At 55.4% G+C, this 57,671-nt stretch carries 52 protein-coding genes (2 of these 52 only partly in view); 31 read left to right on the top strand and 21 right to left on the bottom strand.

The genetic code is table 11. From position 1 onward, the window contains the following. The 7 genes in view from FCL49_RS10215 to nqrM are tightly spaced (at most 15 nt apart) and all read left to right on the top strand, a layout consistent with a single transcriptional unit that may run on beyond the window. Window positions 1-816: the 3' portion of an NADH:ubiquinone reductase (Na(+)-transporting) subunit B gene (locus FCL49_RS10215; RefSeq protein WP_174353416.1), read on the top strand. Its footprint begins 426 nt before the window's first position; only the last 816 of its 1,242 coding nucleotides appear in the window; its start codon lies off the left edge, out of view; the stop codon is at window positions 814-816. Further along, complete coding sequence (locus FCL49_RS10210; protein ID WP_174353415.1) at window positions 806-1,600, top strand: Na(+)-translocating NADH-quinone reductase subunit C; 795 nt, start codon at window positions 806-808, stop codon at window positions 1,598-1,600. Before FCL49_RS10215 ends, FCL49_RS10210 begins: the two co-directional genes overlap by 11 nt. Beyond that, on the top strand, window positions 1,593-2,222 hold the full coding sequence (locus tag FCL49_RS10205; RefSeq protein WP_020825369.1) for an NADH:ubiquinone reductase (Na(+)-transporting) subunit D: 630 nt from the start codon (window positions 1,593-1,595) through the stop codon (window positions 2,220-2,222). The genes FCL49_RS10210 and FCL49_RS10205 overlap by 8 nt, the downstream gene beginning before the upstream one ends. Window positions 2,223-2,228: 6 nt before the next feature. After that, window positions 2,229-2,825 (top strand): NADH:ubiquinone reductase (Na(+)-transporting) subunit E, encoded by a 597-nt coding sequence (gene nqrE / locus FCL49_RS10200; RefSeq protein WP_012005400.1) that lies wholly within the window; start codon window positions 2,229-2,231, stop codon window positions 2,823-2,825. A 15-nt stretch (window positions 2,826-2,840) separates the two neighbouring features. After that, on the top strand, window positions 2,841-4,064 hold the full coding sequence (gene nqrF, locus FCL49_RS10195) for an NADH:ubiquinone reductase (Na(+)-transporting) subunit F (RefSeq protein ID WP_174353414.1): 1,224 nt from the start codon (window positions 2,841-2,843) through the stop codon (window positions 4,062-4,064). Next, window positions 4,065-5,093, top strand: coding sequence for an FAD:protein FMN transferase (locus tag FCL49_RS10190; protein WP_174353413.1), 1,029 nt, complete (start codon window positions 4,065-4,067; stop codon window positions 5,091-5,093). A 10-nt stretch (window positions 5,094-5,103) separates the two neighbouring features. Then, complete coding sequence (gene nqrM / locus FCL49_RS10185; RefSeq protein ID WP_174353412.1) at window positions 5,104-5,331, top strand: (Na+)-NQR maturation NqrM; 228 nt, start codon at window positions 5,104-5,106, stop codon at window positions 5,329-5,331. A gap of 37 nt (window positions 5,332-5,368) precedes the next feature. On the opposite strand, the gene FCL49_RS10180 is transcribed toward nqrM, so the two are convergent. Beyond that, complete coding sequence (locus tag FCL49_RS10180; protein ID WP_174353411.1) at window positions 5,369-6,253, bottom strand: glycerophosphodiester phosphodiesterase family protein; 885 nt, start codon at window positions 6,251-6,253, stop codon at window positions 5,369-5,371. A 196-nt stretch (window positions 6,254-6,449) separates the two neighbouring features. Between FCL49_RS10180 and dinB the strand changes: the two genes are divergently transcribed. Then, window positions 6,450-7,511 (top strand): DNA polymerase IV, encoded by a 1,062-nt coding sequence (gene dinB, locus FCL49_RS10175; protein WP_174353410.1) that lies wholly within the window; start codon window positions 6,450-6,452, stop codon window positions 7,509-7,511. Between the two features lie 209 nt (window positions 7,512-7,720). Here dinB and pepD read toward each other — a convergent pair whose 3' ends face one another. Further along, window positions 7,721-9,181, bottom strand: a complete 1,461-nt coding sequence (gene pepD, locus FCL49_RS10170; RefSeq protein ID WP_174353409.1) for a beta-Ala-His dipeptidase — start codon at window positions 9,179-9,181, stop codon at window positions 7,721-7,723. A gap of 324 nt (window positions 9,182-9,505) precedes the next feature. On the opposite strand from pepD, the gene gpt reads away from it, so the two are divergent. From gpt to FCL49_RS10130, 8 genes are all read left to right on the top strand, one after another. Continuing rightward, window positions 9,506-9,964, top strand: a complete 459-nt coding sequence (gene gpt, locus FCL49_RS10165; protein WP_020825376.1) for a xanthine phosphoribosyltransferase — start codon at window positions 9,506-9,508, stop codon at window positions 9,962-9,964. Window positions 9,965-10,141: 177 nt separating this feature from the next. After that, window positions 10,142-11,389, top strand: coding sequence for an esterase FrsA (frsA, locus tag FCL49_RS10160; RefSeq protein ID WP_174353408.1), 1,248 nt, complete (start codon window positions 10,142-10,144; stop codon window positions 11,387-11,389). Window positions 11,390-11,448: 59 nt separating this feature from the next. Next, complete coding sequence (crl, locus tag FCL49_RS10155) at window positions 11,449-11,850, top strand: sigma factor-binding protein Crl (protein ID WP_174353407.1); 402 nt, start codon at window positions 11,449-11,451, stop codon at window positions 11,848-11,850. A gap of 115 nt (window positions 11,851-11,965) precedes the next feature. Next, a complete protein-coding gene (gene proB, locus FCL49_RS10150) occupies window positions 11,966-13,069 on the top strand; it encodes a glutamate 5-kinase (RefSeq protein WP_012005410.1) in 1,104 nt (367 codons plus the stop codon). 9 nt (window positions 13,070-13,078) lie between these two features. Further along, a complete protein-coding gene (proA, locus tag FCL49_RS10145; RefSeq protein ID WP_174353406.1) occupies window positions 13,079-14,332 on the top strand; it encodes a glutamate-5-semialdehyde dehydrogenase in 1,254 nt (417 codons plus the stop codon). 817 nt (window positions 14,333-15,149) lie between these two features. Further along, window positions 15,150-16,274: a hypothetical protein gene (locus FCL49_RS10140; RefSeq protein ID WP_174353405.1), complete on the top strand. Its 1,125-nt coding sequence runs from the start codon at window positions 15,150-15,152 to the stop codon at window positions 16,272-16,274. Window positions 16,275-16,284: 10 nt separating this feature from the next. After that, window positions 16,285-17,460 (top strand): caspase family protein, encoded by a 1,176-nt coding sequence (locus tag FCL49_RS10135; RefSeq protein WP_174353404.1) that lies wholly within the window; start codon window positions 16,285-16,287, stop codon window positions 17,458-17,460. Beyond that, complete coding sequence (locus FCL49_RS10130; protein WP_174353403.1) at window positions 17,457-19,310, top strand: pYEATS domain-containing protein; 1,854 nt, start codon at window positions 17,457-17,459, stop codon at window positions 19,308-19,310. Before FCL49_RS10135 ends, FCL49_RS10130 begins: the two co-directional genes overlap by 4 nt. Before the next feature lie 229 nt (window positions 19,311-19,539). On the opposite strand, the gene FCL49_RS10125 is transcribed toward FCL49_RS10130, so the two are convergent. After that, a complete protein-coding gene (locus tag FCL49_RS10125; RefSeq protein ID WP_174353402.1) occupies window positions 19,540-19,851 on the bottom strand; it encodes a hypothetical protein in 312 nt (103 codons plus the stop codon). A 464-nt stretch (window positions 19,852-20,315) separates the two neighbouring features. Between FCL49_RS10125 and FCL49_RS10120 the strand changes: the two genes are divergently transcribed. Beyond that, window positions 20,316-21,119: a DUF4225 domain-containing protein gene (locus FCL49_RS10120; protein ID WP_174353401.1), complete on the top strand. Its 804-nt coding sequence runs from the start codon at window positions 20,316-20,318 to the stop codon at window positions 21,117-21,119. Here FCL49_RS10120 and FCL49_RS10115 read toward each other — a convergent pair. From FCL49_RS10115 to FCL49_RS10095, 5 genes are all read right to left on the bottom strand, one after another. Continuing rightward, complete coding sequence (locus FCL49_RS10115) at window positions 21,097-21,426, bottom strand: hypothetical protein (RefSeq protein WP_174353400.1); 330 nt, start codon at window positions 21,424-21,426, stop codon at window positions 21,097-21,099. The genes FCL49_RS10120 and FCL49_RS10115 overlap by 23 nt on opposite strands. 298 nt (window positions 21,427-21,724) lie before the next feature. Then, window positions 21,725-21,985, bottom strand: a complete 261-nt coding sequence (locus FCL49_RS10110; RefSeq protein ID WP_174353399.1) for a helix-turn-helix domain-containing protein — start codon at window positions 21,983-21,985, stop codon at window positions 21,725-21,727. A gap of 164 nt (window positions 21,986-22,149) precedes the next feature. Continuing rightward, the gene (locus FCL49_RS10105) at window positions 22,150-22,689 is read right to left on the bottom strand and encodes a hypothetical protein (protein ID WP_174353398.1); all 540 of its coding nucleotides are present in this window, start codon (window positions 22,687-22,689) and stop codon (window positions 22,150-22,152) included. A 382-nt stretch (window positions 22,690-23,071) separates the two neighbouring features. After that, a complete protein-coding gene (gene cybB, locus FCL49_RS10100; protein ID WP_174353511.1) occupies window positions 23,072-23,596 on the bottom strand; it encodes a cytochrome b561 in 525 nt (174 codons plus the stop codon). Window positions 23,597-23,713: 117 nt separating this feature from the next. Beyond that, window positions 23,714-25,312 (bottom strand): ABC transporter substrate-binding protein, encoded by a 1,599-nt coding sequence (locus tag FCL49_RS10095; protein WP_174353397.1) that lies wholly within the window; start codon window positions 25,310-25,312, stop codon window positions 23,714-23,716. A 486-nt stretch (window positions 25,313-25,798) separates the two neighbouring features. Between FCL49_RS10095 and FCL49_RS10090 the strand changes: the two genes are divergently transcribed. After that, on the top strand, window positions 25,799-27,145 hold the full coding sequence (locus FCL49_RS10090; protein WP_174353396.1) for a condensation domain-containing protein: 1,347 nt from the start codon (window positions 25,799-25,801) through the stop codon (window positions 27,143-27,145). Window positions 27,146-27,191: 46 nt separating this feature from the next. On the opposite strand, the gene FCL49_RS10085 is transcribed toward FCL49_RS10090, so the two are convergent. Both FCL49_RS10085 and FCL49_RS10080 read right to left on the bottom strand, forming a co-directional pair. Then, a complete protein-coding gene (locus FCL49_RS10085; protein WP_174353395.1) occupies window positions 27,192-30,287 on the bottom strand; it encodes an amino acid adenylation domain-containing protein in 3,096 nt (1,031 codons plus the stop codon). 72 nt (window positions 30,288-30,359) lie between these two features. After that, window positions 30,360-31,961, bottom strand: coding sequence for a condensation domain-containing protein (locus FCL49_RS10080; protein ID WP_174353394.1), 1,602 nt, complete (start codon window positions 31,959-31,961; stop codon window positions 30,360-30,362). A 504-nt stretch (window positions 31,962-32,465) separates the two neighbouring features. On the opposite strand from FCL49_RS10080, the gene FCL49_RS10075 reads away from it, so the two are divergent. The 4 genes from FCL49_RS10075 to FCL49_RS10060 all read left to right on the top strand — a co-directional run bounded on the left by FCL49_RS10075 (window position 32,466) and on the right by FCL49_RS10060 (window position 39,671). Continuing rightward, window positions 32,466-34,589: a TonB-dependent receptor gene (locus FCL49_RS10075; protein ID WP_174353393.1), complete on the top strand. Its 2,124-nt coding sequence runs from the start codon at window positions 32,466-32,468 to the stop codon at window positions 34,587-34,589. Window positions 34,590-34,679: 90 nt separating this feature from the next. Next, complete coding sequence (locus FCL49_RS10070; protein WP_174353392.1) at window positions 34,680-37,604, top strand: condensation domain-containing protein; 2,925 nt, start codon at window positions 34,680-34,682, stop codon at window positions 37,602-37,604. A gap of 46 nt (window positions 37,605-37,650) precedes the next feature. Beyond that, window positions 37,651-38,883, top strand: a complete 1,233-nt coding sequence (locus tag FCL49_RS10065) for a YncE family protein (RefSeq protein ID WP_174353391.1) — start codon at window positions 37,651-37,653, stop codon at window positions 38,881-38,883. Window positions 38,884-39,086: 203 nt separating this feature from the next. Then, entirely contained in the window at window positions 39,087-39,671 is a 585-nt protein-coding gene (locus FCL49_RS10060) for a flavin reductase family protein (protein WP_174353390.1), read from the top strand. Window positions 39,672-39,766: 95 nt separating this feature from the next. Here FCL49_RS10060 and FCL49_RS10055 read toward each other — a convergent pair whose 3' ends face one another. The 3 genes from FCL49_RS10055 to FCL49_RS10050 form a co-directional block, all read right to left on the bottom strand. Beyond that, window positions 39,767-39,994, bottom strand: a complete 228-nt coding sequence (locus tag FCL49_RS10055; protein ID WP_174353389.1) for a hypothetical protein — start codon at window positions 39,992-39,994, stop codon at window positions 39,767-39,769. A 59-nt stretch (window positions 39,995-40,053) separates the two neighbouring features. Next, complete coding sequence (locus FCL49_RS24765; protein WP_302479842.1) at window positions 40,054-40,188, bottom strand: hypothetical protein; 135 nt, start codon at window positions 40,186-40,188, stop codon at window positions 40,054-40,056. Between the two features lie 142 nt (window positions 40,189-40,330). Continuing rightward, window positions 40,331-40,579, bottom strand: coding sequence for a hypothetical protein (locus FCL49_RS10050; protein ID WP_174353388.1), 249 nt, complete (start codon window positions 40,577-40,579; stop codon window positions 40,331-40,333). Window positions 40,580-40,800: 221 nt separating this feature from the next. Between FCL49_RS10050 and FCL49_RS10045 the strand changes: the two genes are divergently transcribed. From FCL49_RS10045 to feaR, 3 genes are all read left to right on the top strand, one after another. Next, on the top strand, window positions 40,801-41,442 hold the full coding sequence (locus FCL49_RS10045) for a DsbA family protein (RefSeq protein WP_174353387.1): 642 nt from the start codon (window positions 40,801-40,803) through the stop codon (window positions 41,440-41,442). Between the two features lie 171 nt (window positions 41,443-41,613). Further along, entirely contained in the window at window positions 41,614-43,461 is a 1,848-nt protein-coding gene (locus FCL49_RS10040) for a hypothetical protein (RefSeq protein WP_174353386.1), read from the top strand. Between the two features lie 164 nt (window positions 43,462-43,625). Beyond that, complete coding sequence (gene feaR / locus FCL49_RS10035; RefSeq protein WP_174353385.1) at window positions 43,626-44,534, top strand: transcriptional regulator FeaR; 909 nt, start codon at window positions 43,626-43,628, stop codon at window positions 44,532-44,534. Window positions 44,535-44,570: 36 nt separating this feature from the next. Here feaR and FCL49_RS10030 read toward each other — a convergent pair whose 3' ends face one another. From FCL49_RS10030 to tehB, 3 genes are all read right to left on the bottom strand, one after another. After that, on the bottom strand, window positions 44,571-46,070 hold the full coding sequence (locus FCL49_RS10030) for an aldehyde dehydrogenase family protein (RefSeq protein ID WP_174353384.1): 1,500 nt from the start codon (window positions 46,068-46,070) through the stop codon (window positions 44,571-44,573). A gap of 144 nt (window positions 46,071-46,214) precedes the next feature. Further along, window positions 46,215-46,853 carry a leucine efflux protein LeuE gene (leuE, locus tag FCL49_RS10025; protein ID WP_174353383.1) on the bottom strand — a complete coding sequence of 213 codons (639 nt, stop codon included), beginning with the start codon at window positions 46,851-46,853 and terminating at the stop codon, window positions 46,215-46,217. 153 nt (window positions 46,854-47,006) lie between these two features. Then, window positions 47,007-47,867, bottom strand: a complete 861-nt coding sequence (gene tehB / locus FCL49_RS10020) for an SAM-dependent methyltransferase TehB (RefSeq protein WP_174353382.1) — start codon at window positions 47,865-47,867, stop codon at window positions 47,007-47,009. A gap of 206 nt (window positions 47,868-48,073) precedes the next feature. On the opposite strand from tehB, the gene FCL49_RS10015 reads away from it, so the two are divergent. After that, window positions 48,074-49,177, top strand: coding sequence for a DUF1615 domain-containing protein (locus tag FCL49_RS10015; RefSeq protein ID WP_174353381.1), 1,104 nt, complete (start codon window positions 48,074-48,076; stop codon window positions 49,175-49,177). On the opposite strand, the gene FCL49_RS10010 is transcribed toward FCL49_RS10015, so the two are convergent. Further along, window positions 49,174-49,782, bottom strand: a complete 609-nt coding sequence (locus tag FCL49_RS10010; protein ID WP_174353510.1) for a glutathione S-transferase — start codon at window positions 49,780-49,782, stop codon at window positions 49,174-49,176. The genes FCL49_RS10015 and FCL49_RS10010 overlap by 4 nt on opposite strands. A 15-nt stretch (window positions 49,783-49,797) precedes the next feature. Then, the gene (locus FCL49_RS10005) at window positions 49,798-50,652 is read right to left on the bottom strand and encodes an alpha/beta fold hydrolase (protein ID WP_174353380.1); all 855 of its coding nucleotides are present in this window, start codon (window positions 50,650-50,652) and stop codon (window positions 49,798-49,800) included. A gap of 70 nt (window positions 50,653-50,722) precedes the next feature. On the opposite strand from FCL49_RS10005, the gene FCL49_RS10000 reads away from it, so the two are divergent. Beyond that, the gene (locus FCL49_RS10000; RefSeq protein ID WP_174353379.1) at window positions 50,723-51,631 is read left to right on the top strand and encodes a LysR family transcriptional regulator; all 909 of its coding nucleotides are present in this window, start codon (window positions 50,723-50,725) and stop codon (window positions 51,629-51,631) included. Window positions 51,632-51,652: 21 nt separating this feature from the next. Here FCL49_RS10000 and FCL49_RS09995 read toward each other — a convergent pair whose 3' ends face one another. Then, a complete protein-coding gene (locus tag FCL49_RS09995; protein ID WP_174353378.1) occupies window positions 51,653-53,329 on the bottom strand; it encodes an alpha-keto acid decarboxylase family protein in 1,677 nt (558 codons plus the stop codon). Window positions 53,330-54,131: 802 nt separating this feature from the next. On the opposite strand from FCL49_RS09995, the gene pagP reads away from it, so the two are divergent. From pagP to FCL49_RS09980, 3 genes are all read left to right on the top strand, one after another. Then, window positions 54,132-54,725 (top strand): lipid IV(A) palmitoyltransferase PagP, encoded by a 594-nt coding sequence (gene pagP, locus FCL49_RS09990; protein WP_174353377.1) that lies wholly within the window; start codon window positions 54,132-54,134, stop codon window positions 54,723-54,725. A 246-nt stretch (window positions 54,726-54,971) separates the two neighbouring features. Next, window positions 54,972-55,457 carry a DUF2501 domain-containing protein gene (locus FCL49_RS09985; RefSeq protein ID WP_174353376.1) on the top strand — a complete coding sequence of 162 codons (486 nt, stop codon included), beginning with the start codon at window positions 54,972-54,974 and terminating at the stop codon, window positions 55,455-55,457. A 57-nt stretch (window positions 55,458-55,514) separates the two neighbouring features. Continuing rightward, window positions 55,515-55,778 (top strand): putative hemolysin, encoded by a 264-nt coding sequence (locus FCL49_RS09980; RefSeq protein WP_174353375.1) that lies wholly within the window; start codon window positions 55,515-55,517, stop codon window positions 55,776-55,778. Window positions 55,779-55,787: 9 nt separating this feature from the next. Here the strand turns inward: FCL49_RS09980 and FCL49_RS09975 are convergent, their stop codons facing one another. Together FCL49_RS09975 and FCL49_RS09970 are read right to left on the bottom strand one after the other, a co-directional pair. Further along, window positions 55,788-56,405: a hypothetical protein gene (locus tag FCL49_RS09975; RefSeq protein WP_174353374.1), complete on the bottom strand. Its 618-nt coding sequence runs from the start codon at window positions 56,403-56,405 to the stop codon at window positions 55,788-55,790. 105 nt (window positions 56,406-56,510) lie between these two features. Next, window positions 56,511-57,200, bottom strand: a complete 690-nt coding sequence (locus FCL49_RS09970; protein ID WP_174353373.1) for a transporter — start codon at window positions 57,198-57,200, stop codon at window positions 56,511-56,513. A gap of 139 nt (window positions 57,201-57,339) precedes the next feature. Here FCL49_RS09970 and FCL49_RS09965 point away from each other — a divergent pair, with 139 nt between their 5' ends. After that, window positions 57,340-57,671, top strand: partial view of a DeoR/GlpR family DNA-binding transcription regulator gene (locus tag FCL49_RS09965; protein WP_174353372.1) — the start only. It continues 451 nt past the right edge of the window; 332 of the gene's 783 nt are visible here — the first part of the coding sequence; it begins with the start codon at window positions 57,340-57,342; its stop codon lies beyond the right edge, outside the window.

Genomic DNA, 57,671 nt, shown 5'->3' with positions numbered 1-57,671 from the left:
TGGGAGGTGCTGTTCGCCGTCATTCGCAAGCATGAGATTAACGAAGGCTTCTTCGTCACCTCAATTCTGTTTGCACTGATTGTGCCGCCAACCTTGCCGCTGTGGCAGGCCGCGTTGGGTATCACCTTCGGCGTAGTGGTGGCCAAAGAGATATTCGGCGGTACCGGGCGTAACTTCCTCAACCCGGCTTTGGCTGGGCGCGCGTTCCTGTTCTTTGCTTATCCGGCACAGATTTCCGGTGACCTGGTGTGGACCTCCGCCGACGGTTTCTCTGGCGCGACGCCGCTGGCACAGTGGAGCGCGGGCGGGGCACACAGCCTGAGCAACGTGGCTACCGGCCATTCCATCAGTTGGATGGATGCGTTTCTCGGCAACATTCCCGGCTCGGTGGGTGAAGTTTCCACGCTGATGATCCTGCTCGGCGGGGCGATAATCCTGTTTGGTCGCGTAGCTTCCTGGCGCATTGTCGCCGGGGTGATGCTCGGCATGATGGCGACCGCCTTCCTGTTCAACGCTATCGGTTCTACCACCAACCCGCTGTTTGCCATGCCGTGGTATTGGCACCTGGTGTTGGGTGGCTTCGCCTTCGGCATGATCTTTATGGCTACCGACCCGGTTTCTGCCTCGTTCACCAACAAGGGGAAATGGTGGTACGGCATTTTGATTGGCGTGATGTGCGTGCTGATCCGGGTGGTCAACCCGGCCTATCCGGAAGGCATGATGCTGGCGATCCTGTTCGCCAACCTGTTCGCACCGCTGTTCGATTACCTGGTGGTGCAGGCCAACATCAAGCGGAGAAAAGCCCGTGGCGAATGAATCTAAAAACGACAGCATCGGTAAAACGCTGCTGGTGGTGCTGCTATTGTGCCTGGTGTGTTCTGTGGTGGTGGCGGGTTCCGCCGTCGGCCTGAAGTCCAAACAGCAGGAACAGAAGCTGCTCGACAAACAGCGCAATATCCTCGACGTGGCCGGTTTGCTGCAGCCGAAAATGGAAGGCGAGCAGGTCAAGGCGCTGTTCACCCAACGTATCGAACCGCACCTGCTGGATTTGAACAGCGGTGAGTTTGTAACGGGTAAGGCGGCGACATTCGATCTTGCCGCTGCACTGCGTGATGACGCCAAAAGCGTTGCGCTACCGGCCGCTGACGATCCGGCCGGCATCAAGCGCCGCAGCAACCTGGCGGAAATCTACCTGGTGCGCGACGACAGCGGTGCGGTCAACAAAATCGTACTGCCGGTCTACGGCACGGGCCTGTGGTCGATGATGTACGCCTTCGTGGCGCTGGATAACGACGGCAACACGGTGAAAGGCATCACTTACTACCAGCAAGGGGAAACTCCGGGACTGGGCGGTGAGGTCGAAAATGCCGGCTGGCGCCAGCAGTGGATCGGTAAAAAGCTGTTTGATGACAGCGGTAAACCGGCGATCCGCGTGGTGAAAGGCGGGGCGCGTCAGGGGGATGAACACGGGGTGGACGGCTTGTCCGGTGCCACGCTGACCTCCAACGGTGTGCAGCATACTTTTGACTTCTGGTTGGGCGAGCACGGCTTTGGCCCGTTCCTGCAAAAAGTTCGTGAAGGAGCGCTGAAAAATGGCTGATTCCAAAGAGATTAAACGGGTCCTTTTGGGGCCGTTGTTCGACAACAACCCGATTGCCCTGCAGGTGCTGGGCGTCTGTTCCGCGCTGGCGGTGACCACCAAGCTGGAAACGGCGGTGGTGATGACTATCGCGGTGACGCTGGTTACCGCGTTCTCCAGCTTCTTTATTTCGCTGATCCGTCACCATATTCCGAACAGCGTGCGCATCATTGTGCAGATGGCGATTATTGCCTCGTTGGTGATTGTGGTCGATCAGTTACTGCGCGCCTACGCGTTTGAAATCTCCAAGCAGCTGTCGGTGTTTGTCGGCCTGATCATCACCAACTGTATCGTGATGGGGCGCGCTGAAGCCTATGCCATGAAATCGCCACCGATCGAGAGCTTTATGGACGGTATCGGTAACGGCTTGGGCTACGGGGTGATCCTGGTGTTGGTCGGCTTCCTGCGTGAGCTGTTCGGTTCCGGCAAGCTGTTTGGCATCCCGGTGCTCGAAACGGTGCAGAACGGCGGCTGGTATCAACCGAACGGCCTGTTCCTGCTGGCACCGAGCGCGTTCTTTATCATCGGCTTGCTGATTTGGGCGCTACGCACCCTGAAACCAGCGCAGATCGAAAAGGAGTAATGGCCGATGGAACATTATATCAGCCTGTTTGTACGCGCGGTGTTCGTTGAGAACATGGCGTTGGCGTTCTTCCTGGGGATGTGTACCTTCCTGGCGGTATCCAAAAAGGTGTCGACGGCCTTTGGTTTGGGCATCGCGGTGACTTTGGTGCTCGGTATCTCCGTGCCGGTGAACAACCTGGTCTACAACCTGATCCTGCGCGACGGCGCGCTGGTGGAAGGTGTCGATCTGAGCTTCCTCAACTTCATTACCTTTATCGGCGTGATTGCGGCGCTGGTGCAGATCCTGGAGATGATCCTCGATCGCTTCTTCCCGTCGCTGTACAACGCACTCGGCATTTTCCTGCCGCTTATTACTGTGAACTGCGCCATCTTCGGCGGCGTATCCTTCATGGTGCAACGTGACTACAACTTCGCCGAGTCGGTGGTGTACGGCTTTGGCTCCGGCACCGGCTGGATGTTGGCGATTGTCGCGATGGCGGGGATCCGCGAAAAACTCAAGTATGCCAATGTCCCCGCAGGGTTGCGCGGCCTGGGCATTACCTTTATCACCACCGGGCTGATGGCGTTGGGCTTTATGTCCTTCTCCGGTGTTCAGTTGTAAAGGCGGGAAGAATTTATGGAAATTATTTTAGGCGTCGCGATGTTTACCGGCATCGTTATGGTGCTGGTGTTGCTCATTTTGTTCGCCAAATCCAAGCTGGTGAACACCGGTGACATTGCGGTGGAAGTGAACGGCGATTTGGATAAAAGCTTTACCGCTCCGGCGGGTGACAAGCTGCTGAATATGCTCTCCAGCCAGGGGATCTTCGTTTCGTCCGCCTGTGGCGGCGGCGGCTCTTGCGGCCAATGTCGGGTGGTGATCAAAGAGGGCGGCGGCGATATCCTGCCGACCGAACTGTCACACATCAACAAGCGTGAAGCGAAAGAGGGCTGCCGCCTGGCTTGCCAGGTGAACGTGAAGCAGAACCTGAAAATCGAGCTGCCGGAAGAAATCTTTGGTGTGAAGAAGTGGGAGTGCGAGGTTATCTCCAATGATAACAAAGCCACCTTTATCAAAGAGCTCAAGCTGAAAATCCCTGACGGGGAAGACGTGCCATTCCGCGCCGGGGGTTTTATCCAGATCGAAGCGCCGGCACACGACATCAGCTATGCCGATTTTGACGTGCCTGACGAGTACCGCGGCGACTGGGACAAGTTCAACCTGTTCCGCTACCGCTCTGTAGTGAATGAAACCACGGTGCGTGCCTACTCGATGGCCAACTACCCGGACGAAAAGGGCATTATTATGCTCAACGTGCGTATCGCCACGCCGCCACCGCGCGATCCTGACGTGCCGCCGGGCATCATGTCCTCTTATATCTGGTCGTTAAAAGCCGGTGACAAGGTGACCATCTCCGGGCCGTTCGGCGAGTTCTTCGCCAAAGACACCGACGCGGAAATGATCTTTATCGGCGGTGGTGCCGGTATGGCTCCGATGCGTTCGCACATCTTTGACCAGCTCAATCGCCTGAAGTCGAAGCGTAAAATCACCTTCTGGTACGGCGCGCGTTCACTGCGTGAGATGTTCTACGAGGAAGATTTCAACCAACTGCAGGCAGAGAACGAGAACTTTACCTGGCATGTGGCGCTTTCCGATCCGCAGCCTGAGGATAACTGGACGGGTTACACCGGCTTTATCCATAATGTTCTGTTGGAGAACTATCTGCGGAACCACCCGGCACCGGAAGACTGCGAGTTTTACATGTGTGGTCCGCCAATGATGAACGCCGCGGTGATCAAGATGTTGAAAGACCTGGGCGTCGAAGACGAAAATATCATGCTTGATGACTTTGGTGGCTAAATGCGCGCATGGGCAATGAAGGGGTTAATGACGACGGTGGCGCTCAGCGCCGCCCTGTTATTGACCGGCTGCGGACCGGAGCAGATCAATCTCGATGGCAAAACCATGGGGACTTCTTATTCTGTCCGTTACGTCACCGGTGATGACACGCCGTCTGCCGCCAAAATTCAGGCGGAGATCGACAAGCGCCTGGAATTGGTGAATGACCAGATGTCCACCTACCGGCCGGATTCTGAACTGAGCCGCTTCAACGCCAGCCGCGCAGTGGATAAACCCTTCCCGGTATCGGCAGCGACCACCGAGGTGGTGCTGGAAGCGCTGCGCATTAACCGCGTCACCGACGGCGCGCTGGACGTGACCGTCGGGCCGCTGGTTAATCTGTGGGGCTTCGGCCCGGAAGGGCGCCCGGACAAGGTGCCGAGCGCTGCCGAACTGGAGCGCCGCCGCGCCTGGACCGGTATCAACAAGCTGTCGGTGCAGGGCAACGCACTGGTAAAGAGCATTCCTGAGCTGTATGTCGATCTCTCTTCGATCGCCAAGGGCTACGGGGTGGATGTGATTGCCCAGTATCTGCAATCGCAGCAGATTAAGAACTACATGGTGGATATTGGCGGCGAAGTCCGTACTCGCGGCCACAACGGTGAGAAAAAACCGTGGCGTATCGCCATTGAACGGCCGACGGCGGGTATGGAGCAGAAGGCGCAACTGGTGATCCAGCCGGGCGAGATGTCGATCGCCACCTCGGGGGATTATCGCAACTACTTCGAACAGGGCGGCGTGCGTTATTCGCATACCATAGATCCGGTTACCGGCAAGCCGATCCATCATCATCTGGTGTCGGTGACGGTGCTGAGCCCGACCTGTATGGCTGCTGACGGTCTGTCGACCGGGTTGAACGTATTGGGGCCGGAGCGCGGCATGGCGTTGGCGAACCTGATGGGGATCCCGGTGTTCATGATTGTGAAAACTGCCAAAGGTTTTGAAGAGCGCTACTCCGAGGCGTTCAAACCCTATTTGAACAAGAGCTAGTGAGGTCGCTATGTTGACAGTATTTGTCGCCAGCTTCGTGTTGTTTCTGCTGATTGTCGGCGGGATGTCGTTGGGTTACGTGTTCAAGCGTAAGAGCCTGCAGGGCAGCTGCGGCGGCATTACGGCGTTGGGGATGGATAAAGTCTGTGACTGTCCTGAACCCTGCGATGCGCGGAAAAAGCGTCTGGAAAAAGAGGCGTTGCGCCAGAAACAGTTGGAAAAACACCGGATCATCTGAATAACAGGGGCGCATGCAGCGCCCCTTTTTTTATCGGTTATTTTGTCTTAACAAAGCTCTTTGCTTCGGCCGGTGAGTTGACCATCACCCCGTCCACGCCTAACGCCACCGCCTGCTGGTATTCCGCCGGTGAGTTGATGCCGAACAGAATGATGTGCGCCGGCCCTTGTGAGCGGAAACAGTCGATCGATTCTTTATCCCAGGTCAGAAACGCCTTGGAGCGTCCTTCACCCAGGGTAAATTTCTCCACCACTTCCACTTCACGCTTCAGTTCCAGCCCGTACCAGCGTGGTTGCTGATGGTCTGGCTTCAGCTCACACAGGTGCGACAGGCTGATATTCGCCAGCAGGTCGCGGGTTTTATCGCGGGTTTCAAAACGTTTGATCGTGGGCGGCAGCGCCTGCAGATATTTGGCATCGGTGGAGTACACGCGGGTGCGGTTCAGGCTGTTGGTTTTTTCCAGCGTTGCCAGCAGGGCTTTGCCGAACTGGGCCGGGTCTGCGTCTGGGGATTTGATATCCAGATAGAAGTTAACCTTGGGGAAGGCATTGAGGATCTCATCCAAACGAGGAATGCCAATGCCTTTCCCCCGGAACGGGTGGGTTTCACCTTTGGCGAATGACCAACCGGCGTCAACTTTCGCCAGTTGTGCAGCGGTAAAGGCGGAGACCAGCCCCTGCTGATTGGTTAGCGCTTTCAGATCCGAAGGGCGGTAAAGCACGATCACACCGTCTTTGGATTCCTGCAGGGTGATCCAGATGGCGTCGGCGCCGTTTTTCAGTGCGGTTTTAATGGCGACGCGGGTATTTTCAGGAGCGTCGGCAGTACCACCACGGTGAGCGATAATGGCGGGGGCGGCGGTAGCGGCAAGGGATATCAGGGATAAGGCTGAAGCTAACAAATAGACCGATAATGTTTTCATGTAGGGCACCATCCTGTGCGTAGAGTTATTGTTATCAGTAACTGCGGCGGTTAATTTGCCACAGCGTACTATTGAAAAATTACGCTTTTTTAACAAGTCGAAGATAATTGGGTGAAAGCCTGTTTTCTCCGAGTAGAGCCGAGGCTTGAGCTTTCCATTGTTGCCTGTATACTTATACAGTGTTATTGGAGGCGCGATGCGTAAAATCATTCATGTCGATATGGACTGCTTCTTCGCAGCGGTAGAAATGCGCGACGATCCCAGCCTGCGCGATATTCCGTTGGCGATCGGCGGCAGTGCCGACCGGCGTGGGGTGATCAGCACCGCCAACTATCCTGCGCGTCGCTATGGCGTACACAGTGCGATGTCGACGGCGATGGCACTCAAGCTTTGCCCGCACCTTAAGCTGCTGCCCGGCCGTATGGCGGCCTATAAGGAAGCTTCGCAGCATATCCGCGAAATCTTCGCCCGTTACACCCCGTTAATTGAACCACTGTCGCTGGATGAAGCCTATCTGGACGTGACGGACTGCAGCCAGTGCAACGGCTCGGCGACGTTGATCGCCGAGCAAATCCGCCAGACTATCTCCGACGAACTCAACCTCACCGCTTCTGCCGGTATCGCGCCGATCAAGTTCCTCGCCAAGATTGCCTCAGAGCTGAATAAACCGAACGGACAATACGTCATCACCCCGGCACAGGTTCCTGCGTTTTTACAGCAGTTACCGCTGAGTAAAATCCCTGGCGTGGGCAAAGTGACCGCCAAACGGCTGGAGGAAGTGGGGCTGATCACCTGCGCCGACGTACAGCAGTACGACCTGGCGGCGCTGTTAAAGCGCTTCGGCAAATTTGGCCGGGTGCTGTGGGAGCGTTGTCAGGGGATCGATCTGCGTGAGGTTTCGCCAGAGCGGTTGCGTAAATCGGTGGGGGTGGAGCGCACGCTGGCGGAAGATATCCATGACTGGGAAGACTGCGAAGCGCTGATCGTCGACAAACTCTATCCCGAGCTGGAACTGCGGTTGCGTAAGGTGAAACCGGATCTGCACATCGCCCGGCAGGGGGTAAAACTGAAGTTTCAGGATTTCCAGCAAACGACGCAGGAACACGTCTGGCCGGTACTGAATAAAGACGATTTGATCAACGTGGCACGGCAGGTATGGAGTGAGCGACGTGAAGGGCGCGGGGTGCGACTGGTCGGATTACACGTGACGTTACTGGATCCGCAGCTGGAGCGGCAACTGCTGCTGCCCTGGGAATAACAAAGGCGCAAATAATTGCGCCTTTGGTTGCTGACAAAGCAGGAAAAAGCGTGGTTTTTCCTGCTTTGTGGTGATCAGCCGAAAATCAATAAATTGATTTTCCAGATTTTTATTTATCGACCTCGACTCGCTCTGGGCAGGAATGAGGTTTGTCATCAGTCTGAGGCGCAAATATTTGCGCCTTTGGTTTATCTGTAATATTACGAATATTACGCGCGTTCCGGGATTGCTTTCAGCAGTGCCGTCAGCAGCTTCCAGTACAGGCCCACGCTTTCGATATGCACCTGCTCATCCGGCGAGTGTGGCCCGGTGATGGTTGGCCCAATCGACACCATATCCATGTTCGGGTACGGCTTTTTGAACAGACCGCATTCCAGACCGGCGTGGATCACCATGATGTTCGGCGTCTTGTTGAACAAGTCCTGATAAATCTCGCGCACCAGATGCATCACCGGTGAGTCCGCGTCTGGCTGCCAGCCTGGGTAGCCGCCTTTTGGTGCCACTTTGGCGTTGGCCAACTGGCCCAGCGCGGTCAGCATGCCGACCACGTAATCTTTACCGCTGTCGATCAGCGAACGGATCAGGCAGATGATTTCTGCTTCGCTGTCGCTGGTGGTGACCACGCCCACGTTCAGTGAGGTTTCCACCACGCCTTTCACCGCGTCGCTCATGCGGATCACACCGTTCGGTGTACCATTCAGCAGTGCCACAAAACGCTGTTGGCTGTCGGCGGTCATCGCCTGCGAAGCACTGGTGACAGGCTCCAGCAACACGGTGATGTTCTTCTCTTTGGCCGCCAGCTCGTTTTGCAGAGTAGCCAGGAACGCCTGGCTCAGCGCTTTCAGCGCATCGGCTTTCTCGGCCGGTACGGCAACCACCGCAGAGGCCTCACGCGGAATAGCATTGCGCAGCGTACCGCCGTTCAGATCCAGCAGGCGCAGGTTCAGCTCGGCGCTATGGTCGAACAGGAAGCGTGCCAGCAGTTTGTTGGCGTTGCCCAGCCCGACGTGGATATCCGCGCCAGAGTGGCCGCCTTTCAGGCCTTTGATCGTCAGCTTCAGAGTCTGATAACCGGCAGGCACGGCTTCGCGCAGCAGTGGCAGGGTGGTGATGAAATCAATCCCCCCGGCGCAACCCATGTAGATCTCGCCTTCTTCTTCGGAGTCGGTGTTGATCAGGATATCCGCTTGCAGCCAGTTAGCCTGCAGACCAAACGCACCGTCCATGCCGGCTTCTTCGGTCATGGTCAGTAGCACTTCCAGCGGGCCGTGCTCGACGCTGTCGTCGGCCAGCACGGCCAGTGCGGAGGCCATACCGATACCGTTGTCGGCACCCAGCGTGGTGCCACGCGCCTTGATCCACTCACCGTCAATGTACGGCTGAATCGGATCCTTGGTGAAGTCGTGCACGGTGTCGTTATTTTTCTGTGGCACCATGTCCAGGTGCGCTTGCAGGGCAACCGGCTTGCGGTTTTCCATCCCTTTGGTGGCGGGCTTGCGCAGCAGGATGTTGCCTACGTGGTCACGCTCGGCGTGCAGGTGTTTCTCTTTGGCCCACTCGAGGATGTGCTGTGCCAGCGCTTCTTCATGATAAGAAGGATGCGGAATAGAGCAGATTTTGGCAAAAATATCCCACAGCGGCTGTGGCGAAAGTTGAGACAATTCAGACACTATAAGTCTCCTGTAACAGCATTCTCGGCAGTGCGGGAATGCCGCTCGGTTAGGGTTAGGGGCATCTGTGCGGCTTTGGCACGATCTCCAGAGAATATCACTTTATTCCGGGCGGTGCCCGTACCGTATTGCGCTGTTCAAGCGCTTGATCACACTAGTTTGGTTGGTCATTGCTCATTTATTCAGCATCAATCACCAGACGAAATACTTATGAATTCCAAGGTACAACTGGTATTTGGTGCGGTCAGTCTTTATAATCTCGCGCAACCTTTTTTCCCCTGATTACTGAGTAAGCCGCACCACTGCTGGCTGGGACACCATTCTATGAGCGAAAAATACGTTGTTACCTGGGACATGCTGCAAATGCAAGCGCGCAAACTGGCTCACCGCCTGCTGCCTGCTGACCAATGGAAGGGCATTATTGCCGTAAGCCGCGGCGGTCTGGTACCGGCTTCTCTGTTGGCACGTGAGTTAAGCATTCGTTATGTGGATACCGTCTGCATTTCCAGCTATGACCATGACAACCAACGCGAAATGAAAGTGCTCAAGCGCGCCGAAGGCGACGGTGAAGGCTTTATCGTTATCGACGATCTGGTGGATACCGGCGGCACCGCGAAAGCGATCCGTGAAATGTACCCGAAAGCGCATTTCGTCACTATCTTCGCCAAGCCGGCAGGTCGCCCGCTGGTAGACGATTATGTGGTTGATATCCCACAGGATACCTGGATTGAGCAGCCATGGGACATGGCGGTGACCTTCGTGCCACCGATCGGCGGCCGTTAAGTTTGCCACGCTGATTTATTGAAACGCCCGGCTCTGCCGGGCGTTTGCATTTTTGATTTCCACCCACCGATACAGCTTCAAGTATGACGGGTTTATCGCGCCAGAGTTAGGTACACTACCTCCAGTTGATTAGGCTGTTTGCGGCCTATTACCAGATTTACGGAGGCTGTTGTTACCATGGCACAAGCCAACCTTTCTGAAATCCTGTTCAAACCCTCATTTAAACACCCTGAGACCTCAACGCTGGTGATGCGCGCGCGCAGTAAAGTCAGTGCCGATCTGCATTCCACGCTGGAAGGCGACACCGTCAGCAATTGGTACCGCATGCTCAACCCGCTGTTGTGGGCCTGGCGTGGCGTCGATCCCATTGAAATCAACGAAGTGCTGGCACGCATTGCCGTCGCGGATGTGGAACACACCAACGACAAATGGCTCGATACCGTGGTCGGTTACCGTAACGGCAACTGGATCTACGAATGGGTGCATCAGGGCATGCTCTGGCAGCAGCGCGCGCTGGAACAGCAGGATCCGCTGCTCGGCGGCCAGTACTGGCTTAAAGCTGCCAACTTTTACAGCATTGCCGGCTACCCGCATCTGAAAGGCGACGAACTGGCCGAGCAGGCGGAGGCGCTATCCAACCGGGCTTACGAAGAGGCCGCGTTGCTACTGCCATACCAGTTGAAAGAGCTGGAGTTCCGCATTGAAGGTGGCAGCAGCATTACCGGCTTCCTGCATATGCCGGAGAAGGGCGAGGCACCGTTCCCTACGGTGCTGATGTGCGGCAGCCTGGACACCCTGCAGACCGACTATCACCGCCTGTTCCACGATTATCTGGCTCCGCAGGGCATCGCCATGCTGACCATTGATATGCCTTCCATCGGTTCTTCCTACAAGTGGAAGCTGACGCAAGACTCCAGCTTCCTGCATCAGCAGGTGCTGACTCAACTGGCCGACGTGCCCTGGATTGATCATCAGCGCGTCACCGCGTTTGGCTTCCGCTTTGGCGCCAATGTGGCGGTACGTCTGGCCTATCTGGAGCCACAGCGGCTGCGTGGCGTGGCCTGCCTGGGGCCGGTGGTGCATCGCCTGCTGTGCGACAGCAGCACCCAGAAGTACGTACCGGATATGTATATGGATGTGCTGGCCAGCCGGATGGGCATGGCTAACGCTTCGGATCATGTGCTGAAGGTTGAGTTGAACAGCTATTCGCTGAAAACCCAGGGGCTGTTGGGCCGCCGTTGCCCGACGCCGATGCTGGCCGGTTACTGGGAGCAGGATCCGCTCAGTCCGAAAGAAGAGTCACAGCTGATCGTTTCGTCTTCGATGGATGGCAAGCTGATCGCCATACCGCGCAAACCGGTGTACAGCAGTTTCCACAAGGCGCTGCTGCAAATGTCCCATTGGATGAAAGATAAAATGCGTTAATTAGTTGCTAAATTTTAACAGTTTGTTAAAAAGAATGGTCTACATTGAGGAGCTTAAGAATGACGTTACCGAGTGGTCACCCTAAAAGCCGACTAATGAAACGTTTCGCCAGCTTGGGGCCGTATCTGCGTGAAGGGCAATGTGAGAACGACCGTTTTTTCTTTGATTGTTTAGCCGTCTGCGTCAATGTTAAGCCTGCTCCAGAACTGCGTGAGTTTTGGGGCTGGTGGATTGAACTGCATGCCGAAGATACGCGTTTCACCTACGCCTATCAGTTTGGCCTGTTTGATAAGAAAGGGCAGTGGACGCCGGAAAAGATTAAAGATACTGAAGTCAAAACCAAGCTGGAAACCACTTTGCGTGACTTCCACCGTCGTCTGGGCGAACTGCTGGCCACCATGGAGCTGACGCTGGAACCCGCCGCTGATTTCAAAGAAAAACTGATTAAACTTTCCGCCTGACCCCGTTTGACCGCAAGTATTCTGCTGATTTCGCGTTGTGCCTGTTGGCATAACGCGTCTCTCCTGTTACAAAGTCCCTAGTATTATTCTTCTCATCTTACACGGCAGAAACACTATGAACGGCAGCCAGACACTGGTTGTGAAATTGGGCACCAGCGTGTTGACCGGCGGATCGCTGCGTCTTAACCGTGCCCATATTGTCGAACTGGTTCGCCAGTGCGCACAACAGCATGCAGCGGGTCACCGCATCGTTATCGTCACCTCCGGCGCGATTGCCGCCGGGCGCGAACATTTGGGCTACCCCGAACTCCCCGCCACCATCGCCTCCAAGCAGTTGCTGGCGGCGGTCGGGCAGAGCCGGTTGATCCAACTGTGGGAGCAACTGTTCTCCATTTATGGCATCCACGTCGGGCAGATGTTGCTGACGCGTGCCGATCTGGAAGACCGCGAACGCTTCCTCAATGCGCGTGACACCATGACGGCGTTGCTGGACAACCGTATCGTGCCGGTGATCAATGAGAACGACGCGGTAGCGACCGCAGAAATCAAGGTGGGCGACAACGACAACCTGTCGGCATTGGCGGCGATCCTGGCCGGGGCCGATAAACTGTTGTTGCTGACCGATCAGCAGGGGCTGTACACCGCCGACCCGCGTAACAACCCGCAGGCAGAGCTGATCCGTGAAGTGCACGGCATCGACGATGCACTGCGCGCCATCGCCGGCGACAGCGTTTCCGGCCTGGGCACCGGCGGCATGGGCACCAAGCTGCAAGCCGCCGACGTGGCCTGCCGTGCCGGTATCGACGTGATCATCGCCGCCGGCAGCAAGCCGGGCGTGGTGGCTGACGTAATTGAAGGCAAACCGGTGGGTACCCGTTTCCACGCGCTGGAAACCCCGCTGGAAAACCGCAAACGCTGGATCTTCGGCGCACCCCCGGCCGGCGAGATCACCGTCGACGACGGTGCGGTCGACGCCATTATGGCGCGCGGCAGTTCACTGCTGCCGAAGGGCATCCGCGAAGTTAAAGGCGATTTCTCCCGTGGAGAAGTGATCCGCATCCGCAACCTGACGGGGCGCGATCTGGCGCACGGCGTCAGCCGTTATAACAGCGACGCGATGCGCATGATTGCCGGTCACCACTCGCAGGAGATCAGTGAAATTCTCGGTTATGAATACGGCCCGGTGGCAGTTCACCGCGACGATATGATTGTCAGCTAAGGAGTGAGCATGCTGGAGCAGATGGGGAAGGCCGCCAAGCAGGCCTCCTGGCAACTGGCGGTGCTGAGCACGGCGAAGAAAAACCAGGTGCTGTCGGTGATTGCCGACAGACTGGAAGCCGAAAGCGAAGTGATTTTACAGGCTAATGAACAGGACATGGAACAGGCACGCGCCAGCGGGATGACCGAAGCGCTGCTCGATCGCCTGTTGCTGACCCCGGCACGTCTGGCGGCGATCGCCAACGATGTGCGCCAGGTGTGTCGCCTGAACGACCCGGTCGGCCACGTATTGGACGGCAGCCTGCTGGACAGCGGGTTGAAGCTGGAACGCCGCCGGGTACCGCTCGGGGTGATTGGCGTGATTTATGAAGCGCGGCCGAACGTCACCATCGACGTCGCCAGCCTGTGCCTGAAAACCGGCAACGCGGTGATCCTGCGCGGCGGTAAAGAAACCCACCACACCAACCAGGCGACGGTTAAAGTGATCCAGCAGGCGCTGGAACAGTGCGGCCTGCCAGCCGCGGCGGTACAGGCGATTGAAAGCCCGGACCGTGCACTGGTGAATGAACTGCTGCGCCTGGATCGCTACGTCGACATGCTGATCCCACGCGGTGGTGCTGGCCTGCACAAACTGTGCCGCGAACAGTCGACCATCCCGGTGATCACTGGCGGTATCGGCGTTTGCCATACCTACGTGGATGACAGCGTTGATTTCGACAAAGCACTGACGGTAATCGAGAACGCCAAAATTCAACGCCCAAGCGCCTGTAACTCGCTGGAGACGCTGCTGGTGAACCGCAACATTGCCGCAGAATTTCTGCCTGCCTTGAGCACCCGAATGGCGGCGGTCGGCGTCACCCTGCACGCAGCAGAGAACGCCATGCTGCTATTGCAAGACGGCCCGGCAACGGTGGTAGCGGTAGCGGCGGAAGATTACGACGACGAATGGCTGTCGTTGGACCTGAACGTGGCGCTGGTGGATGACATCGATCAGGCCATCGACCATATTCGCACCCACGGCACCAGCCACTCCGACGCGATCCTCACCCGCTCACTGAGCAGCGCCGAGCACTTTGTGCGTGCGGTGGACTCCAGTGCGGTGTACGTCAACGCCAGCACCCGCTTCACCGACGGCGGCCAGTTCGGCCTGGGCGCAGAAGTGGCCGTCAGCACCCAGAAACTGCACGCCCGCGGCCCAATGGGCCTGGATGCTCTGACCACCTACAAGTGGATCGGCTACGGTGATGATTTGGTTCGGAGTTAAGCTTTAGTTCGGTGTTTCAAAAATGCAGGGGCGCAGTTCATTTGGACTGTGCCCTTTTTATTTTGGGGAGCTCAAAAGGGTTGATGCTAATGCTGATATATCTTGGCTGGTGGTGGTGTTGGCTTCAGCGAAATCTCATCTGACAGTCGGCTTTGTTCCAGAAGCGGAAGTTTCGCATCTTTGGCACGTTCCTATTCAAAGGGGACGAAATGCCATCTACATGAGGGCCACTACAGGCTTCATTCTTGTCGTGAGACGGGCATTCCCTTCATCTTGCGCTTAACCAAAGAAACTGGATGATGGCTCTGTGCCTTTTAAAGAGGGAGGCAGATCCGACTTGACGAATCAATATTGGATTTTGCATTACAGATTGCCTGGGAACTAGCGGCGTCTGTTGTCATCGACCTTCTGCAAAAGAAAGGAGCAATATAGCCAGTGAAGAACTTAAATCAGCACTGTTGCAAAGCTTTATTTCTCAAAAAACGAGTGCGGTAAGTGTCAACGTACTTGTCGCCTTCGATTACATTATGCCACCAGCCTTTCCCGCTCAGGCTTCAGCATCACCGTTCCCTGTCCGCCCCGAGCCAAAGTTAACAACAATCGGTGTTAATCAACTGAGTGCAAGTCAGGAATCGCTGCATGCTCAGAGCGAAAATTTTCAAGTCGCCATTTTGTATAAAAAACACACTATCCATATTGCTTACGCGTTGCGATTTACTATGCTTGTGAAGTTGAGCACGGTAACTGGTACTTAGGATAAGGCCAGACATCACAAGGACAATTAGGATTCCTTTTATTATGTAATATAGGAATAAACATGCCACAACTGGTCTTTGTTCATGGTGTTGCAACGCGCGTAGACGCTGATTACTCACGCGCCGTTGCCAACCGTAATAAGTTCTATCAGGAATTGGTTTTTGACGGTCAGCCCGTCGACTTCTATTCGCCAATGTGGGGGAAATTTGTTAACCCGATTCCCCAGGGGGTCTTTCAGACCAATGCGGATATCACCACATTCTCATTGAATATCTCCTCAGTACCCGGTCTCGACGGTGGAATGAGGCTCACTAGCGGCGACAACCTCGATGTATCTATCGTCGCAGTAGGGCAACAAGACTCCGTTGCCGCACTTGATGCGATTTGTTCACAAATTGCAGATACCGCGGAGAGTGACCACCGCCAGCTGTCAGAAGAAGAGTTTCAGGCATTTCGCAATGCCTTTGCTCTTATTGAATCGAAGCAAAGCGATAACCTATTTTCTGCAGATGCCTCTACGCAAAGTATTAGCGATCGGCTCAAGGGGCAAGGAGACCGTGCTTTCAGTATTGGTAGCGTCATCAGCAATGCAATTTCAACGGTAACAGAGCGTATCTACCACGCGGCATCAACCCTGGGTTTTGGTGCCGTACGCGGAAATCTCAGCCCGGCTGTAGGTCTGTTTATGGGCGATGTTTTTGTCTATCTCAAAGAGGGCCAAACACGAAACGCCATTCAAGATGTCATCCGTAGTGACCTCATTCAGGCTTATAATGCAAAAAAAGCGGGTAAAGGACCGTTGGTAGTTGTTGGGCACAGTATGGGAGGCGTAATCCTCACCGATATGTTGACCGATCCTGCAGCAGCCGGATTACCCGACGATATTGAAATTGACGCCCTCTTCACGGTGGGCTCGCAACCCGGTCTTTTCGCTGCACTGGGTGTCCTGTCTTCTAATCCCCAGGCTGGTTCATCTCGCTGTCGACCTAATTGCGTTAAGAATTGGTTCAACGTTTTTGATCCGATAGACCCGTTTGCCTTCCGTGCTGGCATGATTTATAAGGATGCAGAAGATGTTGTGTTCAACTCTGTGGCCGGCATTACCGACACGCATTCGAAATATTTCCAGCGTCCGCAATTTTATGCACGTACTCGAACGCGGTTAAAAGCGTCGGACATTTTGTGAGGACCGGACAATGCCGCTACTTTTTGACCGTGAAGTCATCGGCCCGAAAACACACGCTTTCGTTATTGGCGTTGGTAATTACCCCTTCGCCCGGGCCGGACAAGGTGTTTCCGCCAAACTACGCGCGGTTCCTGCATTACCGAGCGCCGCAGATAGCGCAAAACTTGTCTGCAATTGGTTGATCGAAAATAAGGATCGTCTGGCTGCACCACTGGCAACGCTCGACGTATTAATCTCGGATCCACCTGCAACAGAGAATCGCTACCCATGGGGGCCTGCGGTGCGTGTTGATTCGGCTACGGTGTCAAATGTCGGCACCCGCGGCTTCGCCTGGTATCAGCGTTTGTCTGTGCAACCGGGTGATGTGGCATTTTTCTATTGCTGCGGCCATGGAGCATCGCACCTGCAGCAACCGGTGGTCTTTCTGGAAGATTTAAACAGTAATCCTATCAATCTGTGGTCGCACATTAATCTCGGAGAGCTCTCTTACAGATTACGAAAACACCAGACCATTTCCGCTGCATTTTTGTTTTCCGACGCGTGTGGAGAATTTATTCCTCAATTCGAACTGATTAAGCAGGCAGTACCTTGTCCGTTTTATCCCGACGAGACCGAGTCTATGTTTTCCGTAAGCCGTAATCAGGTTTCTTTGCTCTGTGCCGCCTCGGAGAATCAGTTGGCATACGAAGGGCCAGATTTAGCAGGAAGTCATCTAAAATTTGGACGGTTTACACAGACGTGCCTGAAAGGACTCAGCGGTTCATCAGCTCGATATTCACGCGGACGTTGGGGGGTCAACAGTCGCGACTTGCAAAGCGATCTCAAAGCACTACGGCGTATTTACTTTGAACATTGGGGCGATAAGGAACCTTTCGACCCATATTCTGCCGTTACACCAGCTGACTTAATCCCCTTAGTCTATCCGGAAAACTTTGAACTCCCCCTTGTGGTAATCACTGACCCGCCAGAGCGCATGCCATATTATGATTTCGCTATTAGTGAGCGAAATGTACCAGCTCCACCTTGGTTAAAAAACAACGCGACGCGTGGTACAGGGCCGTGGATAACCACCGTAACGCCTGGGATCAACGCGCTTTATGCTATAGCTATAGATGGCACCGATCATTTCTCACAGCTCTTTCAGCCGAAAGAACCTCTCTTCGAACAATGGGTATCAGTCCCATGAAAACAACACTGAATTTTGAGGCGCCGAGCGATCTTTCCGTTGGCACAATTCGCATTCAGAACAGTGAGCAATCTATCGCCGACTGGATTGCCACGCCGGATAATCGCACCTTCTCAACAGATGATGTGAGCTCTGGCATTTACTGGGCCGAAGTAACACCTGCGGGTCTGGCCCCACAATCTGTTTTTTTTAATGTCGAGGAGGGAAAAACTAATACGGTTACGCTGCCATCATTTTCTTCCCTATTGTCTTCGGGAAGTAAAATCAGCTTCTTTGACTCAGATAAGCAGCAAACAGAGACAACGGTTCCACCGTGGTTTACCTCTGATGCAGCGCCCCTCCCATCGTATGCGGAATGGAGTTCTTTCGGTACAACGCCTGCGTCAGAGATGATTAAAACTCCGACCGTTGAGGTCAAAAGACGTATTTCACTCGGCCTGTCTGAAGAGCAACGTGGACGCGAAACGTTCAATACCTATTGCGGCGAATCAAAGATAGAGATGTTTTCCGGGCGACTTGAACTTCAGATACCTGAAGACTCTGAACGCGATCACCGGCTGGGACATCGCGTCCGATTAACGTCAACTATTGAAAAAGTGAGAATCGAGCGATGCTTGTTGCCACTGTACCTAGGTGGCACACAGATCATGGTGACGGTGCCCCCCTTTGCCCCTGACGATCTTGAACTCAGTATTACCCCTGTCGACCCCAGATTACGCGCGCTAGTACGCGCACTGGATGCAGGAACCTCAGCGGAGGCACAAGCCGTCAGAGATGACATCATTCACAAACAACATTTCAGCGCATTATCGAAAGACCCCTGGGCTGCCATGCTTATTTGTCTTCTGTCGATCCGCTTTTCTGAGCTGTTTTCAGTACAGGATGACGTCTGGTTAAGGTCGCTCACAGAACATGCTGCCTGGGCGTTTGATACCTACGTCATCATCGCCAGCAAACATCTTTCTGCGGCTCAGGGAAAAAGCTCGCAACAGCAACACGATGCGGTCTCGCAGGCAATTGAGAGTCTGGCAAAGGCCCAAACAGCTGGTTCGCCTTACTATCGCTATACCAATCAGCTGTTTGCTGAATTATCTTTCGGTATTGCCAATTACATCAAAACGAATGTAGATGCCATAACGCCTGCGATTGTACACAGGTTCGAGCGGTTGAATACCCGCTGGCATCGGGAGTTGCCGCTTCAGCGGGGGTTTGGCCCGACATTTAGCTGGCTTGCGCGCGACTTAAATATCCTTAAAACGCGAAAAGTTCTTACACCAAACCGAACCCCTTCCGGTCGGCTTTCTGCGCACAACACCTTGGTGATCTTTCAGGGAGAAATCAGCGCCGGAAAAATTACGCTGTTACGGGCAGGCCAAAAAAGCGTGAACGCCTCACCCCCACCGGCTAGGGAAAACCTTTTGGAAGCGGCATTTGCATTTTCAGGACAACTACTGCCAGAAGACTCACCTGAACTCCCCGCCTTTTCGCGTCCCGTTCTGTTCCCAGAGGATCCCAATAAAGAGCGGTTTGGCGGTCAGATGGAGAGTGAAGGCTTTATACTGAAAGTCAAGTTCGAAGATACGAATAGTCGTGACTGGAAAACCGTCATCCTCACCGTACAAGCACCACGCGCGACGAATGTAGGTATCGGTGACTTTGCCTGGTTTTTGCTGCACCCCACCTTTTCGCCCTCGCTAATCAAAGTGGCATTCAGGGGGCAAAAGGCACAGCTTCGTTTGCAAGCGTGGGGAGGATTTACAGTAGGGGTCTGGATACCTAAAAACAAAGTTGAGCTGGAATGCGACCTCAGCAACCTCGCAATGGTGCCTGACATTATTAAATTGCGGTGAGAATGTGTAAGCAAAAAGAGGAGCTGCTATTCGAAATAGTCATAACCACCAGCTGGTTGGCTCAATAAACTACATTGCAACCCTGCAGGTGTCATTAGGCGAACATCCGCTCATCGCTCACTGCGGACATGATGCACCTGCTCTCTGTCCGCACCATGTCAAGAACAGACCTTTGCGCTTAGATGCTAAGTAAAATCGGAGCAACCGTCAGGCGACCCCGGGAAGGAAGCTAAAGTGGTGAAAGGGCTTCCACTACATGTTGGAATACGTAGGGATCAGAAAGCAACTCGAATTCTTCGTCGTCTGGGTAAGTTACCGCCACGTGATAGCTTTCTCCGGCAAATGCCTTTACCGCATGCAAGTCCTGCCAGTAGGTAGCCAGAAAGAAATGCTCCCAGCCACCCTGGCTTTCCCTGCGCACGAATACACCTCTGTTTCCCGCTATGTTCCTTGAGTGCTCCACACCGGTCTTTTCAAGGTGTTTCGCAAATCCTTCTGCATGTTTAAGCGGAACACAGCCGTGCCAGGTTCTTACAATCATTAGCTTTTCCTCTTTTAGCGGCAAAAACAAAACCATACCACTGGGAGGCATTAAATTGTGAGCTTTCTGAAGATAAGGTCCACAGTTCGAATTATATTTTTATAATTACGCAGCCATTATTCCGATTGGAATTCCAGCTCCTCGCTCATGGCTGCCGAAGTCCTGTGAGTGGTTCAGTCCAAACATGTCTGATAAACCTGTGGTAGACGTGCCACGGAAAGAATGGTCAGGTATCCACTCGACAGCATAACCACTGCAAGCGAAATACTGACGCTGGCACAGACCCCAGCCGAAAAGCCCGAACTCCCTTTACCGCACAGCAATAACCATAGAAATACCTCCTTCAGTGAACACCCAAAGTGGGTGACGTAGCTCCCTTTCAGGAAGACGAAAGTTAAAATGCCCTTGAAGCGAGAGCCGTTGTCAGTGACACTTCAAAAATCCCCCATCGACAAGGAAAGCTCATGTATCTCGCCGTCCCGCCAGGGCAGAAAACTATCGCATGGTCGGAAATGGCCCTCGACCGCGAAGCCAGGAAGTTGGTCAATATCGCTAATACTGTCGCGTCCTCGCACCTTAAAGACGGGTTGACACGCATCAAGTTCGTGGAGGAAATACGCGAACTGGTGACGCTGCAACTTACGCGGGTAAGAAAGTCGAAAACCCTCGAAGCTTATACTCAGGCTACGCAGACATTACGCACTGAAACCAATAATTTGTTGGAACAAGACCGGTTGATCCGCACCAAGGCCGCGCAACTCTACGCCAAAATTGAATTTGTGCGTGAGAACAACAGCATTGTTGGTTATGTGATCAGCTCGATAAATGTGGTTCTGGCGGGTGTGGAAATTTTTACAGGGACGGTGTTGGTCGGAACATCGACGCCGATAGGCGTGCTTGCGGGGGCGATACTTTTCGCTGATGGCTTTAACACGATATCAAAAGAGTTCGATCACTATTTTAGAGACAAACAGGATTCGGAAGGCGTGCTGGCAAATGGCGCAATGTCAGCGGCCGAATTTATGGGGTTTTCAAGAGCAGACGGGCTTGGGGTTTTCAAAGTGGTTGCCCTGACAGCCAATGTATACAGCATCATTGGGCTTATAAAACGCCCTGGCACATGGAGACTATTCCATCATTTGCCATCTGATTTCTACCGAAAGGTTAGCTCAATGAGTAAACCCGCGTTAACCATGAAAATAGTGGGTTATGGACTGAAAGCTAGAATAGTCTTTGATTTGTTAACTACGGAACATCCTGAGAATTGAAAGATTGTTTTCTGCTGGACCACGCCCTGTAAGCTAATGGGATTGGAACAGTGAACCAAACAATGGCCAGGGCGATTAAAGCCGCGACGACGGCAGAAGCTGCGTCACCCAATGAACCGCCTAACAGAACCGTCAAGCAAACGACAACCACTGCCACAGTGATCCAGATATTTGCTCGAAACCTGTTCGACAGACCCTGTATGACCTGTTCAAACGAACCGCCGTAATTATGGAGGTTGTTCTTCAGCTTTTGCACATCTGCTAGCGTAAAACCTGCGGCCAGCAATTTTTCTTCAGTGATTGCCATAGCGCAGTTTCCTCCGACGGTTAGAGTGTAGAAACGTGGGGCAAAACAAGCAGTTTTAAATACCCGTAAGCATTCTAGCAACCTTCACTCCGAAATTCCCGTGCGTTTCCACTCCCTTGGTCCTCAAACTCTTTTACCAAAACTGTGGATCAGGTGTCGGTCTCGCCAAAATGATCTCTACTCTTAGAGCATCTTGCTGCACACGGGGGATATGTCATTTGAGACTAACGTCCGCTTTCTCTCCGGGGAATTAGACAAGCATTTGATGACTTCAGTCGGGCTGTAGGCTTTACCCTTGCTAACACAATGGCCCAACCCGCCCACCAACCCGCCCGCCAATCCGCCTCATAACCGCCCCGGTATCAACTCCAAGCAAACGAGCGATCAAAGCAAACTCCACCACATCCAGTTTGCGCTCGCCGTTCTCGACCTTGGCGATAAACGACTGAGGGCGACCCAAGGCTTCAGCCAGCTTGGCCTGAGTGATGCTTTTTTCTATACGAGCATCCCTAAGTATTTTTATAACTAATTGATACTCGATTGAATAAACTGAAGTCATGGCGCTTCCCACGAGTGATATCCCAAAATCGAATATCTACCATTATCCCCAAACGGGATTGTTAAGCAATCAGTTAGTCCGGCGGAGGTTATCGTCTTAATTAAAAAAGGGGCCAGGGCAGTAAAACCACCCGAGTCCCCAGTATTATCCCATCAGTATCCCCGTTATTTCTTAACCATAAGGTGTTTGCGTTCTTCTTTACTCATCGCCTTGTTTGAGCTGGAAATAACGCAGTTATATTCTTTACCTTTATTAATAATCATAAAGGTGCTGACGGGGTTTTTAAAATCCTTGCCGATGGTGAAATAAACATAGTCCTGCGGCAACACATTGGGTTTGAAGGCGCCAAAGGCATAAACCCCTTCCATACCGAGAGCGGATAAATCAACCGTCAACTCTAGCGGTTGCGTGGCCATCGGGGAAGGCAGCATCGATTTCGCGGACATCATCATCGAGCTGGGGTTAACGGTGTATTCGCTGGTGACTTTCATCCCGACATACTTGGACGTCGGCATAGAAAGCTCTTTCATACAGGCCGCGTCGTGCTTGGGGGCGGGGCTGCCATTCTCTTGCACGGCATGCACGTGTTCCAGGGTAACCGTCTCTTTGCCGGTCACCGGTTGTTTGCTGTCTGCTGCGTGCGCCATGCCCGCCATTGCGATGGCGGCAACCGTAGGTAAAATAACGCCAGTCATTATTTTCATTACTTTGCTCCTGACTTTTAGTTTGGAAAAGTAATATTAACTTTCCCGTGTGTGTAGCCGATGGAATTTAATTAATGAAATCATGGGGGCACTGCATCGCCTTGTGTGACCACAGGGCATGACACAGCTCTCCTGAAAAATAACTGGCGTTTTTTAAGATGAATATAATGAGTGGTTAATAATATCGGTTACGGATCTTCGTCAGCCCATGGGCTTATAATTTGTATGAATAACCTTAGTCAATAACTGGAATAGATACAACTCGCTGGGTACAAATTTATTTTTAACTGCCATAAATTATAAAAATAATAAGCCAATGGATTATATCCATCAGCTTATATTCACAAGCTTATTATTGTGTTGTTGGCATTGCCACTGGTGGCTAACGCTTTTTCAGCCACGGCAGCATACGCACCAGTGCATTGTCCTTAACGAGGTAATGATGAAACAGCGCCGCCGCCGCATGCAGCCCAATCAGCCAATAGCCGAAGGCTGCCAGCGTCTTGTGCCAGCCGATAATCATCCTTGCCTGCGGCCGGTCGGCGACTTCGGCAAAGGGCATCGGCAGGCCAAACAGAAACCACTCTTTACCGCCCAGATAACGGGAATAAACGCCCAGCACCGGCAGCGTCAGCAGCAACAGATAAATCAGGCTGTGCACCAGATGGGCTGCGCCGGTTTGCCACTTTGCCGGTTTCGGGTTGATGGCAGGGCTGGTGTGGCGCCAACGCAGCAACAGGCGGGCGATCATCAATACAAATACTGTCACCCCACAGCTGAAGTGGGTTACCACCAGCACGTACCACAGCGGGGTGCCCGGCACGCTAAAGCCTCTCAGCTCAATGGTGGTGCAGGTGATGACCAGCAGGATCGCCACCAGCCAGTGCAGACGGATCTGCATCGGCATATAAGTGTTCTGCACCGGGTTACCTTTGAATGTTAAATCACAGTGCTGATGAGAGTAACCAAATGTTACAGAGGAGGAAAGCGCCGGATGTGAATATCATCCGGCGCGTGTTGCGACTCAGTCGGCTTTGGCTTTGGCGAAGTCACTGCCGTTAACGTCAACCACATAGCCGCTGACGTTGCTGCGGGTGGCGTAGAACACCTTGCCGTTAGCCAATGGCAGCAGTGGCACCTGTTTGGCAAAAATCACCTGCGCCTGCTGATAAAGCTTGGCGCGTTCTGCCGGGGCGCTGACCAAAATGGCCTGATGGATCAGCTTGTCATAGCTGCTGTCGCACCAACGGGCCACGTTGGCCCCGGTCTGCACGCCGGCACAGTTGAGCAGGGTGGCGAAGTTGTCCGGGTCGCCGTTATCCGACATCCAGCCGTACAGCGCGCTTTGCTGCTCCCCTTTGCGCAGCCCGGCCAGGTACTGGCCCCATTCCCAGGTGACGATTTTGGCCTTCACGCCCACTTTGGCCCAGTCGCTCTGGATCATCTCGGCGATGCGCCGTGAGTTAGGGTTGTAAGGTCGCGCCACCGGCATTGACCAAATGTCGGTCTCAAAGCCTTTTTCCAGCCCGGCCTGTTTGAGCAGTTCACGCGCTTTGTCCGGGTTGTAAGCGTATTCCGGCAGCTTGTCGTTGTAGCCCAGCATGCCCGGCGGCAGTATCGAGCTGGCCGTGTTGCCGCTTTCCTTGAAGACCGCCGCAATGATGGCCTTTTTATCTACTGCATAGCTCAGCGCCTGGCGCACCAGCACATTATCAAACGGCTTTTTCTGGGTGTTGAATGCCAGATAGCCGACGTTCAGGCCGTCGATGCTGTGCAGCTGCAGGTTTTTGTCGCTCTTGATGGCGTCAAACTGTTCCGCCAGCGGGGCTGGGATAATCTGGCACTCGTTGGTTTTCAGCTTCGCCAGCCGGGTTTGCGGGTTCGGCGTGATGGAGAAGATCAGGTGCTTGCTGGCGACCTCGCCCTGCCAGTAATGCGGGTTGGCGATGTAGCGGATCAGTGAATCCTGTTTGTACTGTTGCAGCGCGAACGGACCGGTACCGATCGGCCAGTTATCGACGTTCTCCGGCGTGCCTTTTTTCAGCATGGCATCGGCATATTCAGCAGAAAGAATCGAAGCAAAGTCCATGGTCCAGTCCGCCAGGAAGGCGGCGTTAGGCTGGCTCAGCGTAAAGCGCACGTGGTCGTTATCCACCGCTTCCACTTTGGTGATCAGCTTGTCCAGCCCGGTGTCGGTAAAATACTCGTAGTTGCCGCCGGACACCTTGTGATACGGATTATTGGCATCTTTTTGACGCATCACGGTGAACACCACGTCCTCGGCGTTGAAGTCACGCGTTGGGGTGAAGAACTTGTTGCTGTTGAATTTCACGCCCTTGCGCAGCGTAAAGGTGTAGGTCTTGCCGTCCGGGCTGATGGTCCACTCGGTCGCCAGTGAGGGAGCGGGGGTTTTATCGCTTTCACGCAGCGTCAGCAGGCGGTTATACAACACCTGCGAGGTGGCGATAAAGGTGGTTCCGGAGCTCGATAGCTGCGGGTTGAAAGACTCCGGCGAGGCCACGGTGCAGTAGACCAGGGTATCGCTGGCGGCCAGGGCATGGCCCGCCGTCAACAGGCCGGTTCCCGCCAATAACAGACCCACAGTGCTTGGTTTTAAACGCATAAAATGGATGGCTCCCTCAGGTTGATTGAGGACACTGCCGCCGCATTGGCATTCAGGCAGCCCTCAATTTAAATATAAGTGATTGATAGCAGATATGGGAACTGGGGGATGAGAGTTCTCTCCCGATCTGCTGTTTCGCCATGCTCCGGTTGGTCAAGCAAGTTTGCGGTATGAGCAGGTTGTTCTATATTCATGAAAATGATAATAAGTGTTATTATCATTTTCATTTGTAACCGAATCGAAACATCTTCAGTGCGCTGTGGCCGTGGTTTTTACTGGCCCGCGCCGTCTCGTTTTTACCTGAACCAGGGAGGTCAGGCACGCCAACCACAATAAGCAGGAACACGCCGGGCAGTTTGCCAACGGGTCGCTCAGCCGTGTCCAGCATTCACCCCGTTTTGGCCGCTATCAAACGTGATTTGCGACGGCGGGGTTTTGGCTTGTGTTGTTTCAACATTTGTTTATGGCTTTTCAAAGGTAGGTAACATGTCGGGAACTGTTTTGGCGACTGAATGGCTGCCGCTGACAGCGGCGCAGTTAGACTTCTGGGACGAATTTACCTTGCATCCTGGGCAACCTTTTTCCACCGTCGCCCACGTCACCGAACTCTGTGGTGCGGTAGACGAGGTGGCGCTGGCCCGGGCAATCACACTCACCATGGCGGAAACGCAGGCGTTTGCCCTGCGCTTTAGCGCCGGTACTGGCGATAGCCCGCCGCTGCAGCGTTACGACCCTCAATCGGTGCCGACCTTGCAGCGTATTGATCTGCAGACGCAGTCCGATCCTTATCAGGTGGCGATGCGGCTGATGCAGGCGGATGTCGAGCGACCGATAGATTTATGCAGCGAGCCGATGGCCGCCGTATGGCTGATCAAACTGGCGCCGTCGCGCTACGTCTGGTATCTGCGCGCCCATCATATTGTGATCGATGGCTTCGGTATGGCGTTGGTCGAACACCGCTGCGCCACGCTATACGCGCACTTCCTTGGCAACGGCGCGGCGGGGCAGGCTTTGGGCACCTTCAGTGCTTTCCAGCAACATGAACTGGCCTATGCCGCTTCCGAACGCTGTGCAAAGGATCGGCATTTTTGGCAGAACTATCTGCCACCGTCACAGACCTTGCCGACGGTGCGCAAAGGCGGCCGGGAGTACGGTGTGAAATGCCTGAGCACCAGCACGGCTCTGCCGGAAGAGATCTCTCTGCGGCTGCGTGAGCTGTCGGAGCGCAGCGGTATTGGCTGGCCAGATCTGCTGCTGGCGCTGTCCGCCGCCTGGCTGTGCTTTACCTTACCGCGGTTGCCGCATGATAAAGGCGATACGCGCACCCTATGGATGCCGGTGATGAATCGCCGTAGCAGCCAAGCGACCAATACCCCGGCGCTGGCGGTCAATACGCTGCCGTTTTTGGTCTCACTGCGCGGGGAGGAGACGCTGGGGCGTTTTCTGTCAGACATGGCGCAGAAGCTGCGCGAGCTGCGCAGTCACGCCGGTTATCGCTTGCGACAGATTGCTGCCGATCGCTGCGTGACGCCGGCTTCGCGTTTGTTTATCTCTCCGTTTATCAACGTTCAGCCATTTGATCCGGCCGGTTTCAGCGGCTGCGCCAGCACGCGTCGGGTACTGGCCGGCGGATCTGGCGATGGCGCCAACCTGACCTTCCGTGGCCGCACCGATGCCGGCGATCTGTATCTGGATATTGATATTTACGTGCAGCAGTTCCCCACGGATGGGGTTGCCGACTACGGCAATGCCTTGCAGGAGTTTTTACTGCGTGCGTTGCGGGAAGAAGCGTTGGAAACGGCGGTTGGTGAACTGGTGGCGGTGCCCGCCTGATGACGATCCGGTAGGGGGCGAACATGTTCGCCCCGATTAATAACCGTTAACGCGCCAGCAGCGCTGCAACCTCCCGGGCATTTTTGCAGGGGATCAGCAGCGTGGGCGGCAGACGGGTGCCAAAAGCGTCGTTGAGCTGCGCGGCCACCTGCCGAATGTGCGGCAGTTTCAGCCCCATGCTGATAAAGGCGGTTTCATCCCCCCATTCCGGGCGCGGCGTTGCGCCGATCGCCTGCAAATAGATAGCTAAAATCTTGCCGCTATTGGCCGGTGCTGCGCCTGGCAACGGCGCTGCGCAGGCGTTTAACCCCGGAGTCGCGCGTTCGGCACTGAAGGCGGCACGGATGCGGTGGCGGTCTGTCTTGCCATTGCCCGAAAGCGGCAGCGCTTCGGCGTGGATAAAGCGCGTCGGGATATGGGTACAAGGCAGGTAACCGGTTGAGAACGCGCGGATCGCCGCCAGCGACAGCGGTTTGCCGTCGTGGGTGAGGTACATCGCCCCGAGCGTGACTTCGCCGTTATCTCCGCCAGGGTAATCCACCACCACGATGTCGAGGATCGCCTCGTGTCCACGCATGACGTCTTCAATCTCCGGCAGCGAGACGCGCACGCCACGGATTTTTACGTAGCCGTTCACCCGGCTGGCGAACAGGATATTGCCGTCGGCACGATAGTAACCCTGGTCGCCAGTGCGGAAGGCGCGCAGCGGCTGGCCGTCTGGCCCCTCCAGCGTGACGAAATCATGCTGTTTTAAATCGCCGTCTTCCAGATAACCCAATGCCAGATTCACCCCGGCAGTGTGGATGCGGCCGACTACACCGGCCGGGCAGTGGCTGCCGTCGTCATGGCAAATAAAATACTGGTTGGCCGGCAGCGGCTGGCCATAGGGCACGGTTCCGCTGTCCTGCTCCGCTATCGGGTGCCAGATGCTCCAGATGGTGGTTTCGGTTGGCCCGCCGAGCGAGAACAGGCTGATATCCGGGCGCAGGCCGCGCAACTGCTGCACCGTGGCCGGCTTGATGTAGTCGCCGCCCTGAGCCACCAGCCGCAGCGAACGCAGGCTGTCGTCGGTTTTGCAGGTGAGCAGCATTTCCAAAATGGCCGGTACCGAACACCACAGGCTGACGCGATGGCGCTCCACCAACTGGTTCCAGCTGATGGCGTCTTTTTCCTGATGCGCTGCCGGTAACACCAGCGTCGCCCCGGCGCTGAGCGAGCCGAACAGATCAAACATCGACATATCATGGTGCGGCGGGGTGACCGAAATCATCACATCATCGGCGGTGACCGCCCAGCGCTGCAGGGTCTGGCCGATAACGTTAGCGGTGGCGCGGTTGTTGAGCACCACGCACTTTGGCTTGCCGGTGGTGCCGGAGGTGTACAGGTAATAGCTGGCCTCGCTGCTGGCACTGCGCTCGGTCAGCGTCTGGCTGTCCGGGAGCGCCGGATTGCCCTCCGTTGGGGCGAGCAACTCGGCTGGCGTTACCCCGTTCGGCGTTTCCAGTTCACCACGCTGTACCACCAGATCGGGCCGACAGTTGGTCAGCAGATAAGCGGTGCGCTCCGGCGGCGAGTTAATGTCGATTGGCACCCAGATAATCCCCAGCAGTGCACAGGCCAGGGAGATAGTGACATGTTCCGGGCTACGCGCCAGATACAGCGCCAGTACGCTGCCAGGCCCCAGACCACGCTGTTGCAGATTGGCCATTACCGTGGCGACCTGTTGGCCAAGCTGCGGGTAACTCAGGCTTTGCCGATCGCAGATCAGCGCCGGTCGCGGCTGCGGATCGTTAAACAGTCGTTCAGCTAACTGCGTCAGATACGGATAGGCGGTAAATGACGCCTCGCTGTGGTTATGCCGGTAGTGCCGGTAATCGATATACTGCGACGGTGCAATCTCCAACTCGCCCTGTTGGCACATCAGCATCACCCTGCGTTGCACCGCGTCCAGCACTGCCTGCACCTGCTTGCCGTCCAGCGCTTGCTCGGCGTAGTCAACGCACAGCAGCAGGTTTTTGTCGGCATCCTGCGTCAGCCGAATATCGATCGCCACCTGCGGCGTTTGGGTTACGCCGTCAAAATAACGCACTGGCGCATTGGCCGGCAGCGTCTCCCAGCCCAGGCAGTTGGTGAGGATCACCGGCAGCGCAGGAGCTCCCTGGCTGTGGCTTTGCAACTGCCGCGCCAGATCAACGCCGGAAAACGTCAGATGGTCGAGTGCGCCCAGCACGTCGTCTTGCAGCGCCTGCGCGCGGCTGACAAAGTTGCCGCCCAGACGTGAATAACGCACCGCCACGAAGGTGGAGGCATTACTGAGTGAGCCATCCACCGCAGGAAATGCCACAGGTACCCCAACACAAAGCTCGCCGTCGGTGGTCCATTGTGCCAGCGTATCAAGGATCAGCGCCGAAAGGCTGCTGTTGCGCAGCAGGGCATGGGCGGAACCCAGGCGAGAGAACTGTTTTAGCACTTCGCGCGGCAGGGTCAGGTTGGCACGGCGGTAGCGTGAGGATTTGATGTTGGCCAGCGGAGTGATCCATGGCAACGCTGACGGGGTGGTGATGTCCTGCAGTTTGGCCTGCCAGTAGGCGGCGTCGGCCTGACGTTGTTGCGTGCTGGCGGCCGCCGCTGGGCTGGGTAGGGCGATTGGCGGCAGCGGGGCGTCGTCAAACAGCCGGGCGATCACGCTGGAGATACCCTGACCGTCGAGAATTAGTGCGTCGAAGCTGGTGAAAATCACGCTGTCGTAGGGGTTGCCCGTTGCATCCTGCATCTCTGGTAATTGAATGGCGACAATACGCCACAGCGGCTGCGTGGGATCGTGGCGCTGGTGCGAATACTGCTCGCGCAGATCGGCCAGACGTTGTTGCGCGGCCTGATGATCGAGCGCTCGCAGATCCTGCCGATCCAGGTTCAGCGTGGCTTCCGGCCGAACATGCTGAGTAAAGCGCTGGGGATCGATGCAGGTGCGAAGCGCCGCGTAATGTTGTACCAGTTCTCTCAGCCGGGCTTCCAGCCGTGCCAAATCCAGCCGCAGGCCGTGATATTCGCGAAAGTCGTGCATTGCCACGCCGCCGAGCGGCCATTGTTCGCTGCGGCCGAGCAGATAAGCCTGCTGAAGCGTGGTTAATGGTGTCTCCATGGTATTTCCCTATTGTCGCTAACCAACGAAAAAGAATGCGGAGCGCGTGAGGCTACGCGCCCGGAACCGATATCAGGCTTTGGGTGCCAGCACCTTCAGCAGCAGTTGCGCCCCCTCGGCGGCGTTGGGCGCCCGCTGGCAAATCAGCGCGGCAAGGGCCGCCGGGGATGGATTTGCCGCTACGTCCGCCGGGGTCAGCGCCACTTTCAGGTATTTGTTAATCACCGCCAGTAAGGCCGGTAGCCCGTCCTGCGGCAATGGCAGGGCGTTGATGTCATCGTCGTCGCTCAGTCTGGCGTCCGGCACCACGCGCGCCAGCAAACGATGCAGCAATTGGCACACCGGCATCTGGCGGGCCAATGCCGGTGCGGAACACTGTGCCAGCCACTGCGCCAGCGGCAGATTGAAGCTGCCCGGTTGGTTGGCGGCCTGTTTCAACAAGGCACCGTAGGTGGCAAACAACTGCGGCAGCAACCCATCCGGGAAGGCATCCAGACGCACGTCCCAGTTGATCAGAATGCCGCCGTTGGCGTGCGCCACCTGGGCATCCAGCGCCACCTGCGGCCCCTGGGAAATCACCCATTCCAGCGGACCAAAGGTGCGGGTGACATTGCCCGAGAACAGCGCTTTGCCGCGGATGCCGAAACCGGCGGTAAATACCACCGGCGAGGGCTGCATGCTGCCCTGCAGGCGCGACAGGTCACGCATCACGCTGACGCCCGGATAGTCGGCATGGGCGATCAATTCCGCCAGCTGCGCCATCAGGCGTCGGCAGAAGGCGGGCAGATTTTCTGCCGGATCCAGCTCTACGCCGAGCAGCACCAAATTGGAGAAGTCACCAATCAGGTTGTCGAGGTTCTCTTCGGCCCGATGGAATAAGGGGACGTTCAGCCGAAAGCGCGACAGCTTCCAGCCGTGGCCGACGGTGACGGCGAACAGCGCTAAAAACAACGATGAAAGCGTGATGCGCTGCGCTTTGGCGACTTGTTCCAGTGCCTGGGTTTCTTTGGCGCTCAGTTGCAGCGCCAACCGATCGCTACGGCAGCGATCCGGGGTACGCAGCAGGTGCGGTGCGGGCGGCAACTGGGCTAACCGCTCACGCCACCAGGCCTGTGCACGGGTGCGGCGTGCCTGAAGCTCGGTATCAGCTTGCTGCCGCTCCAGATAGTCAAAATAGGCAACGCTGCTGTCGCTCGGCGCAGCAGGGCATTGATGATAAAAACGCGCCAAATCCTCCATCAGTACGCGGAAGCCCATGGCATCACCGGCAATCATATCCAGATCGACATGTAACCTGCTGTGGCCACCCGGCAGCAGGCTGAGGCTAATATCACAGGGGATACCCTGTTCCAGCGGCAGCTTTTGGCTGCTTTTTGCCAGCCGTTTTTCGGCAAGCCGGTGGGTGACATCGGCAGTCTCCGCACGGCTAAAATCATCCAGATGCAGGCTATGCTGCGGGCTGCAGGGGGCGATAGTTTGCTGGCCATCGGCAGTGATCTGCAGGCGCAACATCGGGTGATGCAGGTAAAGAGTGGCAACGGCCTGCCTCAGTCGTTCGACGTCCAGGTCGCAGCAGTTAAATTCCGCATACAGGTGGGCACTGACGCCCCCCAGTGGCGCTGCGGATTGCCGGCCCACCCAGTAGGCGGCCTGCATCGTGGTCAAGGCTTTCATTGGGTTTCCATCAGTATTGAGAGACTGTAAGAATATATTGCAATGTTAATGGGAATGAAAATTATTACTATTAATATTTATTATGATAACGCAGGGGAATAATGTGGGTAATGCGAGGTTGTGCTCAGAGGGATAAATTATTAACTCTGATATGATTATGTTTTCTATTCATTTTAAATGAAATTATTGATTTTATAGCGATGTGAGGCTTTTGCTTTACCGATCTCCTTTCTGATTGTTTTCCCTGGTATTCATTCACTCAAGTGATAATGATTTGCATTAAAATATGTAAAATATTATCATTATTAACAATTCTTTACGTTTCCAGACAAAAATCAGTCTCTGCCCGCTGCGCATCGGGGGTGGGGCGTTTGTCTGCGGCAAGGATATGCAACAGCAAGGTCAGGAAGGCCGCAATGCCATTGTCAGTGTGAAAAGCAGCGTCGTTACCTATGTGAAAACAATTAAATTTTTGTGCATCTGGGATGAAAGGAGAATACATCTATGAGCAAGCATTCAGCGGCTCAAAGGCATAAAATCGTAGGAAACAGGGAAAAAGCAGGCTTACAGGCCATTGGGGCAATTTCCTCACTCTTTCTGGGTCTTTGCTCTCTGTCCGTGGGCAGCGTTAACGCCGCCGTCGTGGACGAGAAGGTTCAGGAAGCCGCAGACAGCAAACGTAACGATAACTGGCAGGACTCGGAAAGCCTGTTGGTCACCGGCGAAAAAATCAAACGCAGTATTTTTGATACCGGCTCCAGCGTGCAAGTGTTCGACAGTGAACGCATTGCCTCTATGCCCAATGCGTTGCAGGTCCCCGATTTGTTACGCATGACCCCCAACGTCATGGATGTTGGCATCGGTAACGATCTGCCGACCGTGCGCGGTATCGATGGTTCCGGCCCGAATACCGGCGCCAATGCCTTTCTCAGCGGCACCCGTCCGCGCCTCAATCTGTCACTGGATGGTCGCTCGTTGACCTACAACGAGCAGGCCTATGGGCCGCAGTCGCTGTGGGATTTGGATCGTGTCGAGGTATTCCTCGGCCCGCAGAGCTATATCCAGGGGCGTAACGCGATTGCCGGTGCCATCGTGATGGCCAGTAAGGATCCGACCTTTGATTGGGAAAGTGCTTTCAAGGGCGGGGTGGGTAATCAGCATTCATCACAGTTGTCTGCCATGGCTTCCGGCCCGCTGGTGGAAGATCAACTGGCGTTCCGCGTCAGCGTTGATCGCCAGCGCCGCCGCAGTGACGTCGACTTGCCTGCCTATGAGCCGGTAGGCGACCCACGCGAGGTCGAAGCTACCACCGCCCGCGCCAAGCTGTTGTTCAACCCGGCAGGGATGCGAGAACTGACCACCAAGCTGACCTTTAACCATTTTGGCAGCACCTCACCGCAAAACGAAAGCCTCAACCCATTGGTTCATCCAACCAGCCTGCGGCACGATCCGCGCCGCGCGGTATTTAAAAGTAACACCAACAGCGGCGTCTGGGATCTGGCCTGGGAGCAGTCCGACAGCCTGACGCTGGAAAATCGGGTGATTTACACCGACTTTAATATCAACCGTCCTACCGCTTATGCCCTGCCGTACGCTGACATCGACGGCAAAGAGATACACGTAGAGCCGGTGGCGCGTTTTGGTGGGCCGGACAGTCGCCTGCACGGACTAGCAGGGCTGCGTTATTTCCATGCCAAGCAGGATGAGTTCGTCAATATTTTCGGCGGCTCGACCTTCAAGGATAAAACCGATACCAACTCGGTGTTTGCCGAACTGACTTACGCCATTACTCCACATGTGGATCTCACCGCCGCCACGCGTTTGGAGCGAGAGCACCGTCAGCGCACCGGCGGCAGCAAGGCCGTGCGCATTGACTTCGACGAAACCTACGACGTGTTCCTGCCGAAGCTGGATCTGGCCTGGAAACCGACGGATACCCAGACCTACGGGGCCAAGGTGGCACGCGGCTATAACGCCGGTGGAGCCGGCATCACTATCGGCACGCCGGTGGTCAACTACACCTATGGTTCCGAGTATGTCTGGAACTATGAACTCTACACCCGCCACCACCTGAAAGACGCCAACGTCATTCTGACCAGCAATATCTTCTACAACGACTACAAGGACATGCAACTGCCGTATTCCCTGGGGCCAAACTCGTCGGTGATCCGCAATGCCGACAAGGTGGAAACCTACGGTGCGGAAATGGGCGCCACCTGGCAGCCGCGCTGGGACTTCGAGCTGTTCAGCAACGTTGGCCTGCTGAAGACCAAGATCAAGAAGTTCTCGGGCAGCGGTGTTGATGGGCATGAACTGGCACGAGCGCCGGCCTATACCGCCAACATGGGGGCCAAATACCAGTTGATGGCCGGGCTGGAGCTGAGCGGCAACGTGGCGTTCTCGGACTCCTACTACTCGCAATATGACAACGACTCACGCGGGCGAATCGGTTCCTATTGGTCGGCAAATACCCAACTGGCGTACACCTTCGCCTATGGGCGCGCCACCCTGTACGCGCAGAACCTGTTCGACTCTGAGCGTCGCGTGATGGTCAGTGGCAACGACGTGTATACCGCGACCCAACAGCGTCCGCGCATGGTGGGTGCTGCAGTTGAACTGACCTTCTGATGCGTTAGCAACCAGGGGCGTCTCGACGCCCCTTCTTATCATCAGCATTCCCCGATGTTCCGGCATTGCCGGGCGCAAGGAGAGACAGCAGTGAGCGGTTATTTTGACAATATTCTCAGCGATGACGAGGCCCAGCGTCTGGATCTGGCGTTCGAGACTCTGGGGGCTCGGGCGCAGGACGCCAGCCAGCCATTGAGCGAAGCGGAAGAGCTGGCGTGGTTTATGCACCAGCAGCGGGGCGATGGCAGCTGTCAGCAGGCAATGGCCTGGCGCCTGGGTGGCGAGCCGGATATCGGCCGTTTGGTCAGCGCGCTGGAAGCCCTGACGCGACTGATGCCGGAGCTGGACGTTCGTTATGACTTTGATGATGAACAGGGTTTGCGCAAACTGCGGGGTAGCGCGCCGCTAAACCCGGTGAGCATTCAGGCGGTTATCGGCCAGCAACAGGCGGTTAGCCGTTTGCTGCAGGCGCAGGCCGCTCCTTTCGAACTGGCGCGAGAAGCACCGATACGTTTCCTGCTGTTTACCGGCAGCGGTGCGATATTAGGTGTAGTGGCGCACGATATTTTGGCCCCCACGCTGTCCTGTCGGCAATTATTGACCACGCTGTCGGCGCTGTATAACGGCATTGAGCCGACGCCGAGTTTTGCCATCATTTCCCCGGTGGCGACCCTGCCGGAAGCCAGCGAGTTGGTGCTGCCGTGGCCGCGTCAGGCGACGGCGCTGCGGGATTATCAGACATCCGTCCCTCAGAATGAGCTGCTGGCTCAGGCCGGGGTGCGTATAGCGACCCGCGTAGCGCGCAAAATCTTGCCGACTACAGACAACCCGGCGACGCTGCTGGCGGCGATTGCCGTGCGTTTTGGGCGCTTTATCAGCGCTCAGTCCGGCGGGCAACCAGTGCAACTGAGTGTGCCGCAGGGCGATGCGCAGCAGGCGAGCGGCCTGAACGCCTGGATGAGCACTGCGCAGCTAAAACGTCTGACCCTGGGGCCTGTGGATCCGGAGGCGGAAGGTCGCCTGCTGACACAGCAAACGGCGGAACTGGCTAATCCCCAACTGGCCCAACTGTTGGTGACCTGGCTGGCGGACTCGTCGGTGGCGTTGCAGCTTGACGGTGTCAGCGCAGAACGGCTATTGCTGCCGCCGCTGCATACGCCGTTTGAAATGGTGCTGGCCCTGAGCCTGCCGGATCCGGACTCGGTGGTGCTGGAACTGGTTACGGATCCCCGTTTAACGCCACATGCCGCGCCTTTCCTGCTGGAACAGTTTGTCGCTTTCCTCGCCGGAAGATTGATAACGGCGGCGCTGCTTCCTGCCGCAGAGCAACCGTCAACCTTGCCCGAGAGCGTTTTGGCGACGCAAGACGCGCCAGCAGAAAATGCCGAGATTGCCCAACTGATCCTGGCGGAATTCCGCGACGCGCTGGTCGCACCGGAGATGACAGCCGATGAAGATTTCTTCGATCGCGGCGGGCACTCGCTGGTGGCGACCCGGGTTATCGGCCGTTTGCTCAGCCTGCATCGCATCGAACTCAATATTAACGATCTGTTCAGTCACGCCACTGCCCGTGGATTGTCGGCTTACGCCAAGCGTCAGGCGGTGGCCGAACCGAACGCACAGCAACTTGCCGCGCAACCACAGGAGGAGGCGGTTCAGGCGCCGTTGTCTCTGGCACAGCATTCCTTGTGGAAGGTTTACGAGGCCTTCGGCCACGACGAGATCTTCAATCTGCCATTCGCCATCTGTTTCCTCGATCCGGTGGATGAAACCGCGCTGCGTCAGGCGTTTATCGACGTGATGACCCGCCACAGCGTATTGCGCTCGCTGTTTATCGACCGAGACGGCGAGGTATATCAGCAGGTGGTGCCAGCCGCTGACTTGCTGGATTACGGCTGGTTTTATTTCTCCGATCAAACACCGGCCGGTGATGCCAGTGAGTTGTTGGCCAGGGCGGGGGATCACCGCTTTGATCTGACCGCCGAGCTGCCGCTGCGTGCGACCTTCCTGCGGGATGCCGCCACCGGTCAACAGTTGCTTTCGCTGCTGTTCCACCATGTGGTGCTCGACGAGTGGTCGCTGAACCTGATGATGGACGAATTGGGCGTGGCCTATAGCCAGCGCGTGGCGGGACAAGCGCCGCAGTGGAAAAGTGCCGTGCCGCAGTTTCACGCCTTTGCCCGGCAGCAGCAGGCGGGCGGCGTAGTACAGCAACACCTGGATTACTGGCTGGATAACCTGCGTGACGCGCCGGTCGGGCAGCCGTTGTTCCAGCAGCAACCTTCGCACCATCCTGCGGTACCGGCCGAAGCTGACGTTGACGGCGGCTGGCTGGAGTTCGACATCGACCCGGCGGTGGCCGACGGGCTGTACGCGCAGGCCAGAAAGAACAACGCCTCCCTGTTCAACGTGGTCTACGCCGGTATTACCACGGCCCTGCGCCTGCTCGGTGGCCCGGCGGATCTGCTGGTGGGCACTTCCACTTCCGGACGTAACGACGCCGAGTATTTCGACACCATCGGCTACTTCACCACCGTAGTGGTGCACCGGGTACGTTTCGCCGAACAGCTGACGGTGGCGGGCCTGATTGATCAGGTTAAAAACACCATCAACGGCTCCATGCCCTACACCGATATTCCCATCGATCTGGTGGAAGAAGGGCTGTTTGGCGTTGATGCCGATCGCAAGAATCACATGTTCGAAGTGTTCATCCAGATCCACAGCCGCATCAAATTGAATGGGGCATTCATCCTGCAGGACGGCAGCCGGGTGGCCTACCGTCAGGTGGAGCCGGAGAAAACCGCATCGTTGCTCGGTCTGCAGTTTGAAGTGATGGAAGAAAACCTCGACGGCGTGAAATCTCTGCGCGTGATGATGACCTACCGCACCGATCACTACACCGCGCAACAGGCGGAGCTGATCGCCGGCAGCATCCAGCACGTGTTCTCACATTTTGCCCAGTTGGCCGACGGGGACATGCCGCTAGCTGCCCTGCCGCCGGTACCACGGCAATGACACTGTTCACCCTAACTGACTTTATTACTTTCATGGAGATAAACGGATGTCTGGAACTTTAGGAACACCCCGCGCTTTATTGTCATTGTTGATCGCCACGTCGTTGGTGGTGGCCGGTGCGGCGCAGGCCCGTGATGCCGGGATTAAGCCAGAAGATATCAAGCGTCAGCCGTTGTCGTCGGCGGTGGTGGAAATGGCCTTCAGCCCAAGCCAGCAGGCACTGTTTGTCAGTGCGCCAGACTGGAAGGAAGAGGCGAAATCCCGCGTACTGCGGCTGGATCCGGCCACGCTGGCGGTGCAGGCGGAGATCCCGCTGCAGGTGAAAGGCTTTGGTGTGGCGCTGGATGATGCCGGGCATCGGCTCTATCTGACGCAGGGTTTCAACGGCTCAGTCGGCGTGGTCGATACCACCAGTAACCGTGCACTGGCCAGCATCCGGGTGACCGAAAAGAGCATGCTGGAAAAAACCTACAAAGATGCCGGTATCAGCGGTAAGCGGCTGGAGTTTTTGCTCGAAGAGCTTAAGCGCTTCAAGATCACCGAGGACTATCAATACCGCATCCGCGAGGTGAAATATGACGCGCAGAGCGGTCGCCTGTTCCTGCCGGGGCTGGGGTTCGGGGTCGATAGCGTGCTGTTTGTGGTGGATACCAAAACCCAAAAACTGGAAAAAATGATCCCCGGTTTTGGCTACAACGCGGTAGGGATCACCATCGACGAAAAAGGACGGCGGGTATTTGTCTCCAACATGCAGGGGCAGTTGATCACCCTGAATGCCGACACGCTGGCGATCACCTCGACCAAAGAGATCCAGGCGGATCAGTTGCTGAATCTGGTGTATGACGGCAAAAACAACCGTTTGCTGGGGGTGGATCAGGGGATCGATCGCGATAACTACCGCGACACTCATCTGGAGCGTGCCTACAAGAAACGCAGCAGCGGCCACCGGGTATTCGCGCTGGACGCGGACAGCGGCAAGGTATTGGCCAGCGAACTGACCGATGAAGTACCGATCGGCCTGCTGCTGGACGACCATAACCAGCGGGTATACGTCGCTAACCGCAAAGGGATCCGTGTCGATCACGGTACTGGCACGCTGACGGTGTTTGATGCGAAGACGCTTAAACGCCTGCAAACGCTGGATTTGCCGCCGCATCCCAACAGCCTGGCGCTGGATACCAGTAACAATGTGCTGTTCGTGACGGTGAAAAATGACGGCGCCAGCACCAAGGCCGGAAAACCAGAAAGCGTGGTGCGTATTCAACTGCCGAAAAACTAGCTTTATCCTGCTGCGTCAGTGAAGGCTGACGCAGCGTATTCCCGCCAGCGCCTGACTTCAGAGCGATCGACATACACATTCTGTGCTTCTTTATCGCCAACGCGATTGATCCCCGCAGCAACGCAGAACTACACTGCGCAATGGAAGGCAATCGCCGTTCCCCCGATGTTTGATCCGCCAGAAACACCAATGAAGGACTTCCCATGAATCATTTTCGCCCCGTTGCACTGGAACATGCCAGCCGTTTGCTTAACCATGGCCCAACGGTGTTGATCACCAGCAGAAGTCAGGATGGGACACGCCGCAATGTGATGGCGGCCGCCTGGTCGATGCCGGTTGAATTCACGCCGCCGCGTATTGCCATCGTGGTCGACAAGGGGGCGCATTCACGGCAGATGATCGAGGAAAGTGGGGTGTTCGGCATCTGCATTCCGGCAGCGATGTTTATCGATACCACCTATGCGGTGGGCAGTATTTCGGGGCAGGAAGTGGAGGACAAGTTTGCCCGCTTCAACATTGCAACCTTCTCCAGCGCCCAATTGAATGTTCCCCTGATAGAACAGGGTTGTGTGGCCTGGCTGGAGTGCCGTTTGTTGCCGGAGAGCGGCGCGCAGCAGAAATATGATACTTGCTTTGGCGAAGTGGTCGCCGCAGCCGCAGATGAGCGGGTGTTTCACGGTGGTCGCTGGAACTTTGCCGATGCCGATCCGCAGTTGCATACCATCCATCATCTGGGGGCCGGCAATTTTATTCGCAGTGGCGACACCCTGCGGGCAAAGACGCTGTAAATCATGCCCCGAGACTCACACCCACCGCATGCCGGTGGGGTGAGTTTTCCAGGGTAGCGTTATCGCTGCTCAATCACTGACATTAATAATCGCGGCTAGTGGGGGCGGATCTCCGGCGCACGCTTTTCTGGCATTTTTTTATAGGGCCTTTTGAGCGGTTTTTTATTGTGATGGGGCTTGGGCTGCACTTTATTGTGGTGCGGCTTTTTATTATTTTGATGAACCACCGGCCTGTCATTATGTTCATTTATCGGCGGTGCCGCGAAAACCGATGCGCAATTTAACGCCATGACGGCGGCAATAATAACTATCAGCTTTTTCATTCTATATCCTGAATTGATAATATTATATTTTTGCTCAGCCCCTGAGTCGGGGCTGACCATTAACGTGGGCCGTTAAAGTGGTAGCCATGCCCGCCGCGCCCACCACCACCGCCGCCGCCAGGTGGTGGGAATATACAGCCGGAAAGCATTGCGCTAATAGTTAACGCACAGACGAACATCATAATACGACGCATAATATAATCCCTGACATCTAAATTGAGAGAGCCAGTATCATCTTCCGCCGCAGGTGTTAGCAATATGGAAACAGTAGGCAAACCGAAAAGGTTCTGTAAGTAAGAATATTCTAATCGGGGCGAGCCTTTGAGATGGGGCGGGTTAATATCCCGCCCTGAGCAATTCATCGCGTAATAAATCGATAATGGCCGGCTCTATATGGGGAAACTTGCGTTTAATCTCTGCGATGGCTTCTGCCACGGAAGGGGCGCTAAAGCTACCGGAAAAGGGCAGCAGGGGAAGGCTGGCATCGCTGTCCGGGAATTCACCGCTGATAGTGCCGGTGATGATGCCCGCTCTCTTTTGCGCAGTGAAGTCGTATTCGCCAATGTTTTTATTAATCGGTGTCATTTTAACCTCGGTATCCGATTTCCTGGTGCCGCTACGCACCGGTCAACGCCTTCTTTTAAGCATAGTGCCTGAGTCAGAGAAAACCACCGGGTGCCTGGCCCACGCCTTTGATATGGGTCAATCCCACATAAACATAAGGTAATAAAGCCTGGCCTTAAGCCAGTAATTTGATTATAAACACCGGCGTTAGGGACAATGTTCTCATCTGAATTGGAGTATTTATGTTGGCTAAAATCAATCGGCTGTTTGCCGGTGCGTTACTGGTGTTACTGCTTCCTGCTGTCGCTGGCGCGGCAGATTACCGCGCAGGCGAGCAATATACCCGCCTGGATAAACCGGTCGCCTCCGCCCCTGCGGTGGTGGAGTTTTTCTCCTTTTATTGCGGCCCGTGCTTTCAGTTTGCCGAGACTTACCATGTGGGCAGCACCGTCAGCCAGGCCTTGCCTGAGGGCACCAAACTGACCAAATACCACGTTGGCCTGATGGGCAAGCTGGGTAACGAACTGACCGAAGCCTGGTCGGTGGCGATGGTGATGGGCATTGAGGACAAAATCGAAGGCATGCTGTTCGACGAGCTGCAAAAGAAGCGTGCCATCAACAATGAACAGGATATTCAGCGGGTGTTTGCCGCTGCCGGTGTTGATGCCGCCACCTATGAAAATGCGCGTCACAGCCTGCTGGTGAAGGGCATGATCGCCAAACAGAATGAAGCGGTCAAAGCGCTGGACGTGCGCGCCACGCCATCGTTCTATGTTTCCGGCAAGTACAAGATCGACAATGCCGGAATGGCGAGCCAAAGCGTTGACGGCTACGCCAAAGAGTACGCAGCCGTAGTCCGCTATCTACTGACCACCCAGCCTTAATTTCTGCGGGTACAGGGGCTTCCCCTGTGCCTTATTCTTTGTTTTTTTCTCGATTGTTGTGCCAGCTAGCAGTGGACGCGCTACGCTAACCCCACCTTGTTGTCGTCGATATAGTTGTGACTCCTTCGCAGGCGTTAAATGACTTCTGCTACTGACATCCTGGAGCCCTCTATGCCATTACCTTCATCAAGCACCATTTACTATGTTGCAACTCTGAATGACGTCGCGTTAAACACCAGCAATACCGAAGAAATTGTTGTAACGGACAGCTATACCGGTGGCCGGTTTATCAAGCAAGTCACCAGTCCGACGGTAGATCGTTGGGATGTCGACGGTGTAATGCTGATTAAAGACGCCAACAATGTTATTTGGGAGCGAGTTTTTGAAGACTGCGTCGATCCTGAGTGGTGGGGAGCCCGACCGTTTTACCGTAATAAATCCGGTAACTTTGTAAACGATGGTTATGACAGCGCCCCGGCATTTAGCAGCATGTTGGCTTGGCTGGTTGGTACTGCGGGCACAGCACCGGGTGGCACCTATATCAACTGGACTCCCAAACCGGCAGGCGTGCGCTTTAAAGGTAATCGTCAATATGGTTTCGGCTCTACCGTTATTTGGAACACGCGCATTAATTTGTACGCTAACGGTGGCGCTATCTTTGCCAACGAAGGTTTTAACCAGGATGTGAACAACCCGAAAGCCCTGTTGCAGTTGTACAACGAAAAAAATCGGCCGACCATTGAATGCACGCTAGAAAAACTGGAAATGTATTCATGCAGTCCAAACCGTATCGACAGCAGCACCATTAACCTGGGTGTGACAGGGATGCTGTTTGAAGGTGAAGGTGTCGCGGGGGATTTCCGTTTTTGCCGATGCGTTGTCCGCGAGGCAAAATTCTACCATTTCCATACGGCTCCAGCGGTCAGATACGGTGCACGCGCTTATTTGATCCGTTTCTATGACTGCTATTTTTCGCAAAACTCAGGTGGGGATGTTTATTACCCGGCGGGTATCGCCGACGCCGGAGAGAATCTCAGCTATACCAATTGCACCTTTGCTAATGGAGGGGTTCTGAACCTGGAAGGTGGCGCGCATAACTTCGTCGACTGCTCTGTCGATTATCAAAAGTTTGGTTTTATGATTAAAAACGCGCGGGTAAGCATGCTTGGCGGCCATATGGAGATTAACAGTGATATTACCAACAGCCGGGTGGTGATCACGGGTACCGGCAGTTTTACCGCCGTGGGCACCAAGTTCTACGGTACCACCAATGTAGCCATCACCGCGCCTTCCTACTTTGATGCTCAACAATATCACAGCAAGGTGATCCTGCAGGACTGTGAGTTTGAGAACACCTTCGGGCACAACAGTTTGTTATCCGGGGAGGGGCAGTTAAGAACCCAGGGATGTTTTATGGTTAATCAGAACCAATGCCCGGTGTTACAGCCTCTCACCTCAAAAAACAATAAAATGCTGAAGCTGCAAACGGCTGAGCAGGTAACCTCTTATTTGGCCACTGTGTTCGGTTACGCATTTACCGCAGCCAATTATCTGGTGCAAACCGTTTATCCCCCTGCCGGGTCTGCTTTTACCGGTAAGGTCATTGAGATCAGGAAAACGGCCGCGACTACCGGCAGCCAACGGATTGCTATCCCGATGGCGATGGGGGAGGGCAAGGTACCTTATTGCCAAGTGCAGGTGATGGGGTCGGTGGAGTTTGCTACCACTGCCGGTTATGCCTTTTCCGGCGAAGGGATCCGCAGTGTGACAGCACCAGTCGGCTATTATTTCTCCAACGTTAAGGACACCTGGAACTTCGGTACGGTCAATGTGACCACTACACCAACGACGGCGATCAACATGTTTGGTAACGCCAGCGATTTCAACGTAGGCAGCGGGCAAGCGCCGCGTAATATTGCCGACGGTAGCCAGCAATGGCTGTTGTTCTATATCAACCTGACCAACTTGCCAGCCGGTGAGTCGTTATATATCGGTAATATCAACTTTAACGTTTTGTGATCCTGTTTATATGAAAAACCCGGCTACGGCCGGGTTTTTTATGTCGGGTGGCGCAAGACGCAATCTGTGATCTCGGCGCCAGATCCCGGTTCCGGCATTGCTTGTATGTTATCGGGTTGTTATGTTGATTTTCTGTTCATCGCTGATGTTGGAAGAGGTAAAGCATGGCAATTTCCGCACAGGTCAGGGAGGCCGGTTTCGAGGAGTGGTTGGCGAAAATCAATTCCGCCTGCGGCCGGTTTTGCGCCAGGACCTTGGGGCCAGGCTTTAGCGGTGCGATGCAGGAGTTTCGTGCCCATGCGTTGCGCCTGAGCGTGGTGGATGCCGCCCAGACCCGGCTGTATCGTACCCAACAGGAAATTGCCCGCAGCGACGGCTCGCACTTTTTCACGGTGTTTCAGCTACGTGGCAGTTCATTGATGGAGCAGGGCGGTCGGCAGGCGGTGTTGTCCGCCGGTGACGTCACGCTAATCGACGCTTCGCGTACCAGCAGCTTTACCTTTCAACAAGACTCCCGCCAAATTTCATTGCTGATGCCGCGCAGCTATCTTGAGCAGTCTGCGTCCGATGTACAGTGCGTCCGAAGGCTGGATGCGCAAAGCAGCGTGGTGCGCCTTAGCCGGCAACTGGTGCTGGGGTGTATGCAGGACTCACAGATGAGCGCTCCAGAGAGTGAGGCGATCCTGAACGCGGTTGCGACGCTGTTGCGCCCGGCGCTGGTCGATCGCGTGGTGGGGGAAGAGAGCCCTCCGCGCAGCTTCAGCCGTACGCTGGCGTTTATCGATACGCATATTCAGTCGCCGCAGTTGCGGCCGGAGTGGATCGCCGATGAGCTTGGGGTTTCGGTGCGTAGTCTGTATCGGATGTTTGCTCGTCAGGGGCTGGTGGTGGCGCAATATATCAAGCACCGCCGTCTGGATTTGTGCGCGCAGGCGTTACGCAGTGCGCCGGAGCGACAGAAACTGGCCACTATCGGTTATGACTGGGGTTTTAGCGATCACAGTCACTTTTCCACCGCCTTCAAAAGTCGCTTTGGCGTTTCACCGAGCGAATATCGCAAGCAGTATCAATAGCGCCATCTGCGGCGCTATTGATGATTAAGGCGCTCTTTAGTAACGAATGCACACCGATTTGGATTCGGTATAGGCATCCAGCCAGTCCGGGCCGAAGTCGCGGCCGCTACCCGATTGTTTAAAGCCGCCAAAAGGCATGTTGGCGTCGATCAAGGTATGGGTGTTGACCCAGACCGTACCGGCCTGAATGCGCGGTGTATAAGCCATTGCTGCCTGCAGGCTGGTGGTCCACAGGCTGGCGGTCAGGCCGTAATCGGTATCGTTGGCTTTGCTCAGCGCTTCTTCGGCGTCCGCCACCCGGATCAGATTTACCACCGGGCCAAACACTTCTTCGCGTGCCAGATTCAACTTATCATCCGGGTTTATCACCAGCGTCGGCGGAATATAGAACCCTTGCGAGTCCGGCCCGGCTGCGCCGCTGATCAGTTCCGCATGCTTGGATCTGGCGTCGTCCAGATAGGCCGCGACTTTATTACGGTGATCGCTGGAGACCAGCGGGTTGATCTGCGCGTTGGCATCCATGCCCGGCCCGACGGTCAGAGACTTCACCGCCTGCTCGAACCCGGCGACCAGGCTGTCGTAGATCGGTGCTTCAATATAAATCCGCGAACTGGCTGCGCACACCTGGCCCTGATTGAGGAAGCTGCCCGCCATCAGGCCTTCGATAACCTGCTGTTGATCGGCGTCTTTCAGCACGATGGCCGGGTTTTTACCGCCCAGTTCCAGCGTGACGCGGGTCAGGCGATCCGCCGCCGCGCGCGCGATGCCTTTACCCACCGGTGTGGAACCGGTAAAGCTCACTTTGGCGATCAACGGGTGTTCGGTCAGTGCCTTGCCACAGCCGGTGCCTTTGCCGGTCACCACGTTAAATACGCCCGGCGGTATACCGGCTTCGGTGGCCAGTTCAGCCATGCGCAGCAGGGTGAGTGGGGTGGTTTCAGAGGGTTTGATAACGATAGAGCAACCCGCCGCCAACGCCGGCATCACCTTCCACATGCCGATCATCAGCGGGAAGTTCCACGGCACGATACCGGCCACCACGCCAATTGGCTCTTTACGGGTATACACCTGATATTTGGCACCCGGCGGCATTGGGATCGACACGTCCAGCGTCTGGCCGGTGATTTTGGTGGTCAGCCCGGCGGTGTAGCGCATCCAGTTCAGCGTGCAGCCAACCTCGAACATGCGGGCAATATTGATCGATTTGCCCTGTTCCAGTGTTTCCAACTGGGCCAGCTCTTCGGTGTGTTGTTCAAGCAGGTCGGCATAGCGCAGTAGAATGCGCTCGCGCTCGGCAGGTAAACGTTGGGCCCAGACTCCGGAGGTGAAAGCCTGATGTGCCGATTGCACGGCACGCGCGACGTCCTGTGCATTGGCATTGGCGGTGGAGGAAATTTGTTTTCCGTTAGCGGGGTTATATACCGCCAACCGATCTTCGGCATGGGACTCGCACCATTGGCCGTCAATATACAGCCCATGATGACGATCGAGAAAACGCGAAACGCTGTCCATCACTGCTAGGGTATTGTCAGGCATACGCCCTCCTGTCAGACAAAAAAGGTCGCTATCGTTAACCTTAAAAGTCTACAGCAGGCACAGAGGGACGACTTTTGTCTGCCTGACAATCGGTTTGCCCTGCGTGACATAACGGCTGAGAGAGTCAGCCGTTAATCGGCAGGATCAGGAACTGAGGGTTGCCAGGCGGGTGGCGAAGCCGAGGAACAGCAGGCCAATCAGGCCATTGCCCAGTTTTGCCAGGCCTTTCTTGTGGTTAAAGAAGTGCGCCAGCATCGCGCCGGAGAAAATCAGCGTGGTCATATAGAGAAAACTGACCGATTCAAGGATCAACGCCAGAATGGTGAACGACAGGCCGGTGTGGGCATAGTCGAAGTCGATAAACTGCACGAAGAACGACACATAAAACAGGATCGCTTTCGGATTGGTCAGGCTGAGCGTCAGTGATTTGCGCAGAATGCTGTGGCTACCTTCAATCTGTTGATGCTGCTCGGCATTTTTCTGGATAAAGGTGGCGTAGAGAATTTTGGCACCCAGGAACAGCAGGTAGATCGCGCCGAGAAAACGCACCAGGGTAAACAGAAACGGCGTGGTGCGGATCAGCGAAGCCACGCCAATATAGGCGCAGAAAATCAGGATTGCATCACCGATAAACACGCCCAGCGCGGCGGTATAGCCGGCCCGTACACCTCGTGTTACGCCGGTTTTCAACACATACAACGTATTCGGGCCCGGCAGGATGATGATAAAAATCACCCCGGCCAGATAGGTCCAAAGATTCAGGACGCCAAAACTTTCTAACACAATAACCTCTCCATGCGCGGAACTGACAGCCAATAACACTGGCTACACCCGTAGCCGGGCGCGATCCTAACGCCGCAGGGGCGGGTTGGCAACGTAATAAACTTCATGTTGATTGCCGTATTTCGCCATTAGTTGCGCGCGGGCAGACAGGGGTTATGGCTTACGTGCCAGCAGCGTGGCGAAACGCAGTGAAATGCGATTACCGGCGGCATCGGTTTTGTGTAGTTGGCCAACGTCCTCGTTGTACTTAAGCACTTCCCAGCCGGCGTAATAGTCTTTCAACTCACCCGGTTTAAAAGTGAATGGGAAGGGCAGGCTGCAAGGATAATCCGGGGTATCCATCGCCGCGACGATCAGGTTGTAGCCGCCGTTGACGGTGCTATCCTGCATGTTTTTCACCAGCCGCGGGATCTGCGCCGGGTTGAGGAACATCAACACCACGGTAGAAAGGATAAAGTCGTATTCGCCGTCGAAGCTGTGGGTATTAAGATCCTGCACGCTGGCGCGAATGTGCGCCAAGCCTTCGCTGTCGATGATGCCGTTGAGATTATCGATCGACGGGCCGTGTTTGTCCCAGGCGGTGACGTCAAAGCCTTTCAGGTTGAGATAAAGCGAGTTGCGTCCGCCGCCGCAGCCCAGATCCAGCGTCCTGCCGGGCGCAATCTGCTGGACGGCCTCAATCACTTCGGAGTGGGTACGCGTCAGTTGGTATTTCTTGTGATAGTAATCTTCCGGCGAGCAGTAGAAGGCCAGTTGGCAGGTCATATCATCGGAGAATGAAACGATGCGATGCCATTGTTGTGGCTCGATAAACGGCGGTTGACTCTCGGGGCTGAACTGCCAGGTTTCGGTGGTCTCGCCTTCCTCGGTCATCAACGCGAAGGTCAATGTGCCGCTCAGCAGCCTGAGTTTGGCCCAGGTACCGCTTTGGGTGTTGTGCTTTTGCTGGAAGCTCTCTGGCAGCGTAGTGCTGTTCCACTCCGGCAGGGTTTTATAACAAAGCAGTTCGTTCATCTATCACTCCTTGGGTTCTGCGTTGCCGCATCACGATTTTATATGTTGCATATAAAATACATGTTTATGGTGACTTTGAACATGTCTGAGATCATCAAAGTGGATTTTCCTGCTGGCCGTACGAGAGGATTGGCATATTTAAACTGGATCACGGCCCCAGCCTGGGCTAACGTCAGTGCAGTTTATGCTAAAAGATCAGGGAAAAGATGCTAATTCGCCATTTTATCAAGCCATTGAGCCTGGGTGCACTGTTGGTGCTGGCCGGTTGTAGCACCAAAACCACGACCACTACGCCGGTGCAACGTCCGGCAGACGTCAAAGCCCAGCTGGTGCGGTTAATGCCGGCCAACACCGCAGACCGTCAGGGGTGGGCTACCGATATCACCGCCGCTTTTGCCGCGCAGGGCATTGAACCCAGCGACCAGAACCTGTGTTCGGTGCTGGCCGTCACCGAGCAGGAGTCGACCTTCCAGGCTAACCCGCCGGTGCCGGGGCTGCCAAAAATTGCCTGGAAAGAGATCGACCGCCGCGCCGACCAGCTGCATATTCCCAACTTCCTGGTGCATACCGCTCTGATGATCAAATCACCGAACGGCAAGAGCTACAGCGAGCGGCTCGATAAGGTACGCACCGAAAAAGATCTGAGCGATATCTTTGATGACATGATTAATTCGGTGCCGATGGGGCAAAAGCTGTTTGGCAGCCTGAATCCGGTGCATACCGCCGGGCCGATGCAGGTGAGCATTGCCTTCGCCGAAGTCCATGCCAAAGGCTACCCGTACCCGATTGATGGCACCATCCGCCGTGAAGTGTTCAGCCGCCGTGGCGGCATGTATTTCGGTATCGCTCACCTGTTGGGCTATCCGGCCAACTACAGCCAACCGATTTACCGCTTTGCCGACTTCAATGCCGGTTGGTACGCCAGCCGCAACGCGGCCTTCCAGAGTGCAGTCAGCCGGACATCGGGCATTCCACTGGCGCTGGACGGAGATTTGATTAACTTCGGTACCGACAAGCCGGGCACCACCGAGCTGGCGGTACGCACCCTCGGCAAGCGTTTGAATATGAGTGACTCGTCGATTCGTCGGGCGCTGGAAAAGGGCGATTTGCCGGAGTTTGCCGACACCGACCTGTATGAGCGAGTTTATGCCCTGGCGGAGAAATCCACCGGCAAGAAACTGCCACGAGAAATGCTGCCGGGCATTCAACTGGAAAGCCCGAAAATTACCCGTAAGTTGACCACCGCCTGGTTTGCCAAGCGGGTGGACGAGCGGCGTCAACGTTGCATGACGCGCGCTTCGGCGGGTTAAACCTGTGGGGTGCTGATAAACGCAGGATGCCGCTCGGCCTGGGCGGTAAATGCCGCAAGCGTCGGGTGGGTATCGGCGCTAATCAGCCCGGGCAGCATGAGTTGAGTGAAGCTCCAGGCCACCGCCACGCTGACCTCAGCGCTGCCCATCACCGCGGGCGTGGCGCCGGCTCGCGCCAACTGTTTTTCCAGTTCTGCATAGGCTGCCAGCAACTGGCCCTGAACGCGATCCAACCAGGGCTGATGCTGTTTCTCCTGTGGCCGTAACTGTTGTTCATAAACGATTTGCACCGTTTTTTCGCAGGCGGCCAGCGCCAACCCGTTCAGTTGCAGGGCATAGAGTCGCGCAGTGCCCTCAGTCGGCAGCAGGGCCTTACCGCTGGGGGCGATGCCGGCGGCGTATTCCAGGATCAGCGAGGAATCCATCAGGATTTGATCGTCGGCCAGCACCAACGTTGGGGCTTTTACCACCGGATTAATGGCTTTGAATTGTTCAAAACCGCGGAACACCGAAATTGCGCGGTGCTCAAACTCGATCTCTAATAACTTCAGACAAATTGCCACCCGGCGTACATAGGGTGAATCCAGCATGCCAATCAGTTGCATCATGTTCTCCAGAGCCTATTCGCCCGAATTAAGTGAATGAATAAACGTTACCAGCTGTTGAGCTACCCTTTCCGGTGCGTCTTCCATTAAAAAATGCCCCGCCTGGGGGATCACCTGCAGCCTGGCGCCGGGAATATCACCCTGCAAACGATAGGCGTAACTGACCGGCTGCCACTCATCGTTCTCGCCCCACAGGATTTGCACCGGCAGACGTAGCTCTGGCAGGCGCTGAGCAAAGTCTTCAGTATAGCGCGCGTCGTAATGGGCGATTTGATGTTGATAGAATGCCGGTTGACCGACCACGCCGACGATCGGTGCCAGATAGTGCTGCAATAGCTCTCCAGACATCCGCGACTTGTTGAACACCGCCATTTTCAGTTGGCGAGCCAGGGTTTGCTCATGCTGTGAGGCGTCCATGACGGCGTACTGACGATAATTATCGCGGATGCCACGCCAGCTTGGCGAAGGCCACGAATCATAACTGCAAATATCCGCGATGGTCAGCGAGCGAAAGCGCCGGGAGTGCCCGAACGCTGCGCGTAGCGACAATGCGCCACCAATATCGTGACCAAACACGTGGGTGGACTCCAGTTGCCAATGGTCCAGCAGGCCGATCAGTAAATCTGCCTGTGCAGCAATGGACGTGTCTGCCGACAATGGTCGTTCTGATGCGCCGTAACCCAGTAAATCGTAGATATGGACTCTAAAGCCCGCCGCCGTCAGGCTGGGCAGTAAATCCCGCCAGATTATCGAGTGGGCAGGGGTGCCGTGTACCAATACCAGGGGATGGCCGGTGCCATGTATGCCGGTAGCAATACGATGGCCATCGACAATAACTTGCTGATTAAGCACAGATGTTAAGCCGTTCATGTTGATTACCCGGTTGCCGTGTTGTACGCAAACCATACTCATCGTCTTCCTATGACGCCAATGACAAGTTATGGTGGTTAAATCCAATTTTTGTCATGAGGTGTCTATGAACCAGCGCTTATCCATTGATGCTTTGCGGGCGCTTCAGAGCGTTATCGACACCGGCAGTATGACGCGTGCGGCACAACAGCTAAATCTCAGCCAGTCGGCGGTAAGTTGGAAAATCAAACGGCTGGAGGAGCAGTTGGGGCGCACGCTGGTCGATCGTCAGGGCATGACCTTGACTGCAACAGCGGATGGCGAGGCGCTGTTATCGCATGGACGGCAGATTTTGCAGGCTCACGATCGGGCACTGGCGCATTTTTCTCCTTCGTTATTGCAGGGTAAGGTGCGTTTTGGTGCCACGGAACAGATGTCTTTACCTCAGTTGGCTGCCTTGCTGGCGGCGTTCACCCACCAACACCCACAGGTGGATGTACAGCTGGTCATTGAGCAAAGCCAGGTGTTGCGTAATGCACTGGAGCAAGGAGCGCTGGATTTGGTGCTTCACCAACAGTTTTGCGATGCGCTGAGCGCAGAAGATGTGGTGCTGGCAACGGAGCGTATTCACTGGTGTGTACCACCGGGTTGGCGCTATCAGCCCGGAGACAGGGTGAAACTGGTCAGTTACGGACCGGACTGCTTTTACCGCCGCCTGGCGCAAGAGCGCCTGAGCGCCGCGGGTATTGCCTGCCAGGTGTCGGTGGAGTGCCCGTCGGTGGCGGGGATGTTGGCGGCCATTGCTGCCGGGATGGGCATTGGCCTGCTCAATCAGCAGTCCATCGATCGGCGGGTGCAGATCGAGGCAAACTTTGAGCGCAGGCTGCCTTTGCCACCGGTGGCGCATGCGTTACGTCTGGGGGCCAGGCGGCACCACCCACTACTGCAAGCCTTGCAGCAGCAGGTGGTACAGATTTTGGGTAAATCCGCCGTTCCCTGAGCAACGGCGGATCTAGACAGGTTAAGTGCGACGCGGGTTGGTCAGGCCGAAGTTAAAGTTATTGCAGCGGTTGCAGAACTCCTTCATCACCGGCGGTGTGTCCATCATCGGCACCTTTATTTCGATAAAGGTCAATTGATCCTGACGTGAGGCGTGCTCCAGCGCCAACTCCAGCTGTTGAGTGGTTTCTACCGCCACGCAATACGGTGTCGCCTGGGTGTTGAGCACCGCAGGCAGTTTGGCGTAGTCCCACGGCCCAATATCGTTGTACGACGAATTTTCGCCGAGAATGTAACGCTCGATAGTGTAACCGTCGTTATTAATCAGGAAGATAATCGGCTTCTGATCGTAACGCAGCAGGGTGGAAACTTCCTGCGCGGTAAGCTGGAACGAGCCATCGCCAATAAACAGCAGGTGCCGACGTTCCGGTGCGGCCATCATGGTACCCAGCAGCGCCGGCAGGGTATAACCGATCGAACCCCAAATGGGCTGATTGACCACCTGGACGCCGTCCGGCATTCGCATGCCGCCAATCGCCGCGCCCGAGGTACCGTTCTCTACCACCAGCACGTCATCGGCCCGAATAAAGCGTTGCAGACGCTGCCATAAATAAGCTTGATCGATTGGGGTTTCGCTCGGCGTCGCCAGCCGATGGCGTGCTTCAGGTAGTGGGGCCGGCTGATGATCTGCGACGCCTTCTCCCAATGCCAGCAGCGCCTGTAGCAGGTCTGCCGTCGCCACTGCCGGGTAGGAGGTATTACCCAGATTCAGCGAGAACGGCTGAATATCGATTTGCGCGTCGGACGGGATGCGATGCGAGAAATAGCCGGTGGTGGAGTCCACCAGCCGTACGCCAAAGCTCAGCACGCAGTCGGCGTGTGCCATGTGTTCATAGAGTTCGGGGCGTGAAAGATTACCGCTGTAACCGCCCATCCAGCCCGGCGTGGTTTCCGGAATAATGCATTTGGCGGTCGGCATGTTGGTGAGCGGGATGGCGAATTTATGCGCCACGTCGATCACTAATTGCTGTAGCTGAAAACGATCCACCATTTGGTCGACCAGAATAATCGGTTTTTTCGCCTGTTTGATTCGCGCCAGCAACGCCATTGCTGCCAGTTGCACATTATATTTGTCGCTGGCGGGTAATTGCGGTGGTGCCACCGCTTGAGTAATTTCAATTTCTACGTCACAAATATCGGAAGGCAATTGCAAATAAACCGGTTTCTTTTCCGTCCAGGCGCGGGAAATAACGCGGGGAATTTCCACCGCCGCATTTTCCGGCGTAATTAATGCCTGGGCGACGGTGAATTGTTTAAAGCAGTTCATCACGTTATCAAAGTTGCCGTCCGCCAGCGTGTGGTGCAGCAGCAGGTGATTTTTCATGGCATGCAACGGCGGGGTGCCGGACAGGCAGACCACCGGGGCCGATTCGGCGTAGGCACCGGCAATGCCGGACAGCGCGGCCAGGTCGCCGACGCCGTAGGTGGTGATCAGCGCTCCGGCGCCTTTTAGCCGCGCATAGCCGTCGGCCGCATAGGAGGCATTGAGTTCATTGCAGTTACCGATGAACTCCAGTTTGTCATCCTGTTCAATCAGTTCCAGCAGCGCCAGATTATAGTCACCGGGTACGCCATAAATACGATCGATGTTGAGGGTGCGGAGCTGTTGCAGGATAAAAGCCCCAATAGTGATTTTCATGTATTTCTCCGGATTTCTTATCTTTCTTTTATCAGGCAGAGAACGGCAAAAATAATTGCCGGCGATGTTGTGTAGCGAATCATGAAATAAAGCTGGGCCCCTGTAGACTGGGCTTCGCTGGTTAGCTTTAACAATTATTTAAACTATCGGCTTGTTCAAGTTGAGGCGGTTTTATCGGGGGCCGATGGCTTGTATTCGGGGGTTTACGTTGTGACTAATCGGCATGAATTGTGTGGATATTGGCGGTGGTATTTTTCATTGAATGTAACGGATATGTAAAATCTGGCTTGTACAGCCAGATCATGGGGCACGGGTTGCGCTCCCGGTACTTTTGCCTGCTGATTAAATTACTCCCTGCCATCCACCTGTTATTGGCGGCTCGGGCCTCTATTGCAGCGTTGTAACTGCATATTTACAGCAGCGCAGCGCAGCAGGGGCCTTAGTTTGTCAGGATCGCCGATAAAACGGCTTGTCAGTAGCGATTAAAAACGTGACCGCCGTTACATTTGCTTGCCGGAAGGGGGTAAACATTTTGCTACACCCAGAGCAGAAAAGAAGTTTTACCCCATGCCACACCACCGCCAGCCCTTGCTGCTGTGGCAGCATGATTACGGAGTATTCTGACAGACGCTGCCCTGGGGGAAGGGTAGCCTGAGCGCCCAAAATCGGCTCTCTCCCCTGATGGCGGCTAAACTTAACCAAGTGACAACAGGGAGCAGAAACAGGCTGGATAAATAAGATACAGCTTGATCTTGGTGGGGCAATCGGTAAGAATCCTCGGCCTTATTTTTTACAGGAGTTTATGATGTTTCTTAAACGGACAATTTTGGCTTGCACACTGGCGTTGCTATTTCCTGCACTACCTTCTTACGCTGAGGTTGGTGCAGAAAATGGCAACGCCACGCAGGCTGAAAAGCCGGGTCTGTGGCAGCGTTTCACCAGTAACGTGGCGGAAACCTGGAACAACTCTCCGAATAAAGACATCTATGTGCCGGCAATTACCTGGCACAACCGTCTGACTTACAGCCAGGAAAAAATCGATTCGTACAACGAGCGCCCCTGGGGCGGTGGCTATGGTATCTCGCGTTACGACAGCGACGGCGACTGGCATGGCCTCTATCTGATGGTATTCAAGGATTCGTTCAATAAGTGGGAACCGATCGGCGGTTACGCTTATGAGAAGATCTGGCGGCCATTGGAGGACAAGGATTTCCGCCTTGGCCTGGGCTTTACCGCCAGCATCACCGCGCGTGATAACTGGAATTACATTCCTATCCCGGCGCCGCTGCCGTTGGCCTCTATCGGCTACAAACAACTGACCTTCCAGGCCACCTATATTCCCGGTACCTACAATAACGGTAACGTGTTCTTTGGCTGGTTCCGTTGGCAGTTCTAATCACCGGCGGGTCGTTCGATCTGCCCCCTTACGCCCTCTGTTGCTGATTATTCAGCCAAGAAATTACCTGAATTCCGAAAAAATCGCGGCGTGGCCAGTTAAAAGGAACTTGTCGCCGGTGGTGGCGTCCGAACAATTGACCCAGCGCATTGCGCTTATTGCACCGGATAGACCCGCCTGATTTCCCCTGCCGCACAGGGCAATGGAAGCAGGCAGGAATGGCGAGATAACAGGAGTTTTACCCTAATGAACACCAAGCAACGTTTACTGTTGGCACTGACATTGACTACGGCTATGACCTGTGGCGCGGCTCAGGCTGCCGGACTGATGGATTCTCTCAGCAGCGCAGCCGGTGAACTGAGCAAGTCAGGCGACAGCACTGGCGGCACTTCACTGTCCTCACTGACCGGTTTGTTGAACGGTGGCGATAAAGCGCTGAGCTCCAGCAGCATGACCAATGCCGCCGGTATCCTGCAGTACTGTGTGAAAAACAACGTACTGTCAGCCAATGGCGTTGAAGGCGTGCAAGACAAACTGTTGAATAAGTTGGGCATCAGCAGCCCTGAGAACGCCAAGAGCCAGGACTACCAGCAAGGGCTGGGCGGTCTGCTGCAAACCGGCGAAGGCAAGAGCCTGGATCTGAACAGCCTGGGCACCTCACAAATTACCGAAAAAGTGAAGCAAAAGGCCTGCGATCTGGTCCTGAAGCAGGGCGCGTCATTCATTTCCTGATAATGTAAACGGCGGTTGCTTATGCACCGCCGTTTTTAATTTGTATAAGCTGAAAAAATGAAAAAAATTCTGATGGTCTCCCTGTTCGCAGGGATGGCGATGCTACAGGGCTGCACTATGAAATCCAATGATGCGCCACCCCCACCCAAGATGAAACCGATCGGCCTGGCTAATCCGGCAGACGTTTATTGCACCGAAATTGGCGGTAAATTGAATGCCAAACAAAATGCCAATGGCCAGTATTCCACCTGCACCCTGCCGAATGGCCAGGAAATTGAAAGCTGGGAACTGTTCCGCCGTGACCACCCGGTGAAGAAATAAGCGCTCTGGTTAGAACTCACGATCGCTGATCGGCTGTAGCCGCACGCTGCCGTCCGTTTGCGGGGTTAGCGGCAGACGCCAATTCTGCTGACTGCTCAGGGTGAAAGGTCGGGAGCGGAAGTTACAGCCGCTTTTGATATTTCTGACCTTCAGGACATATTCGCCGGCCGGACTGGTTTTGAGATTGAAACTGCCAGCTGCGGGAATAAACACTTCTGCCAGCTGTTGCGGCTGGCCGGGCGTTTCCAGTTTGACCAACACCGGAAAATCGTTGTTTTGATTGTCCAGCGTCAGTTGCTGCAGGTGTCCGTTGGCCTGGTGTTCTGCCTGGTGCAGGAAACCGGCCGAGGTTGGCCAGGGTTGTCCTGCATTGTCATGCAGGGGGCCACCGCACTGTTCGCGTGCCTCGCGCAGCGGCATTTCACGCTGGATAGCCCGGTTGTAATCAGTGGGGATGACCGAGACAAACTCATCGTCATTTTGATGAGCGCGCAGATAGCGCTTGGCGCTGAACACCCCGACGGCGATCAGCATAAAGAAGATAAAAATCGTCAGGCGACTCCTGAAAATTCCCCCAAACAGCCTGCCCGGCAATTGAAACAGCCACTTCACCACTTTTGACAGCATCTTTTTCCCTTAGCGCCCAAGCCGTTACGTTCTGCGGTAACGTTGCTTGCCTCAGTATAGCCAAATCATTCAGGCTGAGGAGATCGTCTGTTGAAATACCTGCGTTTAACCGATCCCTTCTTCCAACAGCAACAGCAGTAAAAAACCGGCAAAAAACATCGCGGTAGCCAGCGGCGTATCTTTGCCTCCTTCATGGGCCTCAACCAGCAGTTCCTCCGTGACCAGATACAGCAGGGCAATCAGGCCAAAGGCCAGAAATGCCGTGAGCCAGAAGGCGCCCAGCGTGGCAATCGGTGCACCCAGCATGCCGCCGAGCGGCAGCAACAGGGCCAGACCGATCACCGCCAGCATGGCCCTTATCCGTCTGCCAAGAAAATCACGCAAATCGCCGACAATCGACAACCCGAGAAACAGCACTTCCAGCGTCAGTGCCAGGGTCAACAGCAGACCGGCTTTGGCACCGGCGGCAAAGGCGATACCCAGCACCAGTCCATCGATAAAAATGTCCACGCCGACGGCGGCGACAAAACCTGCCGGCCCCTGTGCACGTTCTCCCAGACGCCTGACCAACAGCATCAGTAACACGCCGACGACGCCACCAAGCAGTACCGCCCAGGGCGATTGCTGCTTGAGGTCGGGCAGAATTTCGGTGGCGGCGGCGGCAAATACGATGCCGGCGGTAAAGTGGTGAATGATGCGCATGGTGGCAGCGCCAGGGCGACGATAAAGCGCGACGGCGGCACCGACCACGGTGGCTGCGGCGGGGAACAGCGTATAAAGCAGGGCGGAGGTCATCAATATTCCTTTATCTGTGACGTAACACTTCAGTCAAAGTCTAGTCCAGGCTGTCCATTTGCGGTAAGGGATAAATGGGTTGTACGTTTTTGAACGTTTATGTACATTTGTGATCACTTGTTCACCAGCGAGAGGAAAAATGTCCAAACTGCTCCCCAACCAACGCCATGAAGCTATCCTGACCCTGCTACAGCAACAGGGGCAGGTGCTGGCGGCTGAAATGGCCACGCGCCTGAACACCACCGAAGCCACCATTCGGCGCGATCTGCGCCAGTTGGCGGCTCAAAACTTGTGTAAACGCATTTATGGCGGCGCACTGGCACCGACACCGGCAACCGGATCGATTAGTACACGTCTACATTTGAGCGGTGATGAGAAACAGGCGCTGGCATTGGCCGCACTGACGTTGATCAAGCAGGATCAGGTGATTTTCCTCGATGCCGGCAGCACCCACCTTTATCTGGCCGATCT

Source organism: Serratia proteamaculans, from assembly GCF_013337185.1.
GTDB lineage: Bacteria > Pseudomonadota > Gammaproteobacteria > Enterobacterales > Enterobacteriaceae > Serratia > Serratia proteamaculans_D.
This window is presented reverse-complemented; position numbering and strand designations above follow the sequence as displayed.

Bases quoted from the DNA above. Each gene is read 5' to 3' on its own strand.
- FCL49_RS10015 (WP_174353381.1), top strand. From the start codon at position 48,074: ATGCTAATTCGCCATTTTATCAAGCCATTGAGCCTGGGTGCACTGTTG.
- FCL49_RS10135 (WP_174353404.1), top strand. From the start codon at position 16,285: ATGCCGCTACTTTTTGACCGTGAAGTCATCGGCCCGAAAACACACGCT.
- FCL49_RS10110 (WP_174353399.1), bottom strand. From the start codon at position 21,985: ATGACTTCAGTTTATTCAATCGAGTATCAATTAGTTATAAAAATACTT.
- FCL49_RS10140 (WP_174353405.1), top strand. From the start codon at position 15,150: ATGCCACAACTGGTCTTTGTTCATGGTGTTGCAACGCGCGTAGACGCT.
- FCL49_RS10180 (WP_174353411.1), bottom strand. From the start codon at position 6,253: ATGAAAACATTATCGGTCTATTTGTTAGCTTCAGCCTTATCCCTGATA.
- FCL49_RS10030 (WP_174353384.1), bottom strand. From the start codon at position 46,070: ATGCCTGACAATACCCTAGCAGTGATGGACAGCGTTTCGCGTTTTCTC.
- FCL49_RS10125 (WP_174353402.1), bottom strand. From the start codon at position 19,851: ATGATTGTAAGAACCTGGCACGGCTGTGTTCCGCTTAAACATGCAGAA.
- FCL49_RS10045 (WP_174353387.1), top strand. From the start codon at position 40,801: ATGTTGGCTAAAATCAATCGGCTGTTTGCCGGTGCGTTACTGGTGTTA.
- nqrF (WP_174353414.1), top strand. From the start codon at position 2,841: ATGGAAATTATTTTAGGCGTCGCGATGTTTACCGGCATCGTTATGGTG.
- proA (WP_174353406.1), top strand. From the start codon at position 13,079: ATGCTGGAGCAGATGGGGAAGGCCGCCAAGCAGGCCTCCTGGCAACTG.
- FCL49_RS09975 (WP_174353374.1), bottom strand. From the start codon at position 56,405: ATGCTGTCAAAAGTGGTGAAGTGGCTGTTTCAATTGCCGGGCAGGCTG.
- FCL49_RS10000 (WP_174353379.1), top strand. From the start codon at position 50,723: ATGGTGGTTAAATCCAATTTTTGTCATGAGGTGTCTATGAACCAGCGC.
- nqrM (WP_174353412.1), top strand. From the start codon at position 5,104: ATGTTGACAGTATTTGTCGCCAGCTTCGTGTTGTTTCTGCTGATTGTC.
- nqrE (WP_012005400.1), top strand. From the start codon at position 2,229: ATGGAACATTATATCAGCCTGTTTGTACGCGCGGTGTTCGTTGAGAAC.
- dinB (WP_174353410.1), top strand. From the start codon at position 6,450: ATGCGTAAAATCATTCATGTCGATATGGACTGCTTCTTCGCAGCGGTA.
- FCL49_RS10205 (WP_020825369.1), top strand. From the start codon at position 1,593: ATGGCTGATTCCAAAGAGATTAAACGGGTCCTTTTGGGGCCGTTGTTC.
- FCL49_RS10040 (WP_174353386.1), top strand. From the start codon at position 41,614: ATGCCATTACCTTCATCAAGCACCATTTACTATGTTGCAACTCTGAAT.
- FCL49_RS09970 (WP_174353373.1), bottom strand. From the start codon at position 57,200: ATGACCTCCGCCCTGCTTTATACGCTGTTCCCCGCCGCAGCCACCGTG.
- FCL49_RS10095 (WP_174353397.1), bottom strand. From the start codon at position 25,312: ATGCGTTTAAAACCAAGCACTGTGGGTCTGTTATTGGCGGGAACCGGC.
- FCL49_RS10130 (WP_174353403.1), top strand. From the start codon at position 17,457: ATGAAAACAACACTGAATTTTGAGGCGCCGAGCGATCTTTCCGTTGGC.
- FCL49_RS09995 (WP_174353378.1), bottom strand. From the start codon at position 53,329: ATGAAAATCACTATTGGGGCTTTTATCCTGCAACAGCTCCGCACCCTC.
- tehB (WP_174353382.1), bottom strand. From the start codon at position 47,867: ATGAACGAACTGCTTTGTTATAAAACCCTGCCGGAGTGGAACAGCACT.
- gpt (WP_020825376.1), top strand. From the start codon at position 9,506: ATGAGCGAAAAATACGTTGTTACCTGGGACATGCTGCAAATGCAAGCG.
- FCL49_RS10050 (WP_174353388.1), bottom strand. From the start codon at position 40,579: ATGACACCGATTAATAAAAACATTGGCGAATACGACTTCACTGCGCAA.
- FCL49_RS10080 (WP_174353394.1), bottom strand. From the start codon at position 31,961: ATGAAAGCCTTGACCACGATGCAGGCCGCCTACTGGGTGGGCCGGCAA.
- FCL49_RS10055 (WP_174353389.1), bottom strand. From the start codon at position 39,994: ATGAAAAAGCTGATAGTTATTATTGCCGCCGTCATGGCGTTAAATTGC.
- proB (WP_012005410.1), top strand. From the start codon at position 11,966: ATGAACGGCAGCCAGACACTGGTTGTGAAATTGGGCACCAGCGTGTTG.
- FCL49_RS10190 (WP_174353413.1), top strand. From the start codon at position 4,065: ATGCGCGCATGGGCAATGAAGGGGTTAATGACGACGGTGGCGCTCAGC.
- FCL49_RS09985 (WP_174353376.1), top strand. From the start codon at position 54,972: ATGAACACCAAGCAACGTTTACTGTTGGCACTGACATTGACTACGGCT.
- FCL49_RS10005 (WP_174353380.1), bottom strand. From the start codon at position 50,652: ATGAACGGCTTAACATCTGTGCTTAATCAGCAAGTTATTGTCGATGGC.
- FCL49_RS10060 (WP_174353390.1), top strand. From the start codon at position 39,087: ATGAATCATTTTCGCCCCGTTGCACTGGAACATGCCAGCCGTTTGCTT.
- FCL49_RS09980 (WP_174353375.1), top strand. From the start codon at position 55,515: ATGAAAAAAATTCTGATGGTCTCCCTGTTCGCAGGGATGGCGATGCTA.
- crl (WP_174353407.1), top strand. From the start codon at position 11,449: ATGACGTTACCGAGTGGTCACCCTAAAAGCCGACTAATGAAACGTTTC.
- cybB (WP_174353511.1), bottom strand. From the start codon at position 23,596: ATGCCGATGCAGATCCGTCTGCACTGGCTGGTGGCGATCCTGCTGGTC.
- FCL49_RS10105 (WP_174353398.1), bottom strand. From the start codon at position 22,689: ATGAAAATAATGACTGGCGTTATTTTACCTACGGTTGCCGCCATCGCA.
- pagP (WP_174353377.1), top strand. From the start codon at position 54,132: ATGATGTTTCTTAAACGGACAATTTTGGCTTGCACACTGGCGTTGCTA.
- FCL49_RS10065 (WP_174353391.1), top strand. From the start codon at position 37,651: ATGTCTGGAACTTTAGGAACACCCCGCGCTTTATTGTCATTGTTGATC.
- FCL49_RS10090 (WP_174353396.1), top strand. From the start codon at position 25,799: ATGTCGGGAACTGTTTTGGCGACTGAATGGCTGCCGCTGACAGCGGCG.
- frsA (WP_174353408.1), top strand. From the start codon at position 10,142: ATGGCACAAGCCAACCTTTCTGAAATCCTGTTCAAACCCTCATTTAAA.
- FCL49_RS10075 (WP_174353393.1), top strand. From the start codon at position 32,466: ATGAGCAAGCATTCAGCGGCTCAAAGGCATAAAATCGTAGGAAACAGG.
- FCL49_RS10115 (WP_174353400.1), bottom strand. From the start codon at position 21,426: ATGGCAATCACTGAAGAAAAATTGCTGGCCGCAGGTTTTACGCTAGCA.
- FCL49_RS10010 (WP_174353510.1), bottom strand. From the start codon at position 49,782: ATGCAACTGATTGGCATGCTGGATTCACCCTATGTACGCCGGGTGGCA.
- FCL49_RS24765 (WP_302479842.1), bottom strand. From the start codon at position 40,188: ATGCGTCGTATTATGATGTTCGTCTGTGCGTTAACTATTAGCGCAATG.
- FCL49_RS10085 (WP_174353395.1), bottom strand. From the start codon at position 30,287: ATGGAGACACCATTAACCACGCTTCAGCAGGCTTATCTGCTCGGCCGC.
- FCL49_RS10120 (WP_174353401.1), top strand. From the start codon at position 20,316: ATGTATCTCGCCGTCCCGCCAGGGCAGAAAACTATCGCATGGTCGGAA.
- feaR (WP_174353385.1), top strand. From the start codon at position 43,626: ATGGCAATTTCCGCACAGGTCAGGGAGGCCGGTTTCGAGGAGTGGTTG.